This window comes from Bacteroides sp. MSSM.1001136sp1_RTP21357st2_D2_RTP21359_211015, assembly GCF_040913205.1.
Lineage (GTDB): Bacteria > Bacteroidota > Bacteroidia > Bacteroidales > Bacteroidaceae > Bacteroides > Bacteroides ovatus.
Genome location: NZ_JBDFVF010000016.1, coordinates 1 through 57671 on the forward strand (window position 1 = coordinate 1; position 57671 = coordinate 57671).

Here is a 57671-nt window from a genome sequence, read left to right on the forward strand (position 1 = left end):
TAACAAAGCCCGGGCTTGAGAAAGTCTGGGCTTTGCGCATAAAAAAAGGCTGTGTCAGCGTTTTGACACAACCTCTTCTTGATGTATAGTTATGTTATGATCATAATAACTTTTCAGGATGAGTTAGTTCTTCTACTAGCTCATATACAGTAGTACAAGGTTTGTGAGCTGCATAATCTGTTCCCGAAAATGATTCTCTTAAGCGTTGAGCATGTTTGATAGCTAATGATTCATCTCCTATACGTTGTAATATGTCGAAAGTTTCCGGTGATTTCTTTTTATATCGGTAGTTTGAATCATTTGTTCTATTTTGGATTTCCCTTTCTATTTTCTCAATGTATTGAGAACGGGATATGCCAGTATCCAAATATTGAAAATGTAGATAATACCAAAGTTCGAATGACTCATTAGACCATGCGCAAAGAATATGATTCTTTTTTGCAAGCTGTATGGCGTTATTGAAATCATTAAAGTCATCTTTATCAAAAACAGCCCATACCCTGTCAAACTCTTTATTTGATTTATCACGAATAGCTATGGTTTCTTTGATAAGACTGACTGTACCTTGTCCCTTACCTTCAATTGTAACTTCACGGATATCCGAATAACGGTCTTTTATTAAAGCCTTGAAATAGTTAGGTTCAGTTCTTTCACCTTCACATACGATAAGGAAACTAACAGATACATTGCGTATTGCTACTTTTCTTCTTTTATCCAGTTTTGCCTGTCTTTGTTCTCTTTTTATTTCCTCAAACCGATGTTTCGGCAGCAGTCTACTCATTGTGTATTAATCTTTAATATATGGAATTGCGCCATAACGTCCGTTGATATAATCTTTTTCAAAACTACGGTCTTTCCGAATTTTGTTTCCTTCCGGTTCTCTGAATTCTGCTAATGAATAGAGGTCGGTAGCTTCCGAATGATCTTTTTCCGTAAACCAAATCTGATCCCTACGGAATGTCTTTACATTCAGTAAATTAGTGTCGTGGGTAGCAAATATTAATTGAGCTCCCTTGGGATTTGTTTTGGGGTTATTAAAAAGTTTAATAATATGTTGAGTTAGCAGTGGGTGAAGCTTCGAATCGAGTTCGTCTACAACCAGTAGATCCCCTAACATCAATTGACTAATAACTAAGGCGGCCAAATCGAATAGTTTGTTAGTACCCGATGACTCATGTTCTTTCATGGAGAAGCGGGTTTCTCCAATGACTTCTCCCTGTTCATTATACAAATTATGTATGGTGTATGCTTTGATTTCTTTAGCCAACTTTTCATCTTCAGGAAGTTCAAATCTGTTAAACCCTACATTCATAGATTTCAAGAAGTCTTGAATCTCTTGTTGAAAGCTAAGATCCGGATTTTCAATATTACACATATCATTTGTAAATCCAGACCAAGATTCATGGTTAATGCCTGATATTATCCAAAAATTATCAATTTTGTAAATGATTTTTTTTGCAATTTCACCATTAAAAGAATCAATTGTCGATAAAAATAGTCCATTGTCACGTACCTTTTCTTCTAAACCTTTACCTTCATTATAATCGTCAGCTATTCCGATTCCTTCTTCCGTACGAACAAATAAGCATTTTTCCTTTTTCGCTTTTCCCTCTTTTGTATATAGCCATTCTTCATAAACTTTTTGATTATTTGCTGTGAAACCATATCTATATGCTACGTTATCTAGTAATAGTTCAATTTCAAAAAATGATGGTTCTTTGGCTGTTTCTTGATTTAATAAGAAAGGGGAAATTTTTAATTTGTCTGTAGAGTTTAATTTAGAAGAAGAATTGATAATCTTTTTAAATCTACCAATTGCCTTCAATAAATTACTTTTTCCACTTGAGTTAGCTCCATAAATAACAGCTGATGGAAGTAGTCTATATCCTTCTTTCTCTATAACAGATTCATTCAATTCCTTAATAGCGGTAGCTTCCATGCTCAAAACCTTTTTGTCTTTGAACGAACGATAGTTGCCTACTGTAAAATTGATTATCATATTGTTTTTATATTAAGTTGTCTATTCTATAGAACATGACAAAGATACGAATAGTTTTAGATAATTCTCTTAAAATGAGAGAAATTCTCATTTTAAGAGAGTAGAGTTGAGGTTGTGTGTTATTATGCCGTGTAAAAAGTAAGGGCGGCTCCCATCACGGAAGCCGCCCTTCTTATTTATTTAATTTCGAATAAATTCTTATTCCAGTCTACGAGAACCGTCGCCGATTACTACGTCATACACTTTCGGGCTTCTGCCGAATTTAGCTTTGAAAGCAGCTTTTGTTTTTTCAACGAAGTTGTCATACAACTCATCCTTAACAAGGTTGATCGTACAACCACCGAAGCCACCACCCATTACGCGTGAACCGGTTACACCGTATTCTTTAGCGCAGTCATTCAGGAAGTCGAGTTCTTCGCAGCTTACTTCGTACAGCTTGCTCATGCCGTGATGAGTTTCGTACATCTTCTGGCCAACAGTTTCGTAATCATCTTTCTCCAATGCCTCGCAAACATCGAGTACACGTTGGATTTCTTCGATTACATATTCTGCACGCATATAGTCTTCAGCGCTGATATCAGCTTTCGCTTCTTCTAGCATAGCCATTGTACAGTCGCGCAGGAATTCTACGTGCGGATGTTTTTTCTGGATAGCGGCAACAGCAGCTTCACAGCTTTGGCGACGCTTGTTATAAGCAGAAGAAGCCAATTCGTGTTTCACAACTGAATCCATCAGAACCAGACGATAACCTTCCGGATGGAATGGGAAATACTGATACTCCAGTGAACGGCAATCCAGACGGATCAAGCTACCAGCTTTACCGAATACGGAAGCAAACTGGTCCATAATACCGCAGTTCACACCACAGTAATTATGTTCTGTAGCCTGGCCAACTTTAGCCAATTCAAATTTATCTATTTTGTTTTCACCGAACAGTTCGTTCAATGCGAAAGCATACGTACTTTCCAAAGCAGCAGAAGAAGACATACCTGCACCCAGAGGTACATCACCTGCGAAAGCAGTATTGAATCCCTTCACATCAACGCCACGTTTAATCATTTCACGGCATACACCGAAAATATATCTTGCCCAGCTGGCGCGTGGAGCATCTTCTTCATTCAAACCAAATTCTACATAATCCTTCAAGTCGATAGAGTAAGCCTTTACTTTGTCAGTACCGTTAGGTTTGATTTCAGCAATCATCCCTTTGTCTACCGCTCCCGGAAAAACGAATCCACCGTTGTAGTCAGTGTGTTCACCGATCAGGTTGATACGGCCCGGAGAAGCATATAAAAATCCAGTAGTTCCGTCAAAGTGTTTAATGAATCGACTTCTTACGTATTCTGTATCCATGATATTTATATTTTAAAGGTGAATAAATTGAATTCTATTCTATGTGATTATTCCACAGGAATATCCTTATTTACATTCTTGCAACCTACCAAACCGTAGAACAACAGGTAAGCCAGAGCAGCGATAATCAACCAGTAGCTAGCCATATAACCTACAGAGTCAGAGATGCTTTGTTGGATCAACGGCAATACACCACCACCAACAACCATCATCATAAAGATTCCGGAAGCCTGTGCTGTATATTTTCCTAAGCCTTCTACTGCAAGGTTGAAGATACCACCCCACATTACAGAAGTACAAAGACCGCAAAGTACAAGGAACAAGGCACTTATAGGAACCTGTGCCATCATAAAGCCTTCGCCTACAGTGTAACCCGGCATTGAAACCGTTACATCTTTCGGAGTGAAGATAGCGATCAATACGAAAATGATAGCAGTAGCAGAAACAGCGATCAACTGTGCACGGCTGGAAACCTTACCACTGATAGCACTACTTGCAGTACGTCCCACAAGCATCAGCAACCAATAGATAGCAGCGATAGCACCACCGATAGCAGCACCGTTCATCATGATACCGGCACCTTTATCGCTTGAATCGGCAAGATAGAAGTTCAGTGTACCCGGGATACCAATTTCAATACCTACATAAATAAAGATACCGATTACACCCAGTAAAGTGTGACGGAAGCTCCATGGACTGTGAGAGAATTTTTCTTTCTTCACTCCACCTTTCTGAAGGTGTGGTTCAGGAATAGCAACAAATGAGATAACGATAAATGCAGCAACGAATACACCCATAGCAACGAAGAGCAGAGGAGCAACGTCAGACATAGCAGTACTTGAAGTAACAGTACCGATCAAAGCACCTACGAAAAGCGGAGTCAATGTACCAGACAAAGAATTAAGAGCTCCACCAGTTTGAATCAACTGGTTACCTTTGTTACCACCGCCACCGAGAAGGTTCAACATCGGGTTTACCACTGTGTTAAGCATACAAACGCAGAAACCGCAGATAAATGCACCAAGCAGATAGATTACAAAGTTTAATTTGATAACATACTCACCGAATGCGAATACTTCAGCACCTGCTCCGAATAAGCTGGAAAGATACTGTGTGAACAAACCGAGGAAACCTACTGCCATTGCAATCAAAGCAGTCTTCTTGTAACCGATCTTAACGAGCATGTTACCGGCAGGAATTCCCATAAACAGGTAAGCCAGGAAGTTCATCATATTTCCCATCATACCTAAAGTGTTCGAACCCGCATATTCATTTCTCCAGATTGTTCCGAATGGAGCAGCGAGGTTTGTTACGAAAGAGATCATCGCAAAGATGAAGAACATCGTGATAATTGCGACGAGATTACCGTTCTTTTTTTCTTGTGTCATGGTTCAAAAAAAATGTTAGTTTATAAAATTAGGTTAGTTATTTTTCAAATCTTATTCTTCTACCGTAAATTTGTAGACAGTGATCTGTTGGTATTCATCACCCGGCAGCAAGGTAGCCGATGGGAAATGAGGTTTGTTCGGAGTATCCGGAAAACACTGTGCTTCAAAGCAGATAGCGCTTCTGGCAGGGAATGTAGCTCCGTGTGCACCTTCAAATCCGTTGAGCCAGTTGCCCGTATAGAGTTGTACACCCGCTTCGGTGGTATATACTTCCATGATACGTCCGCTTTCCGGGTCCTTGCAAGTGGCAGCCAGGTCGAGCGAACCGCTTTCCATCTTGTTCAGTACATAACAGTGGTCATATCCTGCACCGAAAATCAGTTGCTGGAATTTGTCGTCGATACGTTCGCCTACAGTGTGTGGAGCACGGAAATCCATCGGAGTACCCTCTACTTTGGCAATTTCACCGGTAGGGATAGAAACTTCGTCGATAGGCGTATAGAAATCAGCGTTGATCGTAACGATGTGGTTGTTAACGGTAGGAGTAGGGTTGGAAATACCGGCGAGGTTGAAGAAACCGTGGTTAGTCAAGTTAACGACTGTAGCTTTGTCGGTGGTAGCGCGGTATTCGATAGTCAGTGCATTTACTTCATTTTCCAGGCGGTAAGTCATTTCCACTTCCAGATTGCCGGGGAATCCCTCTTCGCCGTCAGCAGAAACATAGTTGAATTGCACTGTGCTCTCATCAATCTGGACAGCATCCCAAACACGGGCGTGGAAACCGGTAGGTCCACCATGCAGAGAGTTAGGTCCGTTGTTAATCGTGAGTTCATGTTCTTCGCCGAACAAGGTGAATTTTCCTTTTGCGATACGGTTGCCGTAGCGTCCGATAGTAGTGCTTAGGAAAGGTTCCGGGCTGTTGATGACGTGGTCGATGCTGTCGTGTCCGAGGATTACATTAGCATACTTACCGTTTTTGTCCGGTACCATGATAGAAAGAATGGCGCATCCGTAATTGGTTACAGCTACTTCCATTCCCTTTGTGTTTTTGAGGATAAATAAATCAGTTTTCTTATCATTTATATCCTTTTGGAAATCTTTCCGGCTGAGCCCTGATAGATTCCCTTCTGTTGGGAATGTGTTATTCATGTCTGGTATTATTAAAAATTTCCTGCAAATAAAGGGAAATTCTTTCTTACTCACAAATTATTCCGACTAAATATGACAGGTGCTTTAGGAAAGTTTAGCTTTATTACTTCATCTTCTTTGGATGCAAGGACAAAAGATGATTTCTTAAATGAATTTTCATCCTCCTTTTCTTAAAAACTGAACTATTTTTTGTATGTTTGTTCCCGGATTGTAACAATCCGAGCGAATTTAATCTAAGTTTATAACAAGAAAAACAAAAATGTATCCATTAAAATTCGAACCTATTCTGAAGCAGACGCTTTGGGGGGGCGACAAAATTATTCCGTTCAAGCATTTGAATTCAGACTTGAAAGGAGTAGGAGAAAGCTGGGAGATTTCCGGTGTTGAGAACAATGAATCCGTAGTGGCTAATGGCCCGGATAAAGGTTTAACCTTGGCCGATATGGTAAGAAAGTATCGTGAGGAACTGGTTGGTGAAGCGAATTATGCCCGTTTCGGCAATAAATTCCCACTGCTCATTAAGTTCATCGACGCCAAACAGGATTTGTCAATCCAGGTACACCCAACAGATGAGTTGGCGAAGAAACGCCACAATTCGATGGGAAAAACCGAGATGTGGTATGTGGTAGATGCCGACAAAGGAGCTAAATTGCGTTCAGGATTCTCTGAACAGATTACCCCGAAAGAATATAAAGAACGCGTGTTGAACAATACGATTACCGACGTATTGCAGGAATATGAAATTCATCCGGGTGATGTATTCTTCCTTCCTGCCGGACGTGTGCACAGCATCGGGGCAGGTTCTTTCATCGCCGAGATTCAGCAAACTTCTGATATAACTTATCGTATCTACGATTTCAACCGTAAAGATGCGAATGGTAAAACCCGCGAACTTCACACCGATTTAGCCCGTGAAGCCATCAACTACGAAGTATTGGATGACTATCGTACTAAATACGAACCGTTGAAGGACGAACCGGTAGAACTGGTTGCCTGCACTTACTTCACGACTTCTCTGTATGACATGACTGAAGAAATCAGTTGTGACTATTCCGAACTCGATTCATTCGTGATCTTTATCTGTATGGAAGGATCATGTACAATGAGAGACAATGAAGGTAATGAACTGACTGTTAGTGCAGGAGAATCTATCCTGTTGCCTGCTACCACGCAAGATGTCACTATCACTCCCGAAGGAGGAAGTGTGAAATTGCTGGAAACATACGTATAAGATAATAGCGTACAAAATGAAGGTCATCCGACTTTGTTTCATCCTCATGATGGGCAAAGGCGGATGACTTTTTTTATTACTAATAGAATAAAAACGGCAAAAAACTCTTTAACTATATTTATTAAAAAGTTTATCTGGAACACACAAAAAGATTCGTTCTTTTGCCGCTAGCCAAATGGCATAATATATAAAATAACTAGTGATGTAATGAGGAACAAAAATGGATTTAGCCGATGTGCAGAGTTCTACATCGGCCGTTTGCGAAAGGAGGGACGCTATTCTACGGCGCATGTCTACAAGAATGCTCTCTTCTCTTTCAGCAAGTTTTGCGGCACGCTCAATGTGTCGTTCAGACAAGTCACCCGGGAAAGTTTACGACGCTACGGGCAGTATCTTTATGAGTGTGGCTTGAAACCCAACACGATCTCTACGTATATGCGTATGCTTCGTAGTATTTATAACCGGGGAGTAGAAGCGGGCATTGCGCCTTATGTGCCGCGACTGTTTCATGATGTTTATACCGGTGTCGATGTTCGCCAGAAGAAGGCCCTGCCTGCTGTCGAATTGCATAAGCTTCTGTATGAGGACCCCAAATCGGAGCGTTTGCGTCGTACACAGGCTATTGCTGCTCTGATGTTCCAGTTTTGTGGAATGTCGTTCGCTGATCTGGCTCACCTGGAGAAATCGGCTTTGGAACAGAATGTGTTGCGATACAACCGTATCAAAACTAAAACCCCGATGAGTGTGGAAGTACTTGATACAGCCAGTGAAATGATTAACCAGCTTCGCAATAGGGAAGATGCACAACCCGATTGTCCGGATTATCTGTTTGACATCCTTAGCGGCGATCAAAAACGTCTGGATGAAAGAGGGTACCGGGAATATCAGTCCGCTCTTCGCCAATTCAATAATTGTTTGAAGGACTTGGCAAGAGCCTTGCATTTGCAATCTCCAGTCACTTCCTATACACTTCGCCATTCTTGGGCAACGACAGCGAAGTATCGGGGAGTACCTATTGAAATGATTAGTGAATCATTGGGCCATAAATCTATAAAAACCACACAAATCTATTTGAAAGGCTTTGGACTTAAAGAACGTACAGAGGTAAATAAAGGGAATTTATCTTACATTAAAAACTGTTGTGTAGGCAGGGCAAAAAGTGCAAAGTATTAGTATTCAGAACTAAAGTATGTGTGTTACTTCTTAGGTAACGGAACTTAAATTTGACGCAAAGATAGACAAAAACATAAATAGTAAGCAAATATTCTTCCACTTTTTTTCGTTTTATCTGAAATATAGGAAAAAAACTATCCGAACATGAAATAACTTTATTTTCATGTTCTAAACTTTTTATTGCCTAATCTCTGGATTTTTCCTGTTGAGTATTAGGCAGTTCCTTTCTTGTGCCCTATTCCTATATGTGATTTCCATTTTTATAGAGACGCGCGCCTTGTGTGTGTATTGTCCGTTACCTAAGAAGTAACGGAATAACATGGGGTAAAAAAACATGATTTTAACAAAACCAAAATCACTTAGTGCTGGGCCTAGCGATGGGACAGGGGAAGGCGTAGCACACTCTAAACGCTGGTATGTTGCTCTGGTTCGTATGCACCACGAGAAGAAGGTAGCCGAACGTTTAGACAAAATGGGGATCGAGAATTTCGTCCCTGTCCAACAAGAAATTCATCAGTGGAGTGACCGTCGCAAAATAGTTGAGTCTGTTCTTCTTCCAATGATGGTATTTGTGCACGTAAATCCGAAAGAACGCAAAGAAGTTCTGGGTTTTTCTACAGTTAGCCGTTATATGGTGATGCGTGGTGAGAGCTCTCCGGCGGTAATTCCTGATGAGCAGATGGCTCGTTTTCGTTTTATGCTCGACTATTCCGAGGAAGCTATTTGTATGAACAGCTCTCCTTTGGCACGTGGTGAGAAAGTCCGTGTTGTGAAAGGACCTCTGACCGGGCTGGTTGGTGAACTGGTCAATGTCGATGGCAAAAGCAAGATTGCCGTCCGGCTGAATATGCTGGGATGCGCTTGCGTTAATATGCCTATTGGTTATGTCGAGGCTGTCTGCGAGAAAAACTAATCCCGTCATCATTTATCCACCATTTACATGAATACGAAATTATCCGGTGCTTTTGCACTGATATTCTTTTTCTTCTTTCTCTCGGCTTGCCAGTCCTATAAGAAAGTACCTTACTTGCAGGATGCGGAGATTTTGAAACAGGCGAATACGCAAGTTGCGCCTGTTCAGGACGCGAGGCTGATACCGGGTGATGAAGTTTCCATTCTTGTTTCCACTTCCGATCCGGTTGTTTCGCAGCCTTTCAATGCGCAAGGCAGTACGTTTCTATTGGACGATCAGGGAAATATCAATTATCCGGTTTTAGGTAAACTTCCTTTGAACGGTTTAACAAGTCGTGAAGCTGAAAACCTGATAACGGATAGACTGAAATCTTACGTGAAAGAAAGACCTACGGTAGTAGTCCGTATGTCCGGCTTTAAAGTTTCAGTTTTGGGCGAAGTGGCCTCTCCCGGTGTTTATCCGGTAGTGAATGAGCAGATCAATGTGCTCGAGGCACTTGCCATGGCAGGAGATTTGACTATTTATGGTGTTCGTGATAATGTAAAACTAATCCGCGAAGACAGGAATGGGCATAAACAGTTTGTTACACTCAATCTGAACGACGCGGATTTGTTATTATCTCCTTACTATCAGTTGCAACAGAATGACATCCTGTATGTCACTCCTAATAAAACCAAAGCGCAGAGCGCAGACATCGGAACAAGTACGACGATGTGGGTTTCGGGATTTTCCATTCTGGTATCTATTGCCAGTTTGCTGGTCAATATACTTAGATAATACCATCTAATTCCCGGTACTCCTCCGTACAATTAAAACACGGACACTCCTTCATCGGATTCAAATCATGATGGCCTACAATCAACGTCTTAGGAAATATTTTCCTCAATTCGCGGAGCAGACCGAGCAAAGAAGCCCGTTGTGCCAATGTACGCGTGTCTTTGGGACGTCCCGCCATATCCAGCCCTCCTTCGTAACAAATACCTATCGAATGGGTGTTATGGTCACGGCAGTGTGCCCCGACCTTTTCCAGAGGACGGCCTTGGTAGATTTCTCCATCCCGGGTGATGTAGAAATGATAGCCGATGTCACGGAATCTCCGGTGAAGGATATGATCTTGACGGCAAGCCTCCGCCGAAAGGGACTTTCCTTCCGGCGTGGCACTGCAATGAATGATAATCAGAGTGATGGTACGCATAAGGCTACATACAGCTCTGTACTCCGATCAGACCTCCGATAGCGGTGGCAACGGTGATAATCACTTTGATGATGAAGCTCCATACGGAGCGGGGAGAAGATGAATTACTCATGATGTTACTTTTTTAAAGATTAAAAATAAAGTATTTAGGATTAAGCAGCCGGATCAGGCGCTTCACCGCCACCATCCGGTTTCGGATCAGGGGTATCACCCGAATCAGAACCTCCTCCGGCAGTTGTTGGTTTCTGATATTCGGCCTGCTGTTTCAACTGGCTGTCGAGTTTCAGGTTGGTGGTTGACAAATTACCGGTAGCACGGGCTTTCAGACGCATACCAGTGATGTTTTTCTCCAATGAGAAATCTTCCAGCGTATCAGCTGCCTTACTGCGGATGCCCACACCAAAGATGGCAAGGTCGTCGATTTTCACACATTTGCCGTCGAGCAGCAGTTCCTTGATGCAGTCTACCATGTCGGAAAGCACACCTTTGATGACACCACCGGAATACGGTGAATTGTGTTTTGACATGTGTTCGGCAAGCTTAGCCAAATCAAATGTTTCGTCGCTTACCGCACGGGCGAACCACTTGCCTGCATTCAGGCCTTTTTGCTGTTGGTTTTGATAAATTTTGTAACGAATCATAAAACAATAAATTAAAGGGTTAAACATTGTGCCCGGGGGATTCTTTTCCCTTTCGACGATACAAAGATACAACCCTGAAACCCGCAGAAATCAATAGTCTACAGTTGCACGCGATTGTTGTCAATTATGCGCAGTAACGGTCGGTTATTCAATGGAAAAACGTAGGATATGTGAATATGTTTTGTTGTTTTTGTAATTGTAAATCAGAAACTTATTCATCATGAACGAATTCAAAATACGCGCCTACGGTCGCATGGAACTGGCTCAACTTTATTCTCCGGAACTAACTGACATTGCTGCATATCGAAAGATGAAGAAATGGATCTCTTTATGTCCCGGACTTCTGCAACGCCTGTACGACTTAGGTTACGAATCAAAGCGTCGTTCATTCACCCCGTTGGAGGTGAGAGTGATTGTAGATGCCTTGGGAGAACCTTAGAAGAGCGGAGAAGTAAAGCACCGCTTTAGCAATCGTAAAGCTATGCTTTACCACCTCTAAAGCGCCGCTTTAGGATTCATGAAACGTCTTGTTGTTATATAAATGCAAAGAATGCACTTTTTCCGAGGGCTCCCTAACACACGCACACATGCGTGCGCGTATAAACGCCTTTATCGTCTGTATTGATAAGCAATCCTTTTTTTATCAGACGGTTCAGCCAGCTAAGAGCAGTGTTAGGTTTGATTTTCATCTTTTCAGCCTGCTCCAACAACTGTGTGCGGGTGAACTGGTTGCCCATCATTTCAAAAAGTGCATCCCGGTCGGCATTGGCTCTATGTTTGACCTCTGTGGAAGGAAGAAAAGACAAGATATGTGTTGCATGACGATAGAGCGGAGTTACAAGTTCCAGCACCGCATGGAAATCTTCAGCGGTGATTGTCACATCCCAACGGGTGATAATGCCGTCTTTGATATTATCGGCGGCAATCTCCTTGTCAGGAGTCAGCAGAGGGGCGGAAGAACCCTTGAACTGATAAGGCTGGTCGCATTCCAGTGCACGTATCATAGCTATTTCTGCCATGATGCGGCACGTATTGACAGCCAGACGGGCTATGGAACTGCTCATTTCGTTATCGTTGGCAAGTCCCGAACGGAAAAAAAGATCGGCAAAGAGGGCATTGAACTCTTGCTTTTGCTCATCAGTGAGCCGGAGCGTATGAAGCCCGTGTGCTTTCATCAGGTCCAGTTGCTTTTTCCATTCCAGGCCTATGCCTGTGAAGATGGCTTCCAGATCGGTTTCGCCACTTTCAAACTGGTTGATCCATGTCCATATACCGTGCATATAATAAAACAGTTGGCGCGAGAAAAGACCGTTCTCTGTCGAGGGAATGAGTGGTTTTACTTGTGCGGGTGTGCCGGAAAGCAGGAGGGAGAGATAGCTTTTCTTTACCTCCCGGTATTCCTGGTCGGTGCGCCGGTTGTACGACAGGCGGTCGTGGTCGAATGCTTTGCGGAGTGTATCGCTCCAGTGTCCGTATTCAGAACCGATAGCAGCGGAGATGGTATCCGCTTCGGTTTCGCAGATAAGTCCTGTGCCGTTGGCATCCATGATATTTTGCAGAATACCTGTTCCGGTGTTATTGCCCGAGATGAGAAACATTTTATTCTTGGGCATTTGAGGAGCTTCCACTTTGCAGCGCTCCTTTCCCATGGTATCATAGGCGGCTTTCTCTTTTTTGTAGGCCTTGACCTCTTCCGCTACTTTTTGGCGGATCTCGTCATGAATAGGCTCTACAAGCAGCCGGATGAACAAAAGAATTCCCTTACCCGAGGCGGAAGGGGCTACAATAAAACTTTGCAGGTAAGGAGACTGGAGTTTGCCGGCGTATGGACATCTCACATATCGCTCCATGCTGGCACCTATGGCGGTCAATGCTCCGAGCAGCATGACATCGCGTTGTGTGGGGCTGGTGGCATAACTCATGATGAGCAACAGGATTTTCGGCCAGTTCGCTTCGGTGAAAGAGGGCAATGGCTGGTTCGGGTCACTCCCGTCCTGCAGTTCTTCGGATTCGTCCGGTTCTTCATTGTCCACCTTATTATATACATGCGTGTGTGTGAGATTTTTGGACGGTGCATTTCCTGCATTTTTTGCATTTTTCCGGTGGTTCATCACTCCCTCTTTGCAGAGAGTTACACCCGCCCTTTCAGCAAGATGGAATGCAGTGCCCAGATGGACATCTCCATGCCGGGTAGTAAGTGCATTGGAGAATATCCGTTCGGCATGTTCCCGTTCGTACTTGGCAGACACCCGGCACAACCGATGGAAAAACTCGCGTCCCGCTTCTCCGCAATCCGTTGCGATGGCGAACGCCAGTTGTACATATTCAGCATACGTAGGGGCAATATCCGCTCCTGCAGTTTCAACCGCCTCACAGAGGCGGCATAACGATTCAATATCAGTCATTATTTTGATTTTTGATTTATAATTTATGGTTATTCGTTGGTCTAAATAATGCTCCCGGGTCATGGCAAAGGAAGCAGGATCTCACAATGTCTTTACCGGAAAAGTCCACGCCTTTTTTCTTTTCTCCGAAAGGAGAAGGTGTTCCTGTACCATAGATCATCACCGTGTATAACATTGCTAACCTCATTTTTTCCGTAATACAGTTTACGTCATCGGCCATGGGTAAATGATTATAGGGTATGAAGGCTTTTACGCCTCGTCCGCTAGGACTGATAAACGTGAGCACAGGGTGGAGAAGAGGATCATTGAACAACGTCTTACGCATCTCCACTGCTTCCTGATAGGAGGTGAGATAGTCTATATCTACTACTGTTAGGAGGGAAGGATCTATGAGGCATTTGCTGCTGCGACGCGAGAATGTACCACAGGGAGTCACGTATGGTAATAGTGATGCTTTTGCCGTTCGTATATCTTCGGAGTTGCGTACTTGTTCGGTCAGAACTTTGAGATTCTCGTTGCAGGTAATCATTTGAAAGACTTGCTCTACGGAGACTTCGCAGCAGGGAATGAGCGTAGGAGGAGTAACTAATTGTCCGTGTTCGTCTTTAATGGGCGCAATGGGAGGCATGAAATAAGACATTCTAAAATCGTTTGTCATAATGTATCTAATTATTTGATTATCGCCTTGAATTTTCAAAACGCGGGGCGAAAGTAGGAATAGCTTTTAAATCAACTGTTCTGACATATCAGAACAGTTATAGGTAGAATCATGTATTATTTAATAACTTTAACAATTAACAGAATTACAAAAATGAAAAAGTACTCTCATGTAGCACTCGGTCTTTTCATCGCCGAGCAGTTTAAGAAAGCAGGTGTGAAGATAGCTCCCATGTGTACTGAAATAGGCTTGGGCAAAGCTGTCTACTATGCAAAGGTTATAAAAGGGGAGACGTTCGTTTAAGCCATTTCACCCGTCTTTTGGCTTACTTTTATGACTATCATACCAAAGAGGAATTTCGAGCCAAAGCAATTGAATGGGTCGATCGTTATATCGATTATCGTGAGAAACACGGGTGATGGGAAAGAAATTTAATCAATTGATAATAAAATAATGCAGGAAGTCCAACGTTTCAATAAAGTCCTAAAATCTTTTGTCCTTCTAGGGGATATCATCTTATTGAACTTGCTGTTATGGATGGTTACTTCGATTTGGGAAAACCGGTCTCCATTTGAGTATTCAATGCCTCTTCTCCAGAACATGGCTCTGATGACTTTATGTTATCTAGTTTGCAACATCCGTTCAGGAGTGATCCTTCATCGTCCGGTGGTTCGCCCGGAACAAATAATGCTTCGGGTGGCCCGGAATATGATTCCTTTTGTCTTGATAGTCTTTGGGCTTTCATACATATTCCATTTTGAATGTGTCAATCTGCGTCAGTTGGGGATATTTTATGTAGTTCTCATTATCGTTATCATTTCCTATCGTCTGACGTTCCGATCTATTCTGGAACTTTATCGCAAAAGTGGGAAAAATGTTCGAAAGGTAGTGTTGGTGGGTAGCCATGAAAATATGCAGGAACTTTACCATTCCATGACAGATGATCCGACATCCGGGTATCGTGTATTGGGATATTTTGAAGATTTTCCGTCAGACCGCTATCCTATGAATATAGCATATTTGGGACAGCCGTGTGAAGCTGTTGATTATTTGACCCGTAATGCGGGAAAGGTGGACCAGCTCTATTGTAGCCTTCCTTCCGCCCGTAGTACTGAAATAGTGCCGATTATCAACTATTGTGAGAACCATCTGATTCGCTTCTTCAGCGTCCCCAATGTCCGGAACTATTTGAAACGGAGAATGTATTTTGAAATGTTAGGTAATGTCCCGGTACTTTCTATCCGTCGTGAGCCACTTGAGTTATTGGAAAATCGTATTGTGAAACGTGGCTTTGATATTATTTGCTCGTTACTGTTCCTTTGTACCCTTTTCCCGATTATATATATCATTGTGGGACTGGCTATAAAGATAAGTTCTCCTGGACCTGTCTTTTTCAAACAGAAACGAAGCGGTGAGGATGGTCGTGAATTTTGGTGCTATAAGTTTCGTTCGATGCGGGTGAATGCTCTAAGTGATACACTTCAGGCTACAGAACATGATCCTCGTAAAACCCGAATCGGTGATCTGATTCGTAAGACGAATGTGGATGAACTTCCTCAATTTATTAATGTACTGAAAGGGGATATGTCTTTAGTGGGTCCCCGTCCGCACATGTTGAAGCACACAGAAGAATATTCCCATTTAATAAATAAATATATGGTTCGTCATTTTGTGAAACCGGGTATTACAGGCTGGGCACAGGTGACAGGTTTTCGTGGAGAAACGAAGGAGCTTTGGCAGATGGAAGGACGTGTGCAACGTGACATCTGGTATATCGAGCATTGGACGTTCATTCTGGACTTATATATCATGTATAAGACTGTGTGTAATGTCATCCGCGGGGATAAAGAGGCTTATTAGGTGAGGAATTGGAAATTGAGTAAAAATTAAATCAATAGTTGTAAAATTACATGAGTAGGTGGTTATGAGAAAACTGAAACGATTGACTTTGGGTGTGTTACTTGCTTTTTTGCTGGTATCCTGCCAATCATATAAGAAAGTACCTTATTTGCAGGATACGGCTTTTGTGAATGATACAGAACAGAGTGTTCGTCAGACAGGTGTGAAGGTTATGCCCAAGGATTTGTTGACGATTGCCGTATCTTGTTCTACTCCGGAACTGGCTGCACCTTTTAATCTGGTAAATTCGGGTACTGCTAGTGGAACGGAGGGAAAGACGGTAGGACAAGGAACTGCATCATCTGCTCTACAGCAATATTTAGTAGATAATCAAGGGAATATCAACTTTCCAGTATTGGGCGAGATTCATGTAGGTGGATTGACTAAACTGGAGATAGAAAATCTGATTATAGATAAGTTGAAGGTTTATTTGAAAGAAGCGCCGCTTGTAACTGTGCGTATTGTTAATTATCGGATTTCGGTATTGGGAGAGGTTACTAAGCCAGGAAGCTTTGTAGTCTCTAACGAAAAGATTAATTTGCTGGAAGCGCTCGCTATGGCAGGTGATTTGACTATTTATGGTATGCGCGATAATGTGAAATTAATCCGGACAGGACAAGATAATAAGCAGGAAATTATTACTATGGACTTGAATAAAGCTGAAACGGTATTGTCTCCTTATTATCAGTTGCAGCAGAATGATATAATTTATGTGACACCTAATAAGACTAAGGCGAAGAATTCGGATGTTGGAACTAGTACAGGATTGTGGTTCTCTGGTATTTCTATTTTGGTTTCATTAGCCACTCTTTTAGTAACAATATTAAAATAATCTACAATAAGCGAACAGTAATGAAAGAAAACTCGTACGACAATAATATGAATGAACTGGATGAAGAAAAAGTAAATTATCAGGAGCTTTTCTTTAAGTATATAATTCACTGGCCTTGGTTTGTAGCTTCCGTTTTGGCTTGTTTGATTGGTGCCTGGGTATATTTGCATTTTCAGACTCCTGTGTATCAGGTTTCAGCTTCTATCATGATTAAGGATGATAAAAAAGGCGGCGGCAATACCACTGATTTGGAAAGTCTCGGATTAGGTGGAATGATTACTTCTACCCAGAGTATTGATAATGAGATTGAAGTGTTACGCTCCAAAACGATACTGAAAGAAGTTGTTAATAATCTGGAACTTTATATAACTTATTATGATGAGGATGAGTTCCCTAAAAAAGAGCTATATAAGACCTCTCCGGTAATCGTGAATCTGACTACCCAAGAGGCTGATAAACTTCCAGGCATAGCTTTGATTGACATGAAACTTGCCCCTGAAGGTGGTTTGGATGTAAATTTGAAAGTGGGCTTGAGTGAATATGCTAAACATTTTGATAGACTTCCGGCTGTGTTACCTACCGATGCAGGTACCTTTGGATTTACATTGAAAGATTCCTTGTCAAATGGTAAGATAGAAGGGCAGGATGTAGTACGGAATATCAGCGCTGTAGTCAGCCAGCCGTTTGTAGTGGCAAAAGGATATCAGTGGTCATTAAATATAGAACCCACCTCAAAAACAACTTCTGTAGCGGTTATTTCGCTTATGAATACGAATATGCAACGAGGACAGGACTTTATCAATAAGTTGATAGAGATGTATAATCGTAATACAAATAACGATAAGAATGAGGTTGCTGAAAAGACAAGGGAGTTTATCAATGAACGTATTAAGATTATTGATGAAGAACTGGGAAGTACGGAAGATAAACTGGAAGTGTTTAAAAGAAATGCGGGCTTGACAGATATTAGTAGTGATGCTCAATTGGCTGTATCAGGAAATGCTGAATACGAAAGAAAACGTGTAGAAAATGGTACTCAGATAAATTTGGTTCGTGATCTTGCTAAATATATCAATAATCCGTCGAATGAGTATGAAGTATTGCCCGGTAATATAGGTTTGTCTGATGACGGATTAACCACTCAGATAGACCGTTACAATGAATTGATTATCGAACGCAAGCGTTTGCTTCGCACTTCTACGGAAAGTAATCCGATGATTGTAAATTTGGACACAAGCATCCGTGCCATGAAAGCGAATGTTCAGGCTGCTATTAATGGAACTTTGCAAGGCTTATTTATCGTTAAGGCTGATTTGGATCGTGAGGCCAGTCGTTTTTCCCGTCGTATTAGTGATGCTCCAGGACAGGAACGTCAGTATGTAAGTATCGCACGTCAGCAAGAAATCAAGGCGGGACTTTATCTGATGCTTTTACAGAAACGCGAAGAGAATGCCATCACTTTAGCTGCTACTGCCAACAATGCAAAGATTATTGATGAACCGGTAACTGATGGAGGTCCGGTATCTCCGAAGCCTAAAATGATTTATATGATTGCTCTGGTGCTGGGAGTAGGGCTGCCTGTGGGTATCATTTTCCTGATTGGTTTGACTAAATTCAAGATAGAAGGTCGTGGCGATGTGGAGAAATTGACTCGCCTGCCTATTGTAGGTGATGTGCCGTTAACAGAAGAAAGGAACGGTTCCATTGCTGTATTTGAAAATCAGAATACTTTAATGAGTGAAACTTTCCGTAATGTCCGTACCAACCTTCAGTTTATGCTTAAGAACGATCAGAAGGTAATTCTGGTGACTTCTACGGTCAGCGGCGAAGGTAAATCATTCATTTCTTCAAATCTTGCGATCAGCCTTTCTCTATTGGGAAAGAAAGTGGTGATTGTGGGTCTTGATATTCGTAAGCCCGGTTTGAATAAAGTTTTCAATATCCCTCGCAAAGAACAGGGGATTACTCAATATCTGTCGAATCCGGAAAAGGATTTGATGGCTTTTGTTCAGCCTTCGGATGTTAGCAAGAATCTGTATATTCTTCTTGGTGGAACTGTTCCTCCTAATCCTACGGAATTATTGGCCCGTGATGGTTTGGATAAGGCGATTGAAACATTGAAAAAGAATTTTGATTATGTGATTTTGGATACAGCTCCGGTTGGTATGGTGACTGATACTTTGCTTATAGGTCGTGTAGCTGACTTGTCGGTATATGTATGTCGTGCTGACTATACTCGGAAAGCTGAATTTACCTTGATTAATGAATTGGCTGATAGTAATAAGTTACCTAATCTTTGTACGGTCATTAATGGTCTTGATCTTCAAAAGAAGAAATATGGTTATTACTATGGGTATGGTAAGTATGGCAAATATTATGGCTATGGCAAACGTTATGGTTATGGCTATGGCTATGGAGAACATAAAGTAAAAGATGAATAATTTCAGTGTATGGGGATATACAATTGGCTAGAGAGTAATATTTATTTTAGTCAAAATATAACGTGTAACGGGTTTTTTGATCACCCCGAGGAGTATTTAGTTGTTTGAAGCCCTTCCTTGTTATAAGTAATTTATAGATCTAGTAGAATTTTGGCAACAATTTTAAACATGGTGGAGACGAGAACTGAAAAGAGTGTTAGAAATGCGAAAGTAGCTTTAATTTTTTATCTGGTACAGATATTATTGGGCTTTTTTTCTAGAAAAGCATTTTTTGATTACTTAGGTAGTGAAATATTAGGATTAAATACAACTGTTGCAAATTTATTAGGATTTTTGAATCTAGCAGAACTTGGGATAGGAACTTCAGTTGGTTATTTTCTGTATAAGCCTTTATTTGAAAAAGATCATGAGAAAATTAATGAAATAGTCTCTTTACAAGGATGGCTCTATAGAAAGATTGCGTATTTTATGCTAGGAGTTTCTGCTATTTTAATGGTATTCTTTCCATTGATATTTGCTAAGTCTCCATTATCTCTGTGGTATTCTTATTCTACTTTTGGGGTTTTGCTATTTAGTTCAATGTTGGGCTATTTTTTTAATTATAGGCAAATAGTTCTTAACGCAGATCAGAAAGGATATAAAATTCAGATAGTTGTACAAGGATTTGTGGTTGTTAAAACTATAATCCAAATTTTAGGTATCACCTACAGTGCATTTCCATATGTGTTTTGGATAGTTGTTGAACTTCTCTCGGCAGTCATTACGTCTTTTTTATTACATAGATTATTAAAGAAGGAATATTCATGGCTAAAGGGAAATGTTGCATGTGGGAAGAGCTATTTAAAGAAATATCCAGAGGTATTGAAAAAAACCAAACAAGCATTTTTTCATAAAATGGGTGGAGTCATTTTATCACAATCAAGTCCCTTGGTTATTTATGCGTTCACAAGTTTATCCATTGTTGCTTTATATGGTAATTATCTATTGATTGTGTCAAAAGTTGGAGCTCTTATGGGTGCAATATTCAACAGTACAGGAGCTGCAGTGGGAAATTTGGTTGCTAGTAATGATAGAAAGAGAATCATAGATGTTTTTTGGGAATTAAGCGATTCCAGAATGTGTATTAGTACAATCTGTATTCTTTGTTTATTCTATCTTACTAATCCGTTGATAACATTATGGTTAGGTGCTAATTATTGTTTAGGAAAGGATTTTCTTTTATTATTTATAATATTAACCAGTATTAGTATGCTACGAACTACTGTAGACAGTTACATTTATGCATATGGTCTGTTTCAAGATGTATGGGCTCCTGTATTAGAAGCTGTTTTAAATTTGGGATTATCAATCTGTTTAGGATACTTTTGGTCTCTAAATGGAATTGTATTAGGGATAATACTCAGCCAAATGATAATAATTTTGATATGGAAGCCTTATTTTCTTTTCGTAAAGGGGATAGAAGTAGAAGCTAGTAAATATTTTGTTCCAACCATTTTTAGATATGCTGGTATATTTTTTTTATTTGTAGTTACATATTTTATCTTTGATTACTTACAGATAGAGACTATAAGTAATTTGAAGCAATTAATTATTAGTTCATTATATGTATTTCTTATTTGTACTGTATTAACTTTTGGCGTTTTTTATCTATTGTTTCATGGAACAAGAGATTTTGTAAGTAGACTAGTAACGATGTTCAAACGAAATAATTCTTAATAATATACAGTGAAGCCTAAAATATCTGTTATTATACCTGTATACAACGTGGAGAACTATCTCAATTATTGTATAGATAGTATACTTTTACAAACTTTTACAAACTTTGAGCTACTGCTTATTGATGATGGTAGCTTAGATCGCTCTAGTATTATTTGTGATGAGTACGCAGAGAAAGATGTTCGCGTTCGTGCATTTCATAAAACAAATGGTGGGGTAAGTTCAGCCCGAAATTTAGGTATTGAATTATCCTTGGGAGAATGGATTGTTTTTATCGATTCAGATGACGTTATTGGTGCCGATTATTTAAGGAATTTCAATATAGACGAATACCCTAATAAAGATCTTTATCTAATTAAGGGTTTTGAAAAGGGAGGGGATAAAAAAATCTTTTTTTCAAATGCTCCTACTGACCTCATAACTGTTGAAGATGCTATTACAGGTTTGATTGGAGTTAATGGACTTTGCCTGGCTGTATGGGGGAAGATGTTTAAAAAAACAATATTGAATAAATATAAAATTCGTTTTGTTGATAAATTATCTTTTTGTGAAGATCTTATTTTTTGCTTTAATTATTTTAAACATATTAATACGGTCTATGTATCTGATGATTGTAGCTATTATTATAGGCAGATAGAAAATTCATTGTCGAATAAAATTATCGACTATAGAACCGTGTACAAAGCTCTAAAGCTACATTCTATAGATTATATCTATTTTCAAGAAAGATATTCTGACAATTTTATTATCAACAATTACTTTGCGTCTTTTATCTTAGCTTCAGGTGTACTTAGGATTATTGAACAGATAATGAATGAGGTTTCAATATCGGTGAAAGAAAAGAAAAAAATAATAGCAGATTGTAGAAAATTGATAAAACAGGTAGTGTCACCGTCTAAATATATTAAACTACCTATAAAACAAGAAATAAAACTATTTGCTATCATGCATTTACCGTACAGTGGACTTGAACTATTATATAAAATGAAATGAAAATCTTCGGATTTTATAAGTGATCCTTTTTGATAATATTTGTAGAACGAATCATATTAGATAAATATAATATTTATTAGGTACTTAGTTTAGCGAATGAATTATTAGATGATGATGAAAAATCACAGTAAACTCGGGGCAATGGCTGTACAGCGATGGGTGTATATTAAATACTTTTGTGCGTTATCAGTAGTTGTTTGCCACTTGTGTAAACTGATATATCTTGGTCCTGTATTTTCACAGTTTTTTGATTTTGGTACGTATGCGGTAGCTGTATTTTTCTTTCTTTCGGGATATGGATTAACATATTCTTGTATTTATAAGAAAAATTATTTGAAAGACTTTTTAAAGAAGAGGCTTTTGAAGATCTTTTTTAATTTATTTTATAGCAACATTGTTATGGGTAGTTCTCTCGCCCCTTTCTATTCATAAAATAATACACACATATGAGGTGTGGCAGATATTGTCTGTTTATCCCATTCTCCCATATGGCTGGTATTTTGTTGTTTTGATGTTTTTATATCTCATTTTATCTCTCCATAAAATGGAAACGTTCTGTCTTGATTTATATTATATTGATAATTGGTTATATAGTATGTTTCCTATTTGAAGTAGGTGAATGGGTATATATGACATCGCCTTGTTTTGCATTAGGTGTATGGTATGCAGAAAATGAAAGTCGCTTTTCTGTATTCATTCATCAATATAAATACCGAATACTTGTGGTGTTGATGATTGTTTTCATGTGTTCGTGGCGTTCATATTTCTTAAGGATGCTTCATGTGACATATAGTCTCCAAACATTCAATGGAATTATTAGTTGTACCATAAGTGCATTGGTTTTGGTTGGTGTCATTATTATAACTTTGGAAACTTGTAAACTATTATTTCTTACAAGATATCATCTTCCTGATTATTCTTTTGAGATATATCTTTCACAATGTATTTCCATATCTTTTGTTACGCATTATATGAATCAATCTACATCAAATACAATGTTTACTATCGCTAATTTTCAATGTGTTGTTTATGCTGTATTTATGACAGGTATTCTTGCTTTTTTATTTCATTTGATAATTAATAAAATTCAAAAATATGTATCAAAATAAGAGACCGTTGCATATCATTATGCCAATGGCGGGCGAAGGTTCTCGCTTTATGAAAGAGGGGTGGACTACGCCTAAGCCTTTGATTAAACTGAATGGCAGAGAACTTTTTTTGCATGCTATTGATAGCATAGATATTTCAGGAATAGAAATGAAGTATAGTTTTATAGTGCGGCAGGAACATATAGACAAATATGGCATTGATAAAGAAATAAAAGCTATTATACCGCACGCTAATATCTTTGCCGTTCAGGAAACGACACGCGGTGCGGTAGAGACTTGTTTGATGGCTCGTGAGGTTATTGAAGAGGAGGATGCTGTGCTGGTGATGGACTGTGATTTGGAGTTTATTAGTCAAGGATTTAATGTGTTGATCAAAGAAATCCTTTCAAAATCCGTAGAAGAAGTAAATGGCGGAGTATTGGTGAGTTTCGATTCTAATGAGTCTAGATACAGTTATGCCGCGATAAATTCGGAAGGGTTTGTGACGCGTACGGCAGAAAAAGAGGTGATAAGTCGTCATGCTCTTTGCGGTGCTTATTTCTTTTCATCGGCACGTTCGTTTATTTATGCGGCGGACAGTTTGATGCATCAAACTAATTTCTCAAAGTCTGAGTACTATGTTAGCTTGCTCTATAATTACTTGTTGCAGCGAGGTGAAATTGTGAGACTTGCCGAAATGGAGGAGTATTATTCTTATGGGACTCCTGAGGAATTGAATCGATATACACAATCTGAATATCATGAGTAATGCAACAATTTTTAGCGAAACCATCAGAAGTTAATAATTTTTATGCGTGAGATTGTCTTTGTAAAATAAGGAAGAAGAACAGCCTTCATGTTTATATTGTAAATTGGATATTCGTAGATCTGCTCAGTTTCTTTATTCAATTTATAGGAGTATCTTTTGTTCTGATTATTATACCCCGATTGTTGTTTTCACACTGTAGTTTTGTACTTCTCAATTGTCTATTTTGGTGAAGGCTAGATTATTTTGATATTCTTGACTTATGAATCTAAAACTTATTATAACCGACTTTGACGGAACATTGGTGAATACCTTCGAAGCCAATTATCAAGCTTATGCTGAAGCATTTACACAGTGTGACAGAAAATTGACTCGCGATTCTTATAGACAGTGTTTCGGCTATAGGTATGATGACTTTATGCGAGCGGTAGGCGTTGACGATGCTGACGTACGACAACGCATCAGGAAAATAAAGGGGGAAGTATATCCTTCTTACTTCGAATATTTACAATCTAACGAACCGCTTATCAATTTTATTCGTGCGTTTCATAGGGGTGGGGGAAAAACCGCAATAGCCTCTACCGCGCGTCGGTTGAATCTGGTTAATACGTTGCGATATTTACATTTAACAGAACTCTTTGATTGTATTTTGGCAGGTGAAGATGTGACTCACGGTAAGCCTAATCCAGAGATTTATCTAAAAGTGATGGAAAGAATGGAAGTATCTGCTAGGCAGACTTTAATTTTTGAAGACTCGGAAGTAGGCTTTGAGGCTGCTGAGGCTTCGGGAGTACAGTGTGTAAAAATAAATCAAGCATTTTATGGATATTGAAGTAAAAGGTCATAGTGGTTGTTCCATTGATATAGTACGCGAAGGTAAGGAGTTGTTTATCCTTAAAGGTACTTGTGACCCCAAGTATGTGGAGCGACTTTATCAGCAGGCTTTGAAGCAACAGAGGGCTGGTGAACAGGAATATCAGTACATTCGTGTGCCGCAGATTGTAGATATAGAGAGACAAACGGATACTATGATGATGAAGATGGAGTATGTATATTCACATAATTTCATAGATCATTTTGAGGCGGCTGGATTTGAGCAAGTGAATTATTTTGTGAAAGCTATACATCTATTCTTAAAGCGAGAAATAGAGCAATCAATTATGACAGATGTACCACGCTCAATGATTATCGAGAAGTTTGAAGATGTAAAGAGTAAAATAAATCAAAATGTATTGTTGTGTATGGATGAAGAAATAAAATATCTGCTACAACAATCTGAAATTCGCTTCAAAGTTCTGCCCGAAGTCTTGGAGATACCTGTAGGTTGTTGTCATGGCGATCTTACCTTCTCTAATATTCTTTTCAATGGTAATAATTATTATCTGATAGATTTTTTAGATTCTTTTATAGAGTCACCGCTACTTGATATGGTGAAAATTCGTCAAGATACGCGCTATCGTTGGAGTACACTGATGTATGAAGGGGAATTTGATGAGACGCGCTTTCATATAGTGTCAGATACTATTGATCACCAACTTGATGGTGCTTTTAAACAGTATATATGGTATCGTACTTTTTATCATACTTTACAGTTGATGAATTTTCTACGTATTTTACAGTATGCTAAAGAGAAGAAAATTGTGGCTTATCTTAAGAAAACTATTCAAAGCATATTAAATTATGAGTAAATATACATTGATTGTTCCCATTGCTGCTGACACTGATAAAATGGGGACCGAAATGCCTTATCTGTTTGGGCTGGATAGCAATGGCTTGATGTATTGCGTAAAATCGATCATGGGGTTACCGTTAGAAGCTTTTAGTGATATCTATTTCACTATTCTGCACAAACATAACTTACGTTATAAACTATTAGAAATGATGCAGATTCAGTTTGAACGACTAGGTATTGCACACAAGACACACGTTTACGAGCTTTGGGAGTCTACATCTTCACAGCCTGAAACACTTTATCACACAGTTGTGGGGAATCATATCACAGGTGCAGTGCTTTTTAAGGATGGTGATAGTTATTTCACAACCGAAGTGTATCCTGAAAATATGCTTTATATCTTTCCGCTAGATGGTTTGCAGGTAGTAAATCCGCAGAATAAAAGTTATGTAACGATTGATGAACAGTATTACATTACTAACATTATTGAGAAGAAAATTGTAAGCCGTTTCTTCTGTGCGGGTGGATACAGTATTGAGGATGTACAAGATTTTGTGTTGGAGTATGAAAAGCTTTCTACTTTGCCACAGCTTCATTTATCTCACATTGTCTATTCGTTGTTGTTGCAGCAGGCTCATTTTCGCCCTCAGATAGTGAAAAACTATCAAGATTGGGGTACAAAAGAAGATTTTATTCGTAAAAATAAATAAATATATTATGCGGGTTGTAAATTTGTTTCGTCGTAATTGGTGGGCGATATTATATTTTAATTTTAAAATGTTACCGTTTAGGCAAGCGGTAAAATTTCCATTTGATTTCTATGGAGCCATTCGATTCCAATCTTTAAGAGGTAAAGTAGAGCTTAATGGACAGGTAAGGCGAGGTCAATTTCAGTTTGGTCGTTTTCAGTATGAGATATTTCATAAAGAGCCAACAGTTATAACAATTGATGGTCTATGGAAGTTTAATGGTTCGGTTATGTGTATGGGAATTGGATCGCAAATAGAGATTCATGAGAAAGCAATTTTTGAAATGGGAGAAGATATCGTTTTCGGAGCTCGTGCACGTATTTTTATCAGAAAAAATGTTGTATTACAAAATCATATTAGATTTAGTTGGGAGGTTCAATTATTTGACTCTAATTTCCATTTTATGCGCAATATAGAAACTGGTATGATTCCTTATATAAATAAATCTGTTTTTATTGATGATCATTGTTGGATAGGAAATCGGACAACAATTAATAAAGGCACTAGAATACCAGCATATTCTATTTTGGCTGGAGGCAGTATGACAAATAAAAATTATGCAAAAGATGGTAAAACTCATTTGACTTTAGCTGGGTGCCCTGCAAAAATTGTAGCGGAAGGATATGAGCGAATCTTTGAAACGGAAGAAGAAGAACTTTGTAATCAACTTAACGAAAGAGAATATAAAGAAAATATATGAGGCTTGGAATAACGTATTGTGGCAGAGATCGTAAAGGGCTATGGAGTGGTACATGGGATGCTTTTGATAAATATTTTGGAGAGCATGATTCAATAGAAAGTATAGAGTGGGTATCTGTTTTTCCAAATATCTCTAGATGGTATCAGAAATTGTTAACCTTATATAGTAGATGCTTCTATTTTAAGGATGGCAATCCTTTCGAGTTACAGATGTATCCACTATTCAAACGAAAAACCTTGAAAGAAGTCAAACTGATGGGGGCCGAGTGGATTATTGCCAAAACTATCACAGATGAATTTCCTCACGATAAGAAATTTTGCACCTATGTGGACGCTGATTTTGAGGAAGTGATGAAAACCGATATAAATCGTACAAAACTTTTATTTAACTTTTACTTGAATTATTATCACCAAAAAGCTGGAATAGCTTATCGACGTCAGAATCTTATCTTCACACAGAATGAGTGGACTCGGCAATCGTTAATGAGAAAGTTTGGCTTGGAGCCAGAGAAGATAATAAATGTGGGATTTGGCATCAATCTTAAAACTTATGAAGGTGAAAAGTTGTATGATAATGATTTATTGCTTATTGTACTTCGACAGTACAATGCTAAAGTAAAAGGATTAGATCTGCTTGTAGAAGCATTATCCATAGTGAGAAAACAATGTCCAAATGTGCGTTTGGCTGTAGTAGGTAATGAACAATACAAAGGGGTGGATGGCGTGGATTGCTATGTGGATGCACCACGTGAGAAGACCATAGAACTCTTTCGGAAGGCTACTCTCTATGTGATGCCTTCGCGCAACGAACCTAATGGAATGACTTACCTCGAAGCCTTGTGTTACAAAACGCCCTTTGTGGCTTTGAATCGTTTTGCCACCCCGGAGTTCTCTGGTAATGGCAAATGGAGTTTTCTCTGTGAAAAGGAAAATGCTCACCAACTAGCTGATATCATTATAGATGCAATGAGTGATAAAGCACGTCTCAAAGTGATGGGTGAGTTAGGTCAGCAATATGTGAAAGATACCTTTCGTTGGGAAAAAGTAGTAGATAAGATGTGTAGTGCAATGAAAAATTATAAAAGATAAGCATGGAGAATCTGAAGGGTAAACCGCTAGTAAGTGTTATTGTGCCCATTTACAATGCAGAACAATATCTCACTGCATGTGTGGATGCATTATTAGCACAAACCTACACGCATATAGAGATTCTCTTGGTGGATGATGGAAGCAAAGACCGCAGTGGTATATTGTGTGATGAATATGCTCAACGAGATAGTCGTGTACGAGTGCTACATCTTCAGAATGGCGGAGTGTCGCGAGCAAGGAATCATGCCCTTGAAGTAATGAAAGGAGAATGGGTGTGTTTTGCTGACGCAGATGATGAAGTAACTCCATACTATGTAGAGCACTTTGTGGATGCTATGGAAGAGGGGATTGATGTGATAATATCGGAGGTAATATTTGTTCATGAAGAGGGCAGGAACGAAAGGCTATCTTATAAAAGACATGGTACGTTACCGCTGACCGAAATCTTTTCAATAAACGAACTGAGTGCCCATGGTTACGCATGTGCCAAATGTTATCGCACTTGCCACATGCGATCGGTTACATATGGGCTGATGCTACGCTTTCCTGAAGAGATAAAGTATTCGGAGGACTTACTCTTTGTGATGCAGTATTTAGAGGTAAGTCCGCAGGCTAAATACATCTCATATGCTGACTATATTTACTACCTGCGTAGTAGCAGTGCTAGTGGCAAGATATTTCCTTTCAATGTGGAACAGAGTTGTTTTTGTCGATATATTAAACAGATGAAGCGGTTGTCGGCTTTGGCAGGAGTGGATTTGATGCAAACGCCTTCATCGTCCTCAATTTTAGTTATGCTCTTTGCTCGGGTACGTAACTGCATGTATATGCTTGGTGAACTTACAAGAAAAAAGCGTGTGTGGTTTTATCGATCGGTGACATCTGAAGTGAAAAATACTATTTTGAACTCTTTACAATCGTCTAATATGCTTGTCAGGATTGGCTATAAGTTGTTCATGGCAAACGGATATTGGTATTTGTTGGATGCCTATTTTTATGTAATGATGAATTTAAAACGGCTTTTATCAAAGAAGAGATGAGTAGAATGGAGTATATTTTACCTGACAACGGGAAGCAACGATTGGGATGGATTGATATGATGCGGGGTATTTGTATGTTCTTGGTGATATTGCATCACAGTGGAGCGCCGGAACTATACCAAAGATTTCTATCTCCTTTTTTCTTATCCGGTTTCTTTTTTATATCGGGTTATCTTTTTTTGAATCCACAGAAGTCTTTTGATGGAAAACTGAAATTTATTCGTGTTGTAGAGACTTTGCTAATCCCTTATTTTCTGTATGCTACGCTGACTTATTTCGTAAAAGCACTCTATGTAGAGGTATGGCAGCAAGGTAATTGGAACATCTTTATTTCCTACTTTGAAGAGCTCCTTTTAGGTAAGAAACTTTGGTTTATGTCGGTGTTAGTGGTATGCGAAGTGGCATTGACAGCATTCTTGTCTGTCTCTCGAAAACCGATGTGGATAGCAACTTTTACAGTGGGTGTAGCTGTGTTATGGTGTGGCACCTCACTATCTTCTGGAAAGTTTTATCCATGGTATTTGGGCCAGGCTTGTATCGCATTACTCTTTATGTCGGCAGGCATAGGAGCAAGAATATATGGTCAAATGTTGCAAGTGGTGATGAAAAAAAGTGTAGCCATCACTTTAGGTATGGTCTATTTGTCTTGGGTGGCATTGGATTACCATTACCATCTAACTCATATCATGTTTGCCAGTAACTGTTTCGAACCATTGTGGCTCTTTCTGTTAGTGGCTTTGGTGGGAGTAATGGCTTTAGCCGGAATCGTTTCACATCTACCTAATTTTTCGTGGCTCACGGCTTTAGGAAGAAATACATTGGTGTTTTATTTCTTCTCCAACCAAGTGATAATGTTAGTGTTCTCCCAAGTGGAGAAACTTCAGATTGGAAACTATTATATCAGTTCATGGTTGGTGGCGGCAGTCAGTAGTTTGCTGTTGGCTATACCTGTAGTGGTGTGCAATAAGTATCTGCCATGGATGGCGGGTAAATGTACAATCATCTCGAAAAGATATTCGTTATGATGAAAATTTTTAAAACTCCTTCAATATGGATGCCCATTGTTTTTGCTTTGATGGACATGGCGGGGCGGATAGGTAATATTGGGTATACACTCTATTATCCATTGCTGTTGATATTGGCATTTATATCTTTGAAACACAAAAGTAGAACAGACGGGATATTTGGTTTTTATCTGTTGGCTTGTGGTATGAGTATTCTATTCAATAATATTCCATCGTTCTATAATATCTATGTGCGATTTGTAGCATATATTCTACTTTTTGTAGCTTTTACACCTTTGGTGAATAGTAGATATGCATCGGTACTGCGGATGAGGAGTATTCAGTATTTCTGTTTTTTTACGGTATTTATAGTAGGCATAAACTTCGTATTTTTTAAAGGAGGCAACATCTCTGCAGCTCAACAACAGATTTATCAGAATGTGGGCATGTATGTAGGTAGTACGGGCAATAATGAAATGGGAGCCTTGGGTGCAATTAGTTTGGCTTATTTGGCAGGGCTTTTGATGTATAGAAAACAATTTTTTAATAAAGTATGGATTGCGGTCATTGGTTTATTTATGGTTTCGAATGTGGCTATGCTTCTGATGGCTTCGTCGCGTAGTGCGGTATTTTGTGCATTTGCTGCCATTATCAGCATGATATACGTGAAAAATAAACAAAATTTAGGTTCTTTTGCTGGTATTCTGTTGGGATTCTTTTTCTTGATTTTTGTGCTCTATCCTTTCTTTACAGAATATGCACGAGGCATTATTGAGTTTAAACAGGGTGGGGACTTGACGGCTTTCGATACGAACTCACGCGATGTATTATGGGCATTGCGCATGAAAGAGTTTGAAAGTAGTCCATTTTGGGGTATTGGCTTTGGAACGATTTCGGATTATAATTCATGGACAATAGCTAGTGGTGGTACGGTGGAAACAGGATCGAGTTGGTGCGCAGCATTGAGTCAGACGGGACTGTTGGGAACGATACCCATTGTGTGGATAGTGGGTGGAAATTTGAAATGGTTGCTGTTTACAAAGAAAGAGCACGATTATCTAACCGTATTACTTACAGGACTAACAATCTTCTTCACCATTCACCCTATTTCAGAAGGCTATTTTACAACAGTAGGCGCTATATTGTGTGTATTGTTTTGGACTGTTCAGGGTATAGTTTACAGTCTTCGAAAAGGGGTCTTTAAGACTTCGGATATACCCTTGTTGGTGATTAATCAACGTAAATTCAGATTATTTTGAATATGGAATCTACTACTTATAGTAATGAATCAGGAAAGGATATTGCTAGGACACGTTATGTTTGGCTGGATTACTCCAAGGTGCTTTGTATAGCTGGTGTGGTATATGGGCACTGTGTGGCTGATGTGTTAAGTAGTTATATTTTTTTGTTTCATGTACCGATATTCTTTATTATAAGCGGAATACTTTACCGTCCTAAACGCTATATAGATACATTGAAAAGTTTGTTCGTTCCAGTGTTACTTTTCAGTTTGTTACTCTATCCATGGCATTTATACGGCATTTGGAATCAAGGACGCGGTTGGTCGTTCGAGACTATGGTGATGGAGTTTGTGATGGGACTCTTCTGTTATGATTTTAAAGTAGGTTTTCCTATCATCCCTCCTTTTTGGTTTGTAATGACGCTGCTTGTGATGCGGCTTATATCCGATACATTGACGAAAATAAAAATAGATGAGTGGTGGATGCTCCCCCTCTGTGTAGCGGTACTTTACTTCTCTGAGGGAGATGATGTCTATTACGACTATCTGTTTCTGCCACAAAGAGCTTTGCTCTGCTTTCCTTTCTTTCTGTTTGGACAAAAGTTGAAGCCTTGTCTTAAATGGATTATCCAATTAAAGTGGCAGTTGGCTGTTGGTGGATTAATAATTGGGCTAGTATTCCAGTATTTCTTCGGTTCTTTCAACACTATAAGTTGTACAACTAACATCTTTCCTTCTTTTTATATTATTCCGGTTGTAGTCTCTTTCGGGATATTCGGTATGTGTATAATTATGGCCGACTGGAAGGGGAGTCTGCATTGGATAACAGTGTTGTCGAATGGGACATTGGTAATATTGGGTTTGCATGAACTTCTACTGGTGGTAATGCGAAGACTTTCGGGTGGATGGAGTGCACAGTTTCCCATTATGGAGGTGGTGATAGTAATGCTGGTGCTTTACTTCCCTATAGTGTGGATACAAAATAAGGTCCCATGCTTGATTGGAAAATTTAAAAGCAAATAAGTATAGATATGATACCTAAGATTATTCATTATTGTTGGTTTGGGAGCAGTCCACTTCCATATGAATTTCTAACATATATAGATGGCTGGAAGAAGATATTTCCAGAGTTTGAAATAAAATGTTGGGACGAGACCACATTTGATATTTTTGCTTCACTGCCTTTTGTGCAGGAGGCATATCAAGTAAAAAAGTATGCCTTCGTGGCTGACTATGTGCGTATGTGGGCTATGTATCAATATGGTGGTATCTATATGGATACTGATATTCAAGTATTAAAGCGCTTTGATGAGTTCTTGAACTATCGTTTCTTTACTGCTATGGAGTATCACGGAGATAATGTCCGGATTAACCACGTAGAAGATCAACTCACTTCCCAAGGATACAAAAAAAATAAAGAGGATGTAATCATTGATATATGTATAGAGTCAAGCATATTTGCAGCAGAGAAGAATCATCCCTTTATAAAAGATTGTTTAGATTATTATATAGGAAAACACTTTATTTTACCAGATGGGACATATTATGATAAGATAATTGTACCAGTAATCATGGCTCTAGAAGCAGAAAAGTATGGTTTTAGATATGTGAATGAATTTCAGACACTGAAAGAGGATATGCATCTTTTCCCGGATGAGTACTTTACTCACCCCTCTAAGCAGACAGAAAATACATATGCTCTTCATATGGTGAAAAATAGCTGGAAGAAAATGAACTTTAAACAGCGAATTTATGCAAAATTGGCGCAGATAAAGGTGATAAAAGCCATATATAATAAACTGGAGCAAATCCCTCTAGTACAGAAAAAATTTGATAAAATACAACGTGATACATGGCTGAAATAAGCATGCAGAAATCATCTTTGAGAATTGAATGGATTGATGTTTGCAAGGGGCTTGGTATCTTCTTGGTTGTAATAGGTCATACTAGTATTGCACAAATATCGCAGACGGTTTATAATTGGATTTATTCCTTTCATATGCCGATGTTTTATATGCTTTCAGGCATGATGTTGAATGATAGCAAGTATAGTGACTTTCGGTCATATATAAAAAGACGATTAAAAACATTAATTATTCCGTTCTTCTGCTTGAATACACTGGTATGGTTGATAGTGAAAGGACTTAATATATCTCATATTCAGACTGATTTTACAGAACTCTTAACAGGCTGTTTAGCTATGTACTTTATTCGTGCTTTATTTGTTTCAGAATTGTGGTATTTCTTCATTAATAAACTGGCAAGCAATTGGGTGTTGAAGTTATTTATAATATTTCTTTTAATAGTTCTGTCTGATTATTTTCGTGGTGTTCCTTCTGAATATATAGGTTTAACTAGAAATGAGGCTATTGGTGTGATATTACCTAGTATGCCACTTTTTTATTATGCCGTAGGTCACGTAATAAGGAATATGGCTCTTAATTTAAATACGCATGAAATTAAATATTGGCTGGTAAGTTCTGTAATGATAGTATTGATTATAATATCATGCCTTTTACAACCTGTTAGCTATGGATATTTTCACATCTTACCGGCCTTTTGTGGTATAATAATATTGGGTTTACTTAGTATATTGTTATCAAGACTATCTGTAACTTTATTAAACTCTACAGTGTGCTTTATTGGTAGAAATACATTGATTATAGTAGCGTTCCATCAGATTATCTATAATTCAATGAAGATATTAACAAAGTATTTGTCTCTATCCACTGTGCAAGATGCAACATTGCGATTGCTCCTATTGGCATTAACCTTATATTTTTTAATAAGAAGCTTTAATAAGTATGCCCCGTGGCTTGTGGGAAGATGAATTTTATATGACTCAATCAATATTACTTGTAATAATAGTAATTGGTACTATTGCATTAATCACTTGTCGAAGTGGCGTAGGGATATTATTGGGAGAGGTGAATATCTATGATAAAGAGATGACAGAGTGTTATCGAGGTGTTGCTATTTTTTAATAGTCGTGCAGCATTGTGCAGGTGAGCTGGGAACTAATATTTTTACTCCTTTTGGAGGCATAGGTGTAGCAGTATTCTTGCTTTTATCTGGCTTTGGGTTGACAGAATCATTTAGTAAGAGAGGCATGAGAGGATTCTTGAAGAGTAAACTGTGGAGGGTATGGGTGCCTTTCTTATTGTTTTATACTGGTATTTATTTGCTTTACGATAAGCATAACTATAAGAATCTTTTTCTGAATATATGTAGTATCAGACAAGATGATTATTGGTATGTGCACTATATGCTACGTTGCTATTTGGTGTTTTGGGTAGCATTTAAATTCTTTTATAAGTATAGGTGGTATCTATTGGTAGCTTTTGCCATTTATACATTTTTTTGTATGGATGCTATTAGGGCAGAACAATGTTTGAGCTTTCCGATAGGTGTACTCTTATCTGAAAAAAGGAAAAAGTTCCTTTTGCTCTCAAAAAGAAAATATGTACAACTAATGGCAATATTTTGTATTATAGGGTTAGTCTCATTAGCAATCAAGCAGTTGCCAGAAGTGAGGGATTTATGTGGTACACCATTTTACTCTCTAGTAGAATTTGGCATAAAATTACCTTTGGGAATTTCTGTTATGATTATTCTTTGGTTGTTACCCCATAGATGGGTGATTAATCCAGTTTTAGCATTATGTGGTGCTTTATCATATGAACTGTATCTTGTACATATGCAGATGTTGGGTATGGTACATAGTTCACTCTCTGCTTGGATGATATTGCTTATTAGTATGCTAATAGCATTTTCATTACAGAAATTTTTAAAACAATTACAAAACTTCATTTTGAAATGAATTTAATATTCTTGCAAAACTGTATCAGTCCCCATCAGATGCCATATATTAAAGAATTGCCTGTTTATGAAAGTGTAGATAGGGTGGTGGTAGTGGCGCCACGTATTGATTATGATGATCGCAAACAGATGGGATGGAAGACTCCAGAATTGCTTAAGGTAGAGGGAATAGAGTTTTTGATTACTCCTACTATAGAAGTAGTGCAAAAATTATATGAGGAGTGCAAAGGTATTGAAACGTTTTGTTTTTTTTCTGGAATCAATGCTTTTCCTGAAATTGTGCCATGGATGAAACTCTCATTCAATTATCCTTTTAAGCGAGGGGTAATAACCGAGCCACCATTACTCTATAATCATCCACTATGGCAGCATAAACTAAGATTTGCATTGAAAGATTGGCGATATATAAAGTATTTTGATTATTTATTAGTGATGGGAGATGAATTTGTGCCTTATTATCGCTTTTGGAGTAAAAAATGGAAAGTATTACCTTTTATATATTGTACAGAGTGGAAAGAACGTACACATCCTATACCGACTTCAGAGAGGCTTAAGATACTCTATGTAGGTAGTTTGTCAGATAGAAAGAATGTGGTGGAAATGTTTCAGGTGTTGTGTCAAAAAGTAGAATTAGAGCTTGGTATAGTAGGAGATGGCGAGAAGAGAGCGCAGATCGAGGAAATGAACATCCAGTCTAAAACAGAAGTAACACTCTATGGTATACAACCGATGGAGAGGGTCTCGGAGATTATGCAACAATATGATGTACTGATTTTGCCTTCAAAACATGATGGGTGGGGGGCTGTTGTGAATGAGGCGTTGACAGTAGGATTGTATGTGATAACAAGCAATCATTGTGGAGCTTCGTATTTGTTGAAGAATAAGCAACAGGGAATGATATTTACTCTAGAAGAAGCACAGGGATTAGGCAATGTGGTTGATGCCTGTATTGCAAAAAAAGATTGGATAAGGGAGACGGTAAATGAACGCATTATATGGAGTAGAAACTACATTTCAGGTAAAGCGGTGGCAAATTATATGATACAAAATTTATGAATAAACGCTTATGAGAGTAATACATTATATTCCTAGTCTAGACCGTACATCGGGTGGTACAACTGCTTATATGCAATTGTTGACTAAAGAATTGGGACGATTGGTAGAGCTTTATGTGGTGAGTCACACTAGTGAGAATCCTGTAAAAATGGATAATTGTAAGGTGTATTTCATACCTGAAATTAGAAACTTCATGGAGATAAAGCGACAATGGAGGATATTGTTAACTCAATTACAACCTGATGTGGTGCATGTAAACTGTTGTTGGATGCCTGCTTGTGCCTTTACACAAAAGTGGGCACAGGCGTTGGGGTATAAAGTGGTGCTTACACCGCACGGTATGCTAGAGCCGTGGATTATGGCGCGTCATCATTGGACTCGTAAATTACCGGCATTGTGGTTTTATCAAAAGGCGGCAGTGATTAAGGCGGATGTATTGCACGCTACTGCAGAAAGCGAGAAGGAGAATTTACTGAAGTTGGGCTATAACGATAGGATTAAGATCATTGCTAACGGTATTGATGTGGAGGATATAGAGATGAAGTCATCATGGAAGCGGAATAAGGAAATTCTTTTCTTGAGTCGTGTACATGTGAAGAAAGGGATTAATTTTCTTCTTGAGGCAGTTGCTCAATTGAAGGAACAAATGGAAGGGTATGTGATACGTATTGCTGGTGAAGGAGATGATATCTACATTGATGAGCTAAAGCAATTAACAGTACGTCTTGGTATATCGAAACTAGTCATCTTTGAAGGTGGTGTATATGGCAATAGTAAATGGGAACTATTCCGTCAAGCGGATCTTTTTATATTACCTACACATAGCGAGAATTTTGGTATTGTGGTGGCAGAGGCATTAGCTAGTGGTACACCTGTGGTAACAACAATGGGTACACCATGGAGTGAGTTGGAGAGTCGGCGGTGTGGCTGGTGGACGGAAGTTGGTACAGAGGCAACCGTACAAGCACTTCGTAACTTTTTATCGCTTACTGAAAATGAGTTGGAGAAGATGGGACGTAATGGTCGTAAACTGGTAGAGGAGAAGTATTCGGCACATAAGGTGGCAGAGGAATTTGTGGAAATGTATAAATCCATTTTATGAAAAAGGATTTGATGGAATTTAAAACTCCATATTCTAAGGGGAATAAATTTCGCAGATTGGTATGGAGTATGGTTTGGACTTGTTTTGCCCGTCCGTTTCCTCGCTCTATGGCAATGGGATGGAAACGTATGTTGCTTCGTGCATTTGGTGCAAAGATCGCACCTACAGCGATGGTGTATGCTACCGCCCACGTGTTTCAGCCGTGGCTGTTAATAATGGATGATTATGCTTGCTTGGCAGAGGGGGTAGATTGCTACAATACAGTATTGGTACGTATTGGACGTAATGCTACAGTTAGTCAACGGGCTTTCCTTTGCACGGCAGGGCACGATATATCAGATCCATATCATCATCAAACCGACGCTTCTATTGTGATTGAAGATAGGGCTTGGGTGTGTGCAGAGGCTTTTATTGGGCAAGGAGTTACTATTGGTGAGGGTGCTGTTTGTGCAGCTCGTGCAGTAGTGGTTAAGGATGTAGAGTCATGGACTGTTGTTGGTGGGAATCCAGCAAAGTTTATAAGAAAAAGAGTTTTAAATTATGAATAATTCTATTGCCGCTATTATATTAACAAAAAATGAGGCAAAGCATATTGTACGTTGCATACGTTCGCTAGAAGGGATATGTGACGAGGTGATTGTTGTAGACTCACTGAGTACAGATAATACATGTGAATTAGCTGAAAGTATGGGGGCTCGGGTATATCGAAATCCTTGGAAAAACTATGCTACACAGTTTAACTACGGGGTGTATGAGTGTGATATTCAGTCGGAATGGATTTGGCGCATTGATGCTGATGAGTTTTTAGAAGGCAACTTAGGTGATTCAATGAAGAGAACATTGGCCCAGTGTGATATGGATGTAAATGGCGTTTATGTGCGCAAACGTATAGACTTCATGGGGCGTCCGTTGTTACATGGAGGATGGTATCCATCATATCACTTAAAGGTGTTCCGTAAGGGACATGGTGACTGTGAAAATCGATGGATGGATGAGCATATCCGCCTCTTTGATGGTAAAGCGATTACTGTGAATGAAGGTAATCAGGTGGATGCCAATCTTAATAATTTGACTTGGTGGACGGAAAAGCATAACGGGTATGCAACTCGTGAAATGGCTGATATGCTGATGATGGAGTATGCTATGGATGCTAAAGCACAGGAAGTAGTTCCTAAACTTTTTGGGACGGAGGAGCAACGCAAACGTTGGCTAAAAATGAAATACATTAAGTCACCTCTTTTCATACGACCTTTTGTCAACTTTACTATCCGTTATATTTTGAAAGGCGGTTTTCTTGATGGAAAAGAAGGTTTCATCTGGCACATCTTACAAGGCTTTTGGTACAGAATGCTGGTGGATGCAAAGGTGTATGAACTGAAGAAGCAATGCGGGTGGAATGAAGAAATGATAAAGACATATTTGAAAGAGAAATTCCTATGATCTTTTGATATGTGTAAGGTCTTTGATGTATAATAAAATTTTATGAAAGTATCTATAATAACGTCGTGCTTTAATCGTGCGGCGACGATTCGTGGTGCCATAGAGAGTGTATTGGCACAGGACTATAATAACATAGAGTTTATTGTTGTAGATGGGGCGAGTACGGATGGTTCGTTGGAGATTATTAGAGAATATGAAGGTCGTATCTCAACTATTATCTCGGAGCCCGATCATGGAATGTATGAAGCCATCAATAAGGGAATTCGTGTGGCTGCAGGTGATGTAATCGGATTGCTACATTCGGATGATTTCTTCTATGATAATGGGGTCATAAGCCGCATTGTAAAGCAAATGAAGACTACTCGAGCAGATTTTCTGTACGGTGATGGACTTTTTGTAAATCCTGATAATACAGACAAAGTAGTACGTAACTGGATTGGCGGTGATTATCGTTTGTGGAAGGTACGTCATGGCTGGCTTCCATTACATCCCACTTGTTATATTCGCCGCGAGGTAATGATGAGACTAGGTCTTTATAACGAAAGTTATAAGATTGCTGCGGATAGTGAACTGCTGGTGCGTTATCTGATGACGGGCGGGCTTTCTGTTACTTATTTGAAAGAGTATGTTGTACGTATGCGCATGGGAGGGCTTTCTACCGATAGTGCTAAGCGTAAGAAAATGTGGGGAGAAGACATTAGAGTGTACTCCTCTCACGGTCTATGGCCTACTCTGACTAAATTAGAGAAGATGGCATGGAAAGTACCACAGTTTGTGTTGGCATTATTGAAAGGATAATGGCAATTAAATGAGATTGGTTGCTGATTTGTGCAGAGCAACTAGCTATTTTCTAAAAATAGCTCCTGAAGATTATTAGCTTATAATATAACGATACATGTAGGTCCCTAATTTCATGCTACACACATGAATCCCCTACATTTTGCAGGTTGGGAAAAATACAGCGGTATATTCCTGATCTGTCCCCCTCATATTAGCAAAATGCTGATATGTATTCTAAATATATCAACTGTCTGTGAAGATCGTTGATATATTGTTTTTTTAATAGCATGCTTATTGATTAAAGATAATATTCAGATTTCTAGTTTTGTATAATAGAAAGAATTAGAATATTTTTTATTGATTATCTATTGTGTTTTTGAAAGAAAATGCATTTCTTTGTAATATAGATAAAAGCAATTTATTATGTTGACTACTGTAGAATATTTATCTTTGCTTCGTGAGTATATGCGCAAGAATGCAGCTAAATATGGTATTTCTCGCATGGGGATATTTGGCTCCGTTGCTCGTGGTGAACAACATGAGGGTAGTGATGTCGATATTTGTGTTGAAATTGATAGACCTTCTATCTTTACTTTAGTTCATATTAAAGAAGAATTGGAAAAACTATTGAAATGCCCTGTTGATCTGGTTCGGTTGCGAAATAATATGGATGAATTATTGAGAGGGTGTATCAATAAAGATGGAATTTATGTGTAAAAGTCAGATAATAGAATCATTGCTAAAGAAAATTTTCCAAACGGTGGAAAGGATATTAGCGAACTCGGAAACTATTACTTCCCCTTCTTTTTATTTATTGACTCCATCCGGAATGGAAAGACTAGAGAGTACTTGTATGTTATTAATAGCCATCGGTGAAGGAGTGAAAGGTGTTGATAAATTAACAGATAAAAAGTTATTATCTTTCTATCCAGAGATGGATTGGAAAGGTGTAATGGGAATGAGGGATATAATCGCACATCATTATTTTGATTTAGATGCTGAAATTGTTTATGACGTGATAAAACATGATTTGCCGAAGTTAAAAGATGTGTTACAACAAATCATAGACGATTTGAAAATATCCAATCAAGCGATTGACTAAATGGTTTTTATCTCAAATTTCTAAAATACGCCCGTATCTTCCGCATAATCTTGATTCCCATCACTACGCCATCAAATACAGCCATACCGGTATTGAACGAACGCATGAGTGCATCCGCCTTGTTGGTTGCCGGAGCAAGTGGGGCAAATATTTCGCGTGTAGTAGCTGTCATGGCTTTTTTTTGAGCATGGATCTCATTTAAAAGCTTCTTTTTACGTTCGGCAATCTCTTCTAATGTAAATTTCTGCGGGGTCTGCACATTCATAATTTATTTATTTGAATCAGTTAAAAATAAATTAGCGAGGAAGTTCACCATCGGAGAAATGATGAGCTGCTTGCGGAAAATAATAACCAGGGCGATGAGAACAACATTGATGCCTGCTATGATGGCGAAACTCGACATCAGACCGCCCACTAAAGGCTCCAATATATAAGCAAGAGCAAAAAGCAGATAAAACAGGGCAACCATGCCAAGGATAATAAGTACTAATATCATAATTAACGTGGAAAAAAGTATGGTTAACTTCTCCGTCAATTCTAATTTGGTATATTCTTTTTGAAGCTCCAGATATTTCTTGAACTCGAAAAACAACTGCTGAAAATTCTCAATACTTTTATCGTCTGCAAACATGGTCGCTCTGTTTTTAGTCTTTGGTTACTCACTTATTCTGCTATTTCTCCCTTCATCTCGGCAGCGATCTCGTCAACGAGAGTTTCCATTTCACTGCGATTAAGCTTGATTCCTTTTTTACGAAGAATCTCTGCGATTTTATGACGGGTATCTTCTCCCTTTTCAGGAGCAAATAAAATACCAAGGGCTGCACCTACGGCTGCACCACCCAGAAAAGCTGCTAAAACATTCAATCCTTTCATAATGTATAATGTTTAAAATGATTATGATACAACAAATATAACATTTTTATGGAAAGGTTGTTCGTGAAAACTGAATTTTTTTGCTACGTTTTATAATTCTTTTTTTCTTTTATGGTTTAATCTTATTTAACTGACTTTCGTAGCTAACCTTTGAAGGTTAAGGCGTACTTTTGTTTTCGAATATTGTAAATCAAAACATAATGGAAGCTAAGATTGTTTTTATAACTGGCGCCAGTAGCGGAATTGGTGAGGGTTGTGCCCGTAAATTTGCGAGGGAGGGATGGAATCTGATTCTGAATGCCCGTACCGTATCGAAACTGGAAGAACTGAAAGCTGAACTGGAAGGGGCGTATGGTGTCCGGGTTTATATATTGCCTTTTGATGTGCGCGACCGGAAATTGGCTGCCGCCTCTTTGGAATCATTACCCGAAGAATGGAAGGCGATTGATGTGTTGGTGAACAACGCCGGACTGGTGATCGGTGTGGATAAGGAATTCGAGGGTAGCCTGGATGAATGGGATATCATGATCGATACGAATATAAGGGGACTGTTGGCTATGACGCGTTTGGTGGTGCCCGGTATGGTGGAACGCGGACGCGGACATATTATTAATATAGGATCTATTGCGGGGGATGCCGCTTATCCGGGCGGAAGTGTGTATTGCGCAACGAAAGCTGCCGTGAAGGCTCTTTCGGACGGACTCCGGATTGATCTGGTGGATACTCCATTGAGAGTGACGAATGTCAAACCGGGAATGGTGGAGACAAACTTTACAGTGGTGCGTTATCGGGGAGATAAGGAAGCTGCCGATAATTTTTATAAAGGGATTCGTCCGTTGACGGGAGATGACATTGCAGAAACGGTTTATTTTGCCGCGTCGGCTCCTGCACATATTCAGATTGCGGAGGTACTTTTGATGCCTACTTATCAGGCAACAGGCACTATTTCGTATAAGAAGAAGCCGGAATAGACGTTTTTTTGACGGATTTCTTTGCCGGATGATAAAATTTCTATTATTTTGTTGCCCGAAACTAAATATAATAGACGAGAATATTGAATTATTAATTAAAACAGAGTATAGGATTATGAAAAAATTAGTCGTATTAGGAATGGGAGTATGCTTGGTGCTAGCATTTGCATCTTGTAAATCCAGCGAAAGTGCCTATAAGAAAGCTTACGAAAAAGCAAAACAGCAAGAATTGGCAGAACCGCAGGTGGAAGCTCCGGTAGAGGTTACTCCGGTGGTTGCAGCTCCTGTGACAACTACTAAAGTGGCAGATACATCCGGCGTTCGTCAGGAAAAGGTTACAGTGGTTTCCGGTAACGAAGGATTGAAAGATTATAGCGTTGTAGCAGGTAGCTTTGGTGTGAAAGCGAATGCTGAAGGCCTGAAAGATTGGTTGGACGGACAGGGATATCACTCTACGATTGCATTTAATGCTGATAAGGCAATGTATCGTGTGATTGTGAACTCTTTTGCTGACAAGACTGCTGCTGCTGAAGCTCGCGATGCATTCAAGGCTAAATACCCGAACCGTTCGGATTTCCAGGGTGCTTGGTTGCTGTATCGTGTATATTGATTTCTTTTTGGTAATATATATTGGAAAGAACGAACGTTTTTTTCCGAATAAGAAGGCGGTAACTGGGAAGTTACTGCTTTTTTATTGAAAATGAGTGGCTTTTTCGTTTAGATATTTTTATCTTTCTACTAAAAGAAGTTATAAATGATAGTGGGGAAACTTTTATAGCAAAGAAAGTTTTTACTTTTGTCAACTCTTAATTTGGAGGATGTTTTGCCTGAATGTGAATAGGGCATTAATTTAGAGATTGAATGGAACAAAAATATGTAATGGCTGCTATCGACGCGGCTCTAAAAGCAGGTGAAAAGATTCTTTCTATTTATAATGATCCGGCATCGGACTTTGAAATAGAGAGGAAAGCTGACAACTCTCCGCTAACTATAGCAGACAGAAAAGCGCATGAAGCGATTGTGGCTATTCTGAACGATACTCCTTTTCCTGTTCTTAGTGAAGAAGGGAAGCATTTAGGGTATGAGATCCGTCGAGGATGGGATACTTTATGGATTGTAGATCCGCTGGATGGAACGAAGGAGTTTATTAAGCGCAATGGAGAATTTACGGTAAATATCGCTTTGGTGCAGAACTCTGTACCTGTATTCGGTATTATTTATGTGCCTGTTAAAAAAGAACTTTATTTCGGGATCGAAGGTGTAGGGGCTTATAAATGTTCCGGTATTGTCAGTTTGGAAGATGACGGCGTGGCATTGGAACAACTGATTGGGAAGTCGGAACAGATACCTTTGAAGGAGGTGCACGATCATCTGATCGTGGTTGCTTCCCGTTCGCACCTGTCGCCTGAAACGGAATCATATATTGCAGATTTGAAGAAGAAACACGGCAGTGTGGAGTTGATTTCGAGCGGAAGTTCAATTAAAATCTGTCTGGTTGCTGAAGGTAAGGCTGATGTATATCCGCGTTTCGCTCCGACGATGGAGTGGGATACGGCTGCCGGGCATGCGATAGCCCGTGCTGCAGGGATGGAAGTATATCAGGCTGGAAAGGAAGAACCTCTACGATATAATAAGGAGGATTTATTGAATCCGTGGTTTATCGTTGAGCCAAAAAGAGAACACTAAATAATGTTTATATGACATTTGAAATTGTATTTGTACTATTATCCCTATTAGGAATGGTAGCGGCTTTGATAGCAGATAAGATGCGTCCGGGCATGATACTTTTTTCGGTAGTGGTTTTGTTTCTGTGTGCCGGCATTCTGACTCCTAAGGAGATGCTGGAAGGGTTTAGTAATAAAGGGATGATTACCGTTGCTCTGCTGTTTCTGGTGAGTGAGGGTATTCGTCAGTCGGGCACATTGGGACAAGTGATTAAGAAGTTGCTTCCGCAAGGAAAGACGACAGTATTTAAGGCACAGTTGCGTATCTTACCTTCGGTGGCATTTATTTCTGCCTTTCTGAATAATACGCCTGTTGTGGTTATTTTTGCCCCGATTATCAAGCATTGGGCTAAGTCGGTGAATCTCCCGGCTACGAAGTTTCTGATTCCTCTTTCTTATGTGACTATTTTGGGAGGTATCTGTACCTTGATCGGTACTTCTACCAATCTGGTGGTGCACGGTATGATATTGGAGGCCGGATTTGAAGGCTTTTCTATGTTCGAGCTCGGAAAGGTGGGTATTTTTATAGCTATTGCCGGTATCATTTATATATTTCTTTTCTCTAAACGTCTTTTGCCGGATGCACGTCCGGATACGGCTGTGCCGGATGAAGAAGTAGAAGAAGGGGAGAAGTTGCATCGGGTAGAGGCTGTTTTGGGTGCCCGTTTTCCCGGTATCAATAAAAAACTGAAGGATTTTAATTTCCAACGTCATTATGGTGCAGAGGTAAAAGAGATCAAGACACGTAACGGACAGCGCTTCGTCACTAACTTGGACGATGTGGTACTTCATGAAGGGGATACGCTTGTTGTGATGGCTGATGATACTTTTATCCCGACGTGGGGGGAATCTTCTGTGTTTGTCTTGTTGACAAACGGGAATGAACCGGATACTAGCGGGAAGAAGAAGCGTTGGTTTGCTTTGTTGTTGCTGGTGCTGATGATTGTCGGCGCAACGGTGGGTGAGCTTCCGATAACGAAGGAGATGTTTCCGGATATCAAACTGGATATGTTTTTCTTTGTGTCTATTACTACTATTATTATGGCATGGACGAATCTGTTCCCTGCCCGTAAATATACTAAATATATTTCGTGGGATATTCTGATTACTATTGCCTGTGCTTTTGCTATCAGTAAGGCAATGGTGAACTCTGGTGTGGCGGATAGTGTTGCGAAGTTTATTATCGGGTTGAGTGATGATTACGGCCCGCATGTGTTGCTTGCAATGGTATTTATTATCACGAACTTGTTTACGGAATTGATAACTAATAATGCAGCAGCGGCTTTGGCGTTTCCTTTGGCACTGTCAATCTCTGCCCAATTAGGAGTGAGCCCTACGCCTTTCTTTGTGGTGATCTGTATGGCTGCATCTGCCAGCTTCTCGACACCGATCGGTTATCAGACAAATTTGATTGTGCAAGGTATCGGTAACTATAAGTTTACGGATTTTGTACGTATCGGGTTGCCGCTTAATATTATCACTTTCTTAATCTCTATTATTCTGATCCCGTTGATCTGGAACTTTTAAATAAAATTGTAAATGGAAGAAAAGAACCATATATATCCGATATTTGACCGCATGATGACGCGGCAGGACAAAGAAGTGCTTTTGGGGCAACACAGTGTGATGATCTGGTTTACCGGATTGAGTGGTTCCGGAAAGAGCACGATTGCCATCGCATTGGAACGTGAACTTCATAAGCGTGGATTGCTTTGCCGTATCCTGGATGGGGATAATATCCGTAGTGGAATTAATAATAACCTGGGATTTTCCGAAACGGACCGGGTGGAAAATATCCGTCGCATAGCGGAAGTGTCGAAGTTGTTTCTGGATAGTGGTATCATTACGATTGCTGCATTTATCAGCCCTAATAATGATATTCGCGAAATGGCTGCAAACATTATTGGTAAGGATGATTTTCTGGAGGTTTTCGTTAGTACTCCGCTGGAGGAATGTGAGAAACGTGATGTGAAAGGATTGTATGCGAAGGCACGGAAAGGGGAAATTCAGAATTTTACAGGAATTTCCGCACCTTTCGAGGTTCCCGAACATCCGGCTTTGTCACTGGATACTTCCAAATTGACTTTGGAGGAGTCGGTGAACCGTTTGTTGGAGCTTGTTTTGCCAAAAGTGAAGTGTATAAAATGAAATAAATATGGAAGAATATAAATTAAGCCACTTGAAGGAGCTCGAAGCCGAGTCTATTCATATCATCCGCGAGGTGGCGGCGGAATTTGAGAATCCGGTGATGCTTTACAGTATCGGAAAGGATTCCTCGGTGATGGTACGCTTGGCTGAAAAAGCGTTTTATCCGGGTAAAGTGCCATTCCCGTTGATGCATATCGATTCGAAATGGAAGTTCAAGGAGATGATTCAGTTTCGTGATGAATATGCGAAGAAGTACGGATGGAATCTGATTGTTGAAAGTAATATGGAGGCTTTTCATGCAGGGGTAGGACCTTTTACGCATGGAAGCAAGGTGCATACGGACTTGATGAAGACGCAGGCTTTGCTTCATGCGTTGGATAAGTATAAGTTTGATGCTGCATTTGGTGGTGCCCGTCGTGACGAGGAGAAGTCACGTGCGAAGGAACGTATTTTCTCTTTCCGGGATAAGTTTCACCAATGGGACCCGAAGAATCAGCGTCCTGAATTGTGGGATATTTATAATGCCCGCGTGCATAAGGGGGAAAGTATTCGTGTATTCCCGATTAGCAACTGGACTGAATTGGATATTTGGCAGTATATTCGCTTGGAGAATATTCCGATCGTTCCGTTATATTATGCTAAGGAGCGTCCGGTAATTAATTTGGATGGCAATATTATTATGGCGGATGATGACCGTTTGCCTGAAAAGTACCGTGACCAGATTGAAATGAAGATGGTTCGTTTTCGTACGTTGGGCTGCTGGCCTCTGACAGGGGCAGTGGAAAGTGGAGCTGCTACGATTGAAGAGATTGTGGAGGAAATGATGACTACGACGAAGAGTGAACGTACTACCCGTGTGATTGACTTTGACCAGGAGGGTAGTATGGAACAAAAGAAGCGTGAGGGATACTTTTAATTGTAACTAGTAATGGCAGATAATAAATTAGATATAAAAGCTTTTCTGGACAAGGATGAACAGAAAGACTTGTTGAGATTGTTGACTGCGGGTTCGGTAGATGATGGAAAATCTACGTTGATCGGACGCTTGTTGTTTGACAGTAAGAAATTGTATGAGGATCAACTGGATGCACTGGAACGTGATAGTAAGCGTGTAGGAAATGCAGGCGAGCATATTGATTATGCGTTATTACTGGATGGTTTGAAGGCTGAACGTGAACAGGGTATTACGATTGACGTGGCTTATCGCTATTTTTCTACTAATGGCCGTAAGTTTATCATCGCGGATACTCCGGGACACGAACAGTATACCCGTAATATGATTACCGGAGGATCTACGGCTAACTTGGCTATTATCCTGGTGGATGCCCGTACCGGAGTGATTACCCAGACTCGTCGCCACACTTTCCTGGTGTCTTTGCTGGGAATCAAGCATGTGGTGTTGGCTGTCAACAAGATGGATCTGGTGGATTTCTCGGAAGAGCGTTTTAACGAGATTGTAGCTGACTATAAGAAGTTTGTTGCTCCATTGGGTATTCCTGACGTCAACTGTATTCCACTTTCTGCATTGGATGGGGATAATGTGGTGGATAAGTCTGAACGTACTCCATGGTACAAGGGGATTTCTTTGCTCGATTTCCTTGAAACGGTTCATATTGATAATGACCATAATTTTACGGATTTCCGTTTCCCGGTTCAGTATGTGCTTCGTCCGAATCTGGATTTCAGAGGATTCTGTGGTAAAGTTGCATCCGGTATCGTTCGCAAAGGGGATACGGTGATGGCACTTCCTTCCGGAAAAACATCTAAGGTGAAAAGCATCGTGACTTATGACGGGGAATTGGATTACGCTTTCCCACCGCAGTCTGTGACCTTGACATTGGAGGATGAGATCGATGTGTCGCGTGGCGAAATGTTGGTGCATCCTGACAATCTGCCGACGGTGGATCGTAATTTTGATGCTATGATGGTCTGGATGGATGAAGAACCGATGGATGTAAATAAGTCGTTCTTTATTAAGCAGACTACCAATTTGAGTCGTACGCGTATTGATACGATAAAGTATAAGGTGGACGTGAATACGATGGAACATCTGTCTCTGGAGAATGGTCAGCTGACTAAAGAGATGTTGCCTTTGCAGTTGAATCAGATTGCCCGTGTGGTGCTGACTACGGCTAAGGAATTGTTCTTTGATCCTTATAAGAAGAATAAATCTTGTGGCTCATTTATCCTGATTGACCCGATCACTAATAATACTTCGGCAGTAGGTATGATTATCGACCGCGTGGAAATGAAAGATATGAGTGACACGGAGGATATTCCGGTATTGGATATGGCAAAACTGGGAATTGCTTCGGAACATTATGAAGCGGTAGAGAAAGCTGTGAAGGAACTGGAACGTCAGGGCCTTGCAGTGCGACTAATAAAATAGATTGTTCAACAATAAATTGAAAACTGAAAATGACAGCATTCTGTCGTCTTTAATTTTTAATTCTTAATTTCTAATTAATAAAGTGGGATTACTCGAATTTAATAAACTTCCGATTAATACATTGGTAGGTGCCGACTGGAAGACATTCAAGGCTATCACCGCCGGTCGTGAAATTGACGCAGCCTACAAAGGTAAATACCGATTGACGAAGGCTGTGTGCCGATTGCTTTCTCCACTGGCGTCATTACAAGACAGGCGTTACGAGAAGTTGCTGGCTAATCAGCCGTTGGAGCATGATCCGGTGTTCATTTTGGGACACTGGCGGAGTGGAACTACATTTGTACATAATGTGTTCTCTTGTGACAAGCATTTTGGGTATAACACTACTTATCAGACTGTATTTCCTCATCTGATGATGTGGGGACAGCCTTTCTTCAAAAAGAATATGAGTTGGCTGATGCCGGATAAACGTCCGACGGATAATATGGAACTGGCAGTGGATCTTCCCCAGGAAGAGGAGTTTGCTTTGTCGAACATGATGCCTTATACATATTATAATTTCTGGTTCCTGCCGAAATATCAGCAGGAGTATGCCGATAAGTATCTTTTGTTTGATGATATAACGGATGCCGAATTGAAGGTGTTTGAAGAGGTGTTCACGAAGTTGATTAAGATTTCTTTGTGGAATACCCAGGGAACTCAATTCCTTAGCAAGAATCCTCCGCATACCGGAAGGGTGAAGGAACTGGTGAAGATGTTCCCGAATGCTAAGTTTATCTACCTGATGCGTAATCCGTATACCGTATTCGAATCTACACGCAGTTTCTTTACAAATACGATTCAACCGTTGAAGTTGCAGGATGTCAGCAATGAACAATTAGAGGAAAATATCATTTCTATCTATGCAAAACTTTATCATAAGTATGAATCGGATAAGAAATTTATTCCGGAAGGTAACTTGATGGAAGTGAAATTTGAAGATTTCGAAGCGGATGCGATGGGAATGACGGAGAATATTTATCAGTCTCTTTCTATCCCTGGATTTGCCGAAGCACGTAGTGATATAGAAAAATATGTGGGCGGAAAGAAGGGATATAAGAAGAATAAGTATAAATATGACGACCGTACGATTCGTTTGGTAGAAGAGAACTGGGATTTTGCTTTGAAACAATGGGATTATAATTTATAAGAAGAAAAAGAAAGGAAAAGTATTGATGATTCAGAAAAGCGTTCATCGCCTGTTGATGACAGGTTTCGTTGCATTTATTTCTTCCTTGTCTTTGATGGCGCAACATAAAGTTGAAATGCTTCCTTTTGGGGACATGGATCAATGGGTGGACCGTCAGATAAAGGAATCGAGCATTATCGGTGGGAATACAAAGAATGTATATGCGATAGGGCCGACGACGGTAATTAAGGGAGATCAGGTTTATAAGAATATGGGCGGATCGCCTTGGGCTACTTCAAATGTGATGGCGAAAGTTGCCGGTATTACGAAGACTAATACTTCGGTATTTCCGGAGAAGCGGGGAGATGGGTATTGCGCCCGTTTGGATACGCGCATGGAGAGTGTGAAAGTGTTGGGACTGGTTAATATTACGGTGTTGGCGGCTGGCTCTGTCTTTACCGGTTCGGTGCATGAGCCGATTAAGGGTACTAAAAACCCACAGAAAATGTTGCAGACCGGTATTCCGTTTACCAAAAAGCCGGTGGCTCTTCAGTTTGACTATAAAGTGAAGATGTCCGACCGGGAGAACCGTATTCGCGCTACCGGTTTCAGCAAGATTACGGATGTTCCCGGAAAAGATTATCCGGCAGCTATCCTGCTTCTGCAAAAACGTTGGGAAGATGCCAATGGAAACGTGTATGCAAAACGGATAGGGACTATGGTGACTTATTACTATCATTCGATGGACTGGAAAAATAATGCGACCTATGAGATTATGTACGGTGACATCACGAATCGTCCGGAATATAAGTCGCACATGATGCGTTTGCAGGCGACTGAAAGTTATACGGTGAACAGTAAGGGTGAAAGCGTGCCTATTCATGAAGTGGCCTGGGGAGATGAAAATGATGTTCCGACTCATATGTGTCTTCAGTTCACGTCCAGTCATGGAGGAGCCTATATCGGTTCTCCGGGAAATACACTGTGGATTGACAATGTAAAACTGGTATATTAACTAAAGTATATAGACAAAGAATAGAAATAGTCAGTGATCTAATTTCATCACTGACTATTTTTTTTGTTTTAATTCTTCCACAACAAACCCCTTCAGATGCCTTCTGAAGTTATATTACACTTTTATCGCTCTATAAAATTCTATGAATGAATGAAAATTTACGTGTTTTTTTGTTTGTGTTATATTAAATATCTATATTTGCACTAATTTTAGAAGAAAGGATGACGTTTATTGTCTCTTAGTCAGGTGTGGAACATTTGGGTTGTGTATCTAGCCTGTAAGACAATTGAAATATATTATTTACTAAAATAAATTGAGATGAAAAAGGGTTTATTGTTTATTTTATTGGCAGCAGTCTCAGTATGTCTGCCTGCACAAGAAAAAGAAAATGCAGCAAAGAGTTATAGAGTGGAAACAAATCGCTTTGGTGCTAACTGGTTTATTAGTGGTGGCGTTGGCGCACAAATGTATTTTGGCGACAATGATGGTAAAGCTGACTTCGGAAAACGTCTTGCTCCGGCACTTGACATTGCTGTAGGTAAGTGGTTTACTCCGGGTATCGGATTGCGTGTAGCTTACAACGGGCTTCAGGCTAAAGGTGCTACTCCTAATGCTAATGGTCCGCTTGTAGACGGAGGACAGTATTCTAATGGCTACTACAAAGAAAAGTGGAATGTTATGAACTTCCATGGAGATGTATTGTTGAATCTTACCAATATGTTCTGTGGATATAAAGAAGATCGCGTGTACTCATTCATTCCTTATGTAGGAGCTGGGTTTGTACATACAGGTAAAGGTCCGGGTTATGACGAACTGGGTATCAATGCCGGTTTAATCAACCGTTTCCGCCTGTCTTCTGCTTTGGATCTTAACGTTGAATTGCGCGGACTTTTGATGAAAGGCGCATTTGGCAATTCAGGTCCTGAAGGATTGGCTGGTCTGACTGTAGGTGTTACTTACAAGTTTAAGAAACGTGGTTGGGATGCTGTTCCTACTGTACCAATGGTTCCGGAAAGCCAGTTGAACGACATGAGAGACAGAGTGAACGCTTTGAAGGGTGAAAACGAATCTTTGAAACGTGACTTGGTTGAAGCTCGTAACAAGAAACCTGAAGTGATCGTTAAGAAAGAAGCTGGATTCGTTCCACGTCTGGTTGTTGTATTCAATATCGGAAAGAGCAACATCAGCAAGAGAGAATACATGAATATTGAAGCTATGGCTAAGGGTATCAAAGCAACTGATAAAGTGTTTACTATAACAGGATATGCTGATAAGGGTACTGGTTCTGCTGAATACAACATGAAGTTGAGTAAGAAGAGAGCTGAAGCTGTTCGTGACCTGATGGTTAATGAATTTGGTGTTCCTGCTTCTCAATTGAAGGTTGATTACAAGGGTGGTGTAGGCAACATGTTCTATGATGATGCTAAGTTAAGCCGTGTAGCTATTGTTGAAGAATAATATACATTTGAAATAATAGAATAAAAGAGACGTTTCCTTTCACGGGAAGCGTCTTTTTTGTATTTTTGTACCCCATGAGCAGAATAGTAGCAATAGATTATGGAAGAAAACGTACCGGAATAGCTGTGAGCGATACAATGCAGCTGATCGCAAACGGATTGACGACGGTGCCCACGCATGAACTTCTGAACTTTATCGGTGAATATATAGCTAAAGAACCGGTGGAGCGGATTATTATTGGATTGCCCAAGCAAATGAATAATGAGGTTTCGGAGAATATGAAGAATATAGAGCCTTTTGTTCGTTCGCTGAAAAAGCGTTATCCGGACCTTCCGGTCGAATATGTGGACGAACGTTTCACTTCTGTTCTTGCACACCGTACCATGTTGGAGGCCGGCTTGAAGAAAAAGGACCGGCAAAATAAGGCATTGGTGGACGAGATAAGTGCTACTATTATTTTGCAAACATATTTGGAGAGTAAACGTTTTTAGTATAGGACATAAGAATAACTTAATTTTTTAGTAGAGTATAAAAATATGATTTTACCTATTTATGTATATGGCCAACCTGTATTGAGAAAGGTTGCAGAGGACATAACACCGGATTATCCGAATCTGAAAGAGTTGATTGAGAACATGTTCGAAACAATGGTACATGCAGACGGTGTAGGATTGGCTGCTCCACAGATTGGTTTGCCTATTCGCGTGGTTACGATTACATTGGATCCGCTTTCGGAGGAATATCCTGAATTTAAAGACTTTAATAAGGCTTATATCAATCCCCACATTCTGGAAGTAGGGGGTGAAGAAGTGAGTATGGAAGAGGGATGCTTAAGCCTTCCCGGTATTCACGAAACAGTGAAAAGGGGTGATAAAATTCGCGTGAAATATATGGACGAGAATTTTGTGGAGCATGAAGAAGAGGTGGAAGGTTATCTGGCTCGGGTGATGCAACATGAGTTCGATCATTTGGATGGTAAGATGTTCATTGACCATATCTCACCGCTTCGTAAGCAGATGATTAAAGGAAAGCTGAATACGATGTTGAAGGGAAAAGCGCGCAGTTCATATAAGATGAAACAGGTGAAATAAAGATAAAAAACGTTTATATCCCTGTTAAGTAAGCGAAAAACATTATTTTTGCTTCGTTTACAAGCATAAAATATCAATGGTAAAAAGAATCTTAACAGTTTTATTACTGTTCCCAACGCTGGTGTGTGCTCAAATAAATACGGATCGGGTGATGACTATTGCCCGAAACGCTCTTTATTTTGAGGACTATGTACTTTCTATTCAGTATTTTAATCAGGTTATTAACGCTAAGCCTTATCTGTATGAACCTTATTTCTTCAGGGCATTGGCTAAACTGAATCTGGAGGATTTTCAGGGTGCTGAAGCAGACTGTGATGCAGCTATCCAACGCAATCCATTTGTGGTGGGTGCTTATCAGATTCGTGGTTTGGCAAGGATTCGTCAGAGTAAATTTGATGGAGCGATTGAGGATTATAAGAAAGCATTGCATTATGATCCGGAGAATATTACTTTATGGCATAACCTGACATTATCTCATATCCAGAAGAAGGATTATAATGCTGCGAAAGAGGATTTGGAAAGCTTGTTGAAGGTGTCTCCACGCTATACCCGTGCTTATTTGATGAGGGGGGAAGTGTCTTTACAACAGAAAGATACGATTGCTGCCTTGAATGACTTCAATAAGGCGCTTGAACTGGATAAATATGATCCGGATGCTTGGGCTGCAAGAGCGATTGTTAAATTACAACAGGCTAAGTATGCGGAAGCGGAAGCGGATTTCAACCGTGCTATTCCGTTGAGTGCTAAGAATGCTGGAAATTATATAAACCGTGCATTGGCTCGTTTTCATCAGAATAATTTAAGAGGTGCCATGAGCGATTATGATCTGGCATTGGATATTGATCCGAATAACTTTATCGGTCATTATAACCGCGGATTGTTACGTGCACAGGTAGGAGATGATAACCGGGCTATCGAAGACTTCGACTTTGTTATCAAGATGGAGCCGGATAATATGATGGCTGTCTTTAACCGTGGTTTGCTGCGTGCGCAAACGGGTGATTATCGCGGGGCTATACAAGATTACACAACTGTTATCAATCAGTATCCGAACTTCCTGGCCGGATACTATCAGCGTTCGGAAGCTCGCAGAAAGATTGGAGATAAGAAGGGTGCGGAGCAGGATGAATTTAAAGTCATGAAGGCGCAGATCGACAAGCAGAACGGTGTGACGAACAAAGATGTAGCACAGAACAAGGATAAGGAAAATGATGAGGAAGGCGGAGAGAAGACCCGTAAGAAATCCGATAAGAATATGAATAACTATCGTAAGATAGTGATTGCGGATGATTCTGAAGCCGAACAACGCTATACAAGTGATTATCGTGGTCGTGTGCAGGATAAGAACGTAAATATAACGCTGGAGCCGATGTTCGCTTTGACTTATTATGAGAAGATGAGTGACGTAAAACGTTCGGTGAACTTCCACAAATATATTGAAGACTTGAACCGTACGGGTATACTTCCGAAACGTCTTCGTATCACAAATATGGAAGCTCCGTTGACGGAAGAACAGGTGAAGGTGCATTTTGCCTTGATTGATACGCACACATCGGCGATTGTGGAAGATGACAAGAATGCTTCGAAACGTTTTGCCCGTGCAATTGATTTTTATCTGGTGCAGGACTTCTCGAGTGCGGTTTTCGATTTGACCCAGACGATCTTGCTGGATGGTGATTTCTTCCCGGCATATTTTATGCGTGCGCTGATCCGTTGTAAACAGTTGGAGTATCAGAAGGCTGAACAAGCTGTCGAAACAGATGTTGTTCCGGGTGATAATAAGCGTAAGGAGATTACCGCAGTAGATTATGAAGTGGTCAGAAAAGACTTGGATAAGGTGATTAATCTGGCTCCGGACTTTGTATACGCATATTATAATCGTGCTAATGTTTCTGCCATGTTGAAAGATTACCGTGCCGCAATTATCGACTACGATAAGGCGATCGAGCTAAATCCTGATTTTGCGGATGCTTATTTCAACCGTGGACTGACTCATATTTTCTTAGGAAATAATAAGCTGGGCATTTCAGATTTGAGTAAAGCCGGTGAGTTGGGGATTGTTTCTGCTTATAATGTTATCAAACGTTTTACAGATCAATCGGAATAACATTTTTTTGATAAAAAATAGAAAACTCAAAAGATTTAGTTACTTTTGCGTTCAAATTATGAAAATATAACATCATCATATTATGATAAAGATAACATTTCCCGATGGCTCCGTTCGTGAGTATAACGAAGGAGTGAACGGTTTACAGATTGCTGAAAGTATCAGCTCGCGTCTGGCACAGGAAGTGCTGGCATGTGGCGTGAACGGCGAGACTTATGATTTAGGACGTCCTATTAATGAAGATGCTAATTTCGTTCTTTATAAATGGGATGATGAAGAAGGTAAGCATGCATTCTGGCATACAAGTGCACACTTGTTGGCGGAAGCTTTGCAGGAACTTTATCCGGGTATCCAGTTTGGTATCGGACCGGCTATTGAAAACGGATTCTACTATGATGTGGATCCGGGTGAAGCGGTAATTAAAGAAAGCGACCTTCCTGCCATTGAGGCTAAAATGTTGGAACTGGCTGCAAAGAAAGAAGACGTAGTCAGAAAAAGCATCGTAAAAACGGATGCTCTGAAAATGTTTGGTGATCGTGGCGAAACATATAAATGTGAATTGATTTCTGAACTGGAAGACGGACACATTACGACTTATACGCAGGGTGCGTTTACTGACCTTTGTCGTGGTCCTCACTTGATGACGACTGCTCCGATCAAGGCTATTAAGTTGACTTCAGTGGCTGGTGCTTATTGGCGTGGTCATGAAGATCGTAAGATGCTGACTCGTATTTATGGTATCACGTTCCCGAAGAAGAAAATGCTGGATGAGTATCTGGTGTTGTTGGAAGAAGCGAAGAAGCGTGACCACCGTAAGATCGGTAAGGAGATGCAGTTGTTTATGTTTTCTGAAACTGTAGGTAAGGGACTTCCTATGTGGTTGCCGAAAGGTACTGCATTGCGTCTGCGTCTGCAGGAGTTCTTGCGTCGTATCCAGACACGTTACGATTATCAGGAGGTGATTACTCCGCCAATCGGTAATAAGTTGCTGTATGTGACTTCGGGTCACTATGCAAAATATGGCAAGGATGCTTTCCAACCTATCCATACTCCGGAAGAGGGGGAAGAGTATTTCTTGAAACCGATGAACTGTCCTCACCACTGTGAGATTTACAAGAACTTCCCACGTTCTTATAAAGACCTTCCGTTGCGTATAGCTGAATTTGGTACGGTTTGTCGTTATGAACAAAGTGGAGAGTTACATGGTTTAACTCGTGTTCGTAGCTTTACGCAGGATGATGCGCATATCTTCTGTCGTCCGGAGCAGGTGAAAGATGAGTTCCTTCGTGTGATGGATATTATATCTATTGTGTTCCGTTCTATGGATTTCCAGAATTTTGAAGCACAGATATCTTTGCGTGATAAAGTGAACCGTGAAAAGTATATTGGTAGCGATGATAACTGGGAAAAAGCGGAACAGGCTATTATCGAGGCTTGTGCGGAGAAGGGCTTGCCTGCTAAGATTGAGTATGGAGAAGCTGCTTTCTATGGTCCTAAGCTCGACTTTATGGTGAAAGACGCTATCGGTCGTCGTTGGCAGCTGGGTACTATCCAGGTTGACTACAACTTGCCGGAACGCTTTGAACTTGAATATATGGGCTCTGATAATCAGAAGCATCGTCCGGTGATGATTCACCGTGCTCCGTTCGGATCAATGGAACGTTTTGTTGCTGTATTGATTGAGCACACTGCCGGTAAGTTCCCATTGTGGCTGACACCGGAACAGGTAGTTATTCTGCCGATCAGTGAGAAGTTCAATGAATATGCAGAACAGGTGAAGATGTATCTGAAAATACACGAAATCCGTGCGATTGTAGATGATCGTAACGAGAAGATCGGCCGCAAGATTCGTGATAATGAAATGAAGCGCATTCCTTATATGCTGATTGTCGGTGAAAAAGAGGCGGAAAATGGTGAAGTTTCTGTTCGTAGACAAGGCGAAGGTGACAAAGGAACCATGAAATTTGAAGAATTTGCTAAAATTTTGAACGAAGAAGTTCAGAATATGATAAATAAATGGTAACTTTGCAGCCGTTTCAGAATAAAATATTTAGTATAACAATAAAAAGATCAAACTAGGAAGTAAACGTTTTTA

At 39.8% G+C, this 57671-nt stretch carries 59 protein-coding genes; 46 read left to right on the forward strand and 13 right to left on the reverse strand.

Features of this window, described 5'->3' with window-relative positions; genetic code table 11:
- Positions 1-100 precede the first annotated feature (100 nt).
- The 5 genes from AB5217_RS11660 to AB5217_RS11680 form a co-directional block, all read right to left on the reverse strand.
- Positions 101-781, reverse strand: coding sequence for an RloB family protein (locus AB5217_RS11660; RefSeq protein WP_004307298.1), 681 nt, complete (start codon positions 779-781; stop codon positions 101-103).
- 6 nt (positions 782-787) lie between these two features.
- Positions 788-1939, reverse strand: a complete 1152-nt coding sequence (locus AB5217_RS11665; protein ID WP_229065835.1) for an AAA family ATPase — start codon at positions 1937-1939, stop codon at positions 788-790.
- Positions 1940-2197: 258 nt separating this feature from the next.
- Positions 2198-3352: a galactokinase gene (gene galK, locus AB5217_RS11670; protein ID WP_004314127.1), complete on the reverse strand. Its 1155-nt coding sequence runs from the start codon at positions 3350-3352 to the stop codon at positions 2198-2200.
- 47 nt (positions 3353-3399) lie between these two features.
- Positions 3400-4740 (reverse strand): MFS transporter, encoded by a 1341-nt coding sequence (locus AB5217_RS11675; protein ID WP_008644046.1) that lies wholly within the window; start codon positions 4738-4740, stop codon positions 3400-3402.
- Between the two features lie 51 nt (positions 4741-4791).
- On the reverse strand, positions 4792-5889 hold the full coding sequence (locus AB5217_RS11680) for an aldose epimerase family protein (protein WP_004307294.1): 1098 nt from the start codon (positions 5887-5889) through the stop codon (positions 4792-4794).
- Positions 5890-6148: 259 nt separating this feature from the next.
- On the opposite strand from AB5217_RS11680, the gene AB5217_RS11685 reads away from it, so the two are divergent.
- The 4 genes from AB5217_RS11685 (at position 6149) to AB5217_RS11700 (ending at position 9983) form a co-directional block, all read left to right on the forward strand.
- Positions 6149-7120 (forward strand): type I phosphomannose isomerase catalytic subunit, encoded by a 972-nt coding sequence (locus AB5217_RS11685; protein ID WP_004309166.1) that lies wholly within the window; start codon positions 6149-6151, stop codon positions 7118-7120.
- Positions 7121-7327: 207 nt separating this feature from the next.
- Positions 7328-8293 (forward strand): tyrosine-type DNA invertase cluster 3b, encoded by a 966-nt coding sequence (locus tag AB5217_RS11690; RefSeq protein ID WP_008644049.1) that lies wholly within the window; start codon positions 7328-7330, stop codon positions 8291-8293.
- Between the two features lie 334 nt (positions 8294-8627).
- Positions 8628-9206: a UpxY family transcription antiterminator gene (locus tag AB5217_RS11695; RefSeq protein ID WP_008644051.1), complete on the forward strand. Its 579-nt coding sequence runs from the start codon at positions 8628-8630 to the stop codon at positions 9204-9206.
- A 27-nt stretch (positions 9207-9233) separates the two neighbouring features.
- Positions 9234-9983: a polysaccharide biosynthesis/export family protein gene (locus tag AB5217_RS11700; RefSeq protein WP_004309163.1), complete on the forward strand. Its 750-nt coding sequence runs from the start codon at positions 9234-9236 to the stop codon at positions 9981-9983.
- Here AB5217_RS11700 and AB5217_RS11705 read toward each other — a convergent pair.
- From AB5217_RS11705 to AB5217_RS11715, 3 genes are read right to left on the reverse strand one after another with little or no spacing between them, the layout of a single operon-like run.
- A complete protein-coding gene (locus tag AB5217_RS11705) occupies positions 9976-10401 on the reverse strand; it encodes an N-acetylmuramoyl-L-alanine amidase (RefSeq protein ID WP_004309162.1) in 426 nt (141 codons plus the stop codon). The genes AB5217_RS11700 and AB5217_RS11705 overlap by 8 nt on opposite strands.
- Before the next feature lie 4 nt (positions 10402-10405).
- Complete coding sequence (locus AB5217_RS11710; RefSeq protein WP_004297473.1) at positions 10406-10513, reverse strand: smalltalk protein; 108 nt, start codon at positions 10511-10513, stop codon at positions 10406-10408.
- Positions 10514-10553: 40 nt separating this feature from the next.
- Positions 10554-11042: a DNA-binding protein gene (locus AB5217_RS11715; protein WP_004307288.1), complete on the reverse strand. Its 489-nt coding sequence runs from the start codon at positions 11040-11042 to the stop codon at positions 10554-10556.
- A 220-nt stretch (positions 11043-11262) separates the two neighbouring features.
- Here AB5217_RS11715 and AB5217_RS11720 point away from each other — a divergent pair, with 220 nt between their 5' ends.
- Complete coding sequence (locus tag AB5217_RS11720) at positions 11263-11481, forward strand: DUF4248 domain-containing protein (protein ID WP_004297475.1); 219 nt, start codon at positions 11263-11265, stop codon at positions 11479-11481.
- Between the two features lie 133 nt (positions 11482-11614).
- On the opposite strand, the gene AB5217_RS11725 is transcribed toward AB5217_RS11720, so the two are convergent.
- Positions 11615-13447 (reverse strand): DUF3987 domain-containing protein, encoded by a 1833-nt coding sequence (locus tag AB5217_RS11725; RefSeq protein WP_032845499.1) that lies wholly within the window; start codon positions 13445-13447, stop codon positions 11615-11617.
- A gap of 16 nt (positions 13448-13463) precedes the next feature.
- Positions 13464-14105: a BT4734/BF3469 family protein gene (locus AB5217_RS11730; RefSeq protein ID WP_032845501.1), complete on the reverse strand. Its 642-nt coding sequence runs from the start codon at positions 14103-14105 to the stop codon at positions 13464-13466.
- A gap of 153 nt (positions 14106-14258) precedes the next feature.
- Between AB5217_RS11730 and AB5217_RS11735 the strand changes: the two genes are divergently transcribed.
- From AB5217_RS11735 to AB5217_RS11865, 27 genes are all read left to right on the forward strand, one after another.
- Positions 14259-14408 carry a hypothetical protein gene (locus AB5217_RS11735; RefSeq protein ID WP_008644058.1) on the forward strand — a complete coding sequence of 50 codons (150 nt, stop codon included), beginning with the start codon at positions 14259-14261 and terminating at the stop codon, positions 14406-14408.
- Between the two features lie 150 nt (positions 14409-14558).
- Positions 14559-15965: an undecaprenyl-phosphate glucose phosphotransferase gene (locus tag AB5217_RS11740; protein ID WP_008644059.1), complete on the forward strand. Its 1407-nt coding sequence runs from the start codon at positions 14559-14561 to the stop codon at positions 15963-15965.
- Between the two features lie 58 nt (positions 15966-16023).
- Positions 16024-16836, forward strand: coding sequence for a polysaccharide biosynthesis/export family protein (locus AB5217_RS11745; protein WP_008644062.1), 813 nt, complete (start codon positions 16024-16026; stop codon positions 16834-16836).
- Between the two features lie 20 nt (positions 16837-16856).
- Entirely contained in the window at positions 16857-19277 is a 2421-nt protein-coding gene (locus tag AB5217_RS11750) for a GumC family protein (protein ID WP_008644064.1), read from the forward strand.
- A gap of 150 nt (positions 19278-19427) precedes the next feature.
- On the forward strand, positions 19428-20993 hold the full coding sequence (locus AB5217_RS11755; protein ID WP_229115837.1) for a lipopolysaccharide biosynthesis protein: 1566 nt from the start codon (positions 19428-19430) through the stop codon (positions 20991-20993).
- Positions 20994-21002: 9 nt separating this feature from the next.
- Entirely contained in the window at positions 21003-21986 is a 984-nt protein-coding gene (locus tag AB5217_RS11760) for a glycosyltransferase family 2 protein (RefSeq protein ID WP_004307280.1), read from the forward strand.
- Positions 21987-22127: 141 nt separating this feature from the next.
- Positions 22128-22418: an acyltransferase family protein gene (locus tag AB5217_RS11765; RefSeq protein WP_008644068.1), complete on the forward strand. Its 291-nt coding sequence runs from the start codon at positions 22128-22130 to the stop codon at positions 22416-22418.
- Positions 22419-23081: 663 nt separating this feature from the next.
- Positions 23082-23843, forward strand: coding sequence for a glycosyltransferase family 2 protein (locus tag AB5217_RS11770; RefSeq protein ID WP_004307277.1), 762 nt, complete (start codon positions 23082-23084; stop codon positions 23841-23843).
- A 259-nt stretch (positions 23844-24102) separates the two neighbouring features.
- Positions 24103-24672, forward strand: coding sequence for an HAD family hydrolase (locus tag AB5217_RS11775; RefSeq protein ID WP_004307276.1), 570 nt, complete (start codon positions 24103-24105; stop codon positions 24670-24672).
- On the forward strand, positions 24662-25528 hold the full coding sequence (locus AB5217_RS11780; RefSeq protein WP_004307275.1) for a phosphotransferase: 867 nt from the start codon (positions 24662-24664) through the stop codon (positions 25526-25528). The genes AB5217_RS11775 and AB5217_RS11780 overlap by 11 nt, the downstream gene beginning before the upstream one ends.
- On the forward strand, positions 25521-26222 hold the full coding sequence (locus tag AB5217_RS11785) for a hypothetical protein (RefSeq protein ID WP_004307274.1): 702 nt from the start codon (positions 25521-25523) through the stop codon (positions 26220-26222). The genes AB5217_RS11780 and AB5217_RS11785 overlap by 8 nt, the downstream gene beginning before the upstream one ends.
- 7 nt (positions 26223-26229) lie before the next feature.
- Positions 26230-26961, forward strand: a complete 732-nt coding sequence (locus AB5217_RS11790; RefSeq protein WP_004307273.1) for an acyltransferase — start codon at positions 26230-26232, stop codon at positions 26959-26961.
- Positions 26958-28049 (forward strand): glycosyltransferase family 4 protein, encoded by a 1092-nt coding sequence (locus tag AB5217_RS11795; protein WP_004307272.1) that lies wholly within the window; start codon positions 26958-26960, stop codon positions 28047-28049. The genes AB5217_RS11790 and AB5217_RS11795 overlap by 4 nt, the downstream gene beginning before the upstream one ends.
- A gap of 2 nt (positions 28050-28051) precedes the next feature.
- Complete coding sequence (locus AB5217_RS11800) at positions 28052-29089, forward strand: glycosyltransferase family 2 protein (RefSeq protein ID WP_004307271.1); 1038 nt, start codon at positions 28052-28054, stop codon at positions 29087-29089.
- Between the two features lie 5 nt (positions 29090-29094).
- The gene (locus AB5217_RS11805) at positions 29095-30114 is read left to right on the forward strand and encodes an acyltransferase family protein (RefSeq protein ID WP_008644070.1); all 1020 of its coding nucleotides are present in this window, start codon (positions 29095-29097) and stop codon (positions 30112-30114) included.
- Positions 30111-31352: an O-antigen ligase family protein gene (locus AB5217_RS11810; protein ID WP_229102610.1), complete on the forward strand. Its 1242-nt coding sequence runs from the start codon at positions 30111-30113 to the stop codon at positions 31350-31352. The genes AB5217_RS11805 and AB5217_RS11810 overlap by 4 nt, the downstream gene beginning before the upstream one ends.
- Positions 31353-31354: 2 nt before the next feature.
- On the forward strand, positions 31355-32356 hold the full coding sequence (locus tag AB5217_RS11815) for an acyltransferase family protein (RefSeq protein ID WP_032842169.1): 1002 nt from the start codon (positions 31355-31357) through the stop codon (positions 32354-32356).
- Between the two features lie 8 nt (positions 32357-32364).
- Positions 32365-33198 carry a glycosyltransferase family 32 protein gene (locus AB5217_RS11820; RefSeq protein WP_008644072.1) on the forward strand — a complete coding sequence of 278 codons (834 nt, stop codon included), beginning with the start codon at positions 32365-32367 and terminating at the stop codon, positions 33196-33198.
- A complete protein-coding gene (locus AB5217_RS11825; RefSeq protein ID WP_004307264.1) occupies positions 33186-34163 on the forward strand; it encodes an acyltransferase family protein in 978 nt (325 codons plus the stop codon). Before AB5217_RS11820 ends, AB5217_RS11825 begins: the two co-directional genes overlap by 13 nt.
- A 159-nt stretch (positions 34164-34322) precedes the next feature.
- Positions 34323-35153, forward strand: a complete 831-nt coding sequence (locus AB5217_RS11830) for an acyltransferase family protein (RefSeq protein WP_230595681.1) — start codon at positions 34323-34325, stop codon at positions 35151-35153.
- A complete protein-coding gene (locus tag AB5217_RS11835) occupies positions 35150-36208 on the forward strand; it encodes a glycosyltransferase family 4 protein (protein ID WP_004307262.1) in 1059 nt (352 codons plus the stop codon). Before AB5217_RS11830 ends, AB5217_RS11835 begins: the two co-directional genes overlap by 4 nt.
- 10 nt (positions 36209-36218) lie before the next feature.
- Complete coding sequence (locus tag AB5217_RS11840; protein ID WP_032854676.1) at positions 36219-37310, forward strand: glycosyltransferase; 1092 nt, start codon at positions 36219-36221, stop codon at positions 37308-37310.
- A gap of 11 nt (positions 37311-37321) precedes the next feature.
- Complete coding sequence (locus AB5217_RS11845; protein ID WP_004307260.1) at positions 37322-37858, forward strand: hypothetical protein; 537 nt, start codon at positions 37322-37324, stop codon at positions 37856-37858.
- Positions 37851-38750: a glycosyltransferase family 2 protein gene (locus AB5217_RS11850; protein WP_004307259.1), complete on the forward strand. Its 900-nt coding sequence runs from the start codon at positions 37851-37853 to the stop codon at positions 38748-38750. The genes AB5217_RS11845 and AB5217_RS11850 overlap by 8 nt, the downstream gene beginning before the upstream one ends.
- Before the next feature lie 42 nt (positions 38751-38792).
- Positions 38793-39548 carry a glycosyltransferase family 2 protein gene (locus AB5217_RS11855; protein ID WP_004307258.1) on the forward strand — a complete coding sequence of 252 codons (756 nt, stop codon included), beginning with the start codon at positions 38793-38795 and terminating at the stop codon, positions 39546-39548.
- A 405-nt stretch (positions 39549-39953) separates the two neighbouring features.
- Positions 39954-40247 (forward strand): nucleotidyltransferase family protein, encoded by a 294-nt coding sequence (locus AB5217_RS11860; RefSeq protein WP_004311443.1) that lies wholly within the window; start codon positions 39954-39956, stop codon positions 40245-40247.
- Entirely contained in the window at positions 40240-40632 is a 393-nt protein-coding gene (locus tag AB5217_RS11865; RefSeq protein WP_008644079.1) for a DUF86 domain-containing protein, read from the forward strand. Before AB5217_RS11860 ends, AB5217_RS11865 begins: the two co-directional genes overlap by 8 nt.
- Before the next feature lie 7 nt (positions 40633-40639).
- On the opposite strand, the gene AB5217_RS11870 is transcribed toward AB5217_RS11865, so the two are convergent.
- Genes AB5217_RS11870 through AB5217_RS11880 form a run of 3 tightly spaced genes read right to left on the reverse strand, consistent with a single transcriptional unit; the run spans position 40640 to position 41505 of the window.
- Positions 40640-40897: a hypothetical protein gene (locus tag AB5217_RS11870; protein ID WP_368112851.1), complete on the reverse strand. Its 258-nt coding sequence runs from the start codon at positions 40895-40897 to the stop codon at positions 40640-40642.
- Between the two features lie 3 nt (positions 40898-40900).
- Positions 40901-41263 (reverse strand): phage holin family protein, encoded by a 363-nt coding sequence (locus AB5217_RS11875; RefSeq protein WP_004297511.1) that lies wholly within the window; start codon positions 41261-41263, stop codon positions 40901-40903.
- Between the two features lie 32 nt (positions 41264-41295).
- Positions 41296-41505, reverse strand: coding sequence for a YtxH domain-containing protein (locus AB5217_RS11880; RefSeq protein WP_004297513.1), 210 nt, complete (start codon positions 41503-41505; stop codon positions 41296-41298).
- A 200-nt stretch (positions 41506-41705) separates the two neighbouring features.
- Between AB5217_RS11880 and AB5217_RS11885 the strand changes: the two genes are divergently transcribed.
- The 14 genes from AB5217_RS11885 (at position 41706) to thrS (ending at position 57599) form a co-directional block, all read left to right on the forward strand.
- A complete protein-coding gene (locus AB5217_RS11885) occupies positions 41706-42476 on the forward strand; it encodes an SDR family oxidoreductase (protein WP_004307255.1) in 771 nt (256 codons plus the stop codon).
- 115 nt (positions 42477-42591) lie between these two features.
- On the forward strand, positions 42592-43086 hold the full coding sequence (locus AB5217_RS11890) for an SPOR domain-containing protein (RefSeq protein ID WP_004311445.1): 495 nt from the start codon (positions 42592-42594) through the stop codon (positions 43084-43086).
- Between the two features lie 251 nt (positions 43087-43337).
- The gene (gene cysQ, locus AB5217_RS11895; RefSeq protein WP_008651639.1) at positions 43338-44162 is read left to right on the forward strand and encodes a 3'(2'),5'-bisphosphate nucleotidase CysQ; all 825 of its coding nucleotides are present in this window, start codon (positions 43338-43340) and stop codon (positions 44160-44162) included.
- 11 nt (positions 44163-44173) lie between these two features.
- Positions 44174-45727, forward strand: a complete 1554-nt coding sequence (locus AB5217_RS11900; RefSeq protein ID WP_032843318.1) for an SLC13 family permease — start codon at positions 44174-44176, stop codon at positions 45725-45727.
- A gap of 12 nt (positions 45728-45739) precedes the next feature.
- Positions 45740-46348, forward strand: coding sequence for an adenylyl-sulfate kinase (cysC, locus tag AB5217_RS11905; protein WP_032843319.1), 609 nt, complete (start codon positions 45740-45742; stop codon positions 46346-46348).
- A gap of 7 nt (positions 46349-46355) precedes the next feature.
- Entirely contained in the window at positions 46356-47264 is a 909-nt protein-coding gene (gene cysD / locus AB5217_RS11910; protein WP_004297523.1) for a sulfate adenylyltransferase subunit CysD, read from the forward strand.
- 12 nt (positions 47265-47276) lie between these two features.
- A complete protein-coding gene (gene cysN, locus AB5217_RS11915) occupies positions 47277-48737 on the forward strand; it encodes a sulfate adenylyltransferase subunit CysN (RefSeq protein WP_032843320.1) in 1461 nt (486 codons plus the stop codon).
- Positions 48738-48819: 82 nt separating this feature from the next.
- Positions 48820-49926: a sulfotransferase family protein gene (locus tag AB5217_RS11920; protein WP_004297525.1), complete on the forward strand. Its 1107-nt coding sequence runs from the start codon at positions 48820-48822 to the stop codon at positions 49924-49926.
- A 25-nt stretch (positions 49927-49951) separates the two neighbouring features.
- Positions 49952-50920 carry a PCMD domain-containing protein gene (locus AB5217_RS11925; RefSeq protein ID WP_032843321.1) on the forward strand — a complete coding sequence of 323 codons (969 nt, stop codon included), beginning with the start codon at positions 49952-49954 and terminating at the stop codon, positions 50918-50920.
- A gap of 318 nt (positions 50921-51238) precedes the next feature.
- Positions 51239-52378 carry an OmpA family protein gene (locus tag AB5217_RS11930; RefSeq protein WP_004319109.1) on the forward strand — a complete coding sequence of 380 codons (1140 nt, stop codon included), beginning with the start codon at positions 51239-51241 and terminating at the stop codon, positions 52376-52378.
- Positions 52379-52452: 74 nt separating this feature from the next.
- A complete protein-coding gene (gene ruvX, locus AB5217_RS11935; RefSeq protein ID WP_004307247.1) occupies positions 52453-52869 on the forward strand; it encodes a Holliday junction resolvase RuvX in 417 nt (138 codons plus the stop codon).
- A 45-nt stretch (positions 52870-52914) separates the two neighbouring features.
- On the forward strand, positions 52915-53469 hold the full coding sequence (gene def / locus AB5217_RS11940; RefSeq protein ID WP_004297529.1) for a peptide deformylase: 555 nt from the start codon (positions 52915-52917) through the stop codon (positions 53467-53469).
- 76 nt (positions 53470-53545) lie between these two features.
- Complete coding sequence (locus AB5217_RS11945; RefSeq protein ID WP_032843322.1) at positions 53546-55576, forward strand: tetratricopeptide repeat protein; 2031 nt, start codon at positions 53546-53548, stop codon at positions 55574-55576.
- Positions 55577-55658: 82 nt separating this feature from the next.
- Positions 55659-57599: a threonine--tRNA ligase gene (thrS, locus tag AB5217_RS11950; RefSeq protein WP_032843323.1), complete on the forward strand. Its 1941-nt coding sequence runs from the start codon at positions 55659-55661 to the stop codon at positions 57597-57599.
- Positions 57600-57671 lie beyond the last annotated feature (72 nt).

Excerpts from the sequence above, each read along its gene's own strand:
- AB5217_RS11660 (WP_004307298.1), bottom strand. The coding sequence starts at position 781 with ATGAGTAGACTGCTGCCGAAACATCGGTTTGAGGAAATAAAAAGAGAA.
- AB5217_RS11665 (WP_229065835.1), bottom strand. The coding sequence starts at position 1,939 with ATGGAAGCTACCGCTATTAAGGAATTGAATGAATCTGTTATAGAGAAA.
- galK (WP_004314127.1), bottom strand. The coding sequence starts at position 3,352 with ATGGATACAGAATACGTAAGAAGTCGATTCATTAAACACTTTGACGGA.
- AB5217_RS11675 (WP_008644046.1), bottom strand. The coding sequence starts at position 4,740 with ATGACACAAGAAAAAAAGAACGGTAATCTCGTCGCAATTATCACGATG.
- AB5217_RS11680 (WP_004307294.1), bottom strand. The coding sequence starts at position 5,889 with ATGAATAACACATTCCCAACAGAAGGGAATCTATCAGGGCTCAGCCGG.
- AB5217_RS11685 (WP_004309166.1), top strand. The coding sequence starts at position 6,149 with ATGTATCCATTAAAATTCGAACCTATTCTGAAGCAGACGCTTTGGGGG.
- AB5217_RS11690 (WP_008644049.1), top strand. The coding sequence starts at position 7,328 with ATGAGGAACAAAAATGGATTTAGCCGATGTGCAGAGTTCTACATCGGC.
- AB5217_RS11695 (WP_008644051.1), top strand. The coding sequence starts at position 8,628 with ATGATTTTAACAAAACCAAAATCACTTAGTGCTGGGCCTAGCGATGGG.
- AB5217_RS11700 (WP_004309163.1), top strand. The coding sequence starts at position 9,234 with ATGAATACGAAATTATCCGGTGCTTTTGCACTGATATTCTTTTTCTTC.
- AB5217_RS11705 (WP_004309162.1), bottom strand. The coding sequence starts at position 10,401 with ATGCGTACCATCACTCTGATTATCATTCATTGCAGTGCCACGCCGGAA.
- AB5217_RS11710 (WP_004297473.1), bottom strand. The coding sequence starts at position 10,513 with ATGAGTAATTCATCTTCTCCCCGCTCCGTATGGAGCTTCATCATCAAA.
- AB5217_RS11715 (WP_004307288.1), bottom strand. The coding sequence starts at position 11,042 with ATGATTCGTTACAAAATTTATCAAAACCAACAGCAAAAAGGCCTGAAT.
- AB5217_RS11720 (WP_004297475.1), top strand. The coding sequence starts at position 11,263 with ATGAACGAATTCAAAATACGCGCCTACGGTCGCATGGAACTGGCTCAA.
- AB5217_RS11725 (WP_032845499.1), bottom strand. The coding sequence starts at position 13,447 with ATGACTGATATTGAATCGTTATGCCGCCTCTGTGAGGCGGTTGAAACT.
- AB5217_RS11730 (WP_032845501.1), bottom strand. The coding sequence starts at position 14,105 with ATGACAAACGATTTTAGAATGTCTTATTTCATGCCTCCCATTGCGCCC.
- AB5217_RS11735 (WP_008644058.1), top strand. The coding sequence starts at position 14,259 with ATGAAAAAGTACTCTCATGTAGCACTCGGTCTTTTCATCGCCGAGCAG.
- AB5217_RS11740 (WP_008644059.1), top strand. The coding sequence starts at position 14,559 with ATGCAGGAAGTCCAACGTTTCAATAAAGTCCTAAAATCTTTTGTCCTT.
- AB5217_RS11750 (WP_008644064.1), top strand. The coding sequence starts at position 16,857 with ATGAAAGAAAACTCGTACGACAATAATATGAATGAACTGGATGAAGAA.
- AB5217_RS11765 (WP_008644068.1), top strand. The coding sequence starts at position 22,128 with ATGGCTGTACAGCGATGGGTGTATATTAAATACTTTTGTGCGTTATCA.
- AB5217_RS11770 (WP_004307277.1), top strand. The coding sequence starts at position 23,082 with ATGTATCAAAATAAGAGACCGTTGCATATCATTATGCCAATGGCGGGC.
- AB5217_RS11775 (WP_004307276.1), top strand. The coding sequence starts at position 24,103 with ATGAATCTAAAACTTATTATAACCGACTTTGACGGAACATTGGTGAAT.
- AB5217_RS11780 (WP_004307275.1), top strand. The coding sequence starts at position 24,662 with ATGGATATTGAAGTAAAAGGTCATAGTGGTTGTTCCATTGATATAGTA.
- AB5217_RS11785 (WP_004307274.1), top strand. The coding sequence starts at position 25,521 with ATGAGTAAATATACATTGATTGTTCCCATTGCTGCTGACACTGATAAA.
- AB5217_RS11790 (WP_004307273.1), top strand. The coding sequence starts at position 26,230 with ATGCGGGTTGTAAATTTGTTTCGTCGTAATTGGTGGGCGATATTATAT.
- AB5217_RS11795 (WP_004307272.1), top strand. The coding sequence starts at position 26,958 with ATGAGGCTTGGAATAACGTATTGTGGCAGAGATCGTAAAGGGCTATGG.
- AB5217_RS11800 (WP_004307271.1), top strand. The coding sequence starts at position 28,052 with ATGGAGAATCTGAAGGGTAAACCGCTAGTAAGTGTTATTGTGCCCATT.
- AB5217_RS11805 (WP_008644070.1), top strand. The coding sequence starts at position 29,095 with ATGGAGTATATTTTACCTGACAACGGGAAGCAACGATTGGGATGGATT.
- AB5217_RS11810 (WP_229102610.1), top strand. The coding sequence starts at position 30,111 with ATGATGAAAATTTTTAAAACTCCTTCAATATGGATGCCCATTGTTTTT.
- AB5217_RS11815 (WP_032842169.1), top strand. The coding sequence starts at position 31,355 with ATGGAATCTACTACTTATAGTAATGAATCAGGAAAGGATATTGCTAGG.
- AB5217_RS11820 (WP_008644072.1), top strand. The coding sequence starts at position 32,365 with ATGATACCTAAGATTATTCATTATTGTTGGTTTGGGAGCAGTCCACTT.
- AB5217_RS11825 (WP_004307264.1), top strand. The coding sequence starts at position 33,186 with ATGGCTGAAATAAGCATGCAGAAATCATCTTTGAGAATTGAATGGATT.
- AB5217_RS11835 (WP_004307262.1), top strand. The coding sequence starts at position 35,150 with ATGAATTTAATATTCTTGCAAAACTGTATCAGTCCCCATCAGATGCCA.
- AB5217_RS11840 (WP_032854676.1), top strand. The coding sequence starts at position 36,219 with ATGAGAGTAATACATTATATTCCTAGTCTAGACCGTACATCGGGTGGT.
- AB5217_RS11845 (WP_004307260.1), top strand. The coding sequence starts at position 37,322 with ATGGAATTTAAAACTCCATATTCTAAGGGGAATAAATTTCGCAGATTG.
- AB5217_RS11850 (WP_004307259.1), top strand. The coding sequence starts at position 37,851 with ATGAATAATTCTATTGCCGCTATTATATTAACAAAAAATGAGGCAAAG.
- AB5217_RS11855 (WP_004307258.1), top strand. The coding sequence starts at position 38,793 with ATGAAAGTATCTATAATAACGTCGTGCTTTAATCGTGCGGCGACGATT.
- AB5217_RS11860 (WP_004311443.1), top strand. The coding sequence starts at position 39,954 with ATGTTGACTACTGTAGAATATTTATCTTTGCTTCGTGAGTATATGCGC.
- AB5217_RS11865 (WP_008644079.1), top strand. The coding sequence starts at position 40,240 with ATGTGTAAAAGTCAGATAATAGAATCATTGCTAAAGAAAATTTTCCAA.
- AB5217_RS11870 (WP_368112851.1), bottom strand. The coding sequence starts at position 40,897 with ATGAATGTGCAGACCCCGCAGAAATTTACATTAGAAGAGATTGCCGAA.
- AB5217_RS11875 (WP_004297511.1), bottom strand. The coding sequence starts at position 41,263 with ATGTTTGCAGACGATAAAAGTATTGAGAATTTTCAGCAGTTGTTTTTC.
- AB5217_RS11880 (WP_004297513.1), bottom strand. The coding sequence starts at position 41,505 with ATGAAAGGATTGAATGTTTTAGCAGCTTTTCTGGGTGGTGCAGCCGTA.
- AB5217_RS11885 (WP_004307255.1), top strand. The coding sequence starts at position 41,706 with ATGGAAGCTAAGATTGTTTTTATAACTGGCGCCAGTAGCGGAATTGGT.
- AB5217_RS11890 (WP_004311445.1), top strand. The coding sequence starts at position 42,592 with ATGAAAAAATTAGTCGTATTAGGAATGGGAGTATGCTTGGTGCTAGCA.
- cysQ (WP_008651639.1), top strand. The coding sequence starts at position 43,338 with ATGGAACAAAAATATGTAATGGCTGCTATCGACGCGGCTCTAAAAGCA.
- AB5217_RS11900 (WP_032843318.1), top strand. The coding sequence starts at position 44,174 with ATGACATTTGAAATTGTATTTGTACTATTATCCCTATTAGGAATGGTA.
- cysC (WP_032843319.1), top strand. The coding sequence starts at position 45,740 with ATGGAAGAAAAGAACCATATATATCCGATATTTGACCGCATGATGACG.
- cysD (WP_004297523.1), top strand. The coding sequence starts at position 46,356 with ATGGAAGAATATAAATTAAGCCACTTGAAGGAGCTCGAAGCCGAGTCT.
- cysN (WP_032843320.1), top strand. The coding sequence starts at position 47,277 with ATGGCAGATAATAAATTAGATATAAAAGCTTTTCTGGACAAGGATGAA.
- AB5217_RS11925 (WP_032843321.1), top strand. The coding sequence starts at position 49,952 with ATGATTCAGAAAAGCGTTCATCGCCTGTTGATGACAGGTTTCGTTGCA.
- AB5217_RS11930 (WP_004319109.1), top strand. The coding sequence starts at position 51,239 with ATGAAAAAGGGTTTATTGTTTATTTTATTGGCAGCAGTCTCAGTATGT.
- ruvX (WP_004307247.1), top strand. The coding sequence starts at position 52,453 with ATGAGCAGAATAGTAGCAATAGATTATGGAAGAAAACGTACCGGAATA.
- def (WP_004297529.1), top strand. The coding sequence starts at position 52,915 with ATGATTTTACCTATTTATGTATATGGCCAACCTGTATTGAGAAAGGTT.
- AB5217_RS11945 (WP_032843322.1), top strand. The coding sequence starts at position 53,546 with ATGGTAAAAAGAATCTTAACAGTTTTATTACTGTTCCCAACGCTGGTG.
- thrS (WP_032843323.1), top strand. The coding sequence starts at position 55,659 with ATGATAAAGATAACATTTCCCGATGGCTCCGTTCGTGAGTATAACGAA.